The 56,890-nt window shown below is 69.2% G+C and carries 49 protein-coding genes, 1 pseudogene and 2 riboswitches (2 of these 52 only partly in view); of the genes and pseudogenes, 29 read left to right on the forward strand and 21 right to left on the reverse strand.

The features are described from left to right. The 6 genes in view from J2W14_RS18125 to mnhG are tightly spaced (each overlapping or abutting the next) and all read left to right on the forward strand, a layout consistent with a single transcriptional unit that may run on beyond the window. Positions 1 to 2,745, forward strand: partial view of a Na+/H+ antiporter subunit A gene (locus J2W14_RS18125; protein WP_307465100.1) — the 3' portion only. Its footprint begins 294 nt before the window's first position; the window shows 2,745 of its 3,039 coding nt (coding positions 295-3,039); the start codon falls outside the window, past its left edge; it ends in the stop codon at positions 2,743 to 2,745. After that, on the forward strand, positions 2,742 to 3,317 hold the full coding sequence (locus J2W14_RS18130) for a Na(+)/H(+) antiporter subunit C (protein ID WP_307465102.1): 576 nt from the start codon (positions 2,742 to 2,744) through the stop codon (positions 3,315 to 3,317). Before J2W14_RS18125 ends, J2W14_RS18130 begins: the two co-directional genes overlap by 4 nt. After that, positions 3,314 to 4,927, forward strand: a complete 1,614-nt coding sequence (locus J2W14_RS18135; RefSeq protein WP_307465105.1) for a Na+/H+ antiporter subunit D — start codon at positions 3,314 to 3,316, stop codon at positions 4,925 to 4,927. Before J2W14_RS18130 ends, J2W14_RS18135 begins: the two co-directional genes overlap by 4 nt. After that, entirely contained in the window at positions 4,924 to 5,469 is a 546-nt protein-coding gene (locus J2W14_RS18140) for a Na+/H+ antiporter subunit E (protein ID WP_307465108.1), read from the forward strand. Before J2W14_RS18135 ends, J2W14_RS18140 begins: the two co-directional genes overlap by 4 nt. Then, entirely contained in the window at positions 5,466 to 5,744 is a 279-nt protein-coding gene (locus J2W14_RS18145; protein WP_307465109.1) for a monovalent cation/H+ antiporter complex subunit F, read from the forward strand. Before J2W14_RS18140 ends, J2W14_RS18145 begins: the two co-directional genes overlap by 4 nt. After that, positions 5,734 to 6,150, forward strand: a complete 417-nt coding sequence (mnhG, locus tag J2W14_RS18150) for a monovalent cation/H(+) antiporter subunit G (protein ID WP_307465111.1) — start codon at positions 5,734 to 5,736, stop codon at positions 6,148 to 6,150. Before J2W14_RS18145 ends, mnhG begins: the two co-directional genes overlap by 11 nt. A gap of 18 nt (positions 6,151 to 6,168) precedes the next feature. On the opposite strand, the gene J2W14_RS18155 is transcribed toward mnhG, so the two are convergent. Together J2W14_RS18155 and J2W14_RS18160 are read right to left on the reverse strand one after the other, a co-directional pair. Further along, a complete protein-coding gene (locus J2W14_RS18155) occupies positions 6,169 to 6,432 on the reverse strand; it encodes a DUF4235 domain-containing protein (RefSeq protein ID WP_307465113.1) in 264 nt (87 codons plus the stop codon). 138 nt (positions 6,433 to 6,570) lie between these two features. Continuing rightward, the gene (locus J2W14_RS18160) at positions 6,571 to 7,101 is read right to left on the reverse strand and encodes a heme-degrading domain-containing protein (RefSeq protein ID WP_307465114.1); all 531 of its coding nucleotides are present in this window, start codon (positions 7,099 to 7,101) and stop codon (positions 6,571 to 6,573) included. Between the two features lie 209 nt (positions 7,102 to 7,310). Then, a riboswitch (TPP riboswitch) is annotated at positions 7,311 to 7,454 on the forward strand. A 66-nt stretch (positions 7,455 to 7,520) separates the two neighbouring features. Here J2W14_RS18160 and J2W14_RS18165 point away from each other — a divergent pair. The 5 genes from J2W14_RS18165 (at position 7,521) to J2W14_RS18185 (ending at position 13,643) form a co-directional block, all read left to right on the forward strand. Beyond that, positions 7,521 to 8,210, forward strand: a complete 690-nt coding sequence (locus J2W14_RS18165) for an ECF transporter S component (RefSeq protein ID WP_307465116.1) — start codon at positions 7,521 to 7,523, stop codon at positions 8,208 to 8,210. Positions 8,211 to 8,226: 16 nt separating this feature from the next. Further along, on the forward strand, positions 8,227 to 9,906 hold the full coding sequence (locus J2W14_RS18170) for an ABC transporter ATP-binding protein (protein ID WP_307465117.1): 1,680 nt from the start codon (positions 8,227 to 8,229) through the stop codon (positions 9,904 to 9,906). Next, positions 9,903 to 10,706 carry an energy-coupling factor transporter transmembrane component T family protein gene (locus tag J2W14_RS18175; RefSeq protein WP_307465119.1) on the forward strand — a complete coding sequence of 268 codons (804 nt, stop codon included), beginning with the start codon at positions 9,903 to 9,905 and terminating at the stop codon, positions 10,704 to 10,706. Before J2W14_RS18170 ends, J2W14_RS18175 begins: the two co-directional genes overlap by 4 nt. A gap of 96 nt (positions 10,707 to 10,802) precedes the next feature. After that, positions 10,803 to 12,326 (forward strand): UDP-N-acetylglucosamine 1-carboxyvinyltransferase, encoded by a 1,524-nt coding sequence (locus J2W14_RS18180; RefSeq protein ID WP_307465121.1) that lies wholly within the window; start codon positions 10,803 to 10,805, stop codon positions 12,324 to 12,326. Positions 12,327 to 12,449: 123 nt separating this feature from the next. Further along, positions 12,450 to 13,643 carry a glutamate--cysteine ligase 2 gene (locus J2W14_RS18185; protein ID WP_307465123.1) on the forward strand — a complete coding sequence of 398 codons (1,194 nt, stop codon included), beginning with the start codon at positions 12,450 to 12,452 and terminating at the stop codon, positions 13,641 to 13,643. A 15-nt stretch (positions 13,644 to 13,658) separates the two neighbouring features. On the opposite strand, the gene J2W14_RS18190 is transcribed toward J2W14_RS18185, so the two are convergent. The 4 genes from J2W14_RS18190 to J2W14_RS18205 form a co-directional block, all read right to left on the reverse strand. Further along, the gene (locus tag J2W14_RS18190) at positions 13,659 to 14,867 is read right to left on the reverse strand and encodes an O-succinylhomoserine sulfhydrylase (RefSeq protein WP_307465125.1); all 1,209 of its coding nucleotides are present in this window, start codon (positions 14,865 to 14,867) and stop codon (positions 13,659 to 13,661) included. Continuing rightward, complete coding sequence (locus tag J2W14_RS18195; RefSeq protein WP_307465127.1) at positions 14,868 to 15,290, reverse strand: rhodanese-like domain-containing protein; 423 nt, start codon at positions 15,288 to 15,290, stop codon at positions 14,868 to 14,870. Then, positions 15,287 to 15,514, reverse strand: coding sequence for a DUF1737 domain-containing protein (locus J2W14_RS18200; RefSeq protein WP_307465280.1), 228 nt, complete (start codon positions 15,512 to 15,514; stop codon positions 15,287 to 15,289). Before J2W14_RS18200 ends, J2W14_RS18195 begins: the two co-directional genes overlap by 4 nt. A 94-nt stretch (positions 15,515 to 15,608) precedes the next feature. After that, positions 15,609 to 15,723: riboswitch (SAM riboswitch) on the reverse strand. Positions 15,724 to 15,881: 158 nt separating this feature from the next. After that, positions 15,882 to 16,844: an aminodeoxychorismate lyase gene (locus J2W14_RS18205; RefSeq protein ID WP_307465129.1), complete on the reverse strand. Its 963-nt coding sequence runs from the start codon at positions 16,842 to 16,844 to the stop codon at positions 15,882 to 15,884. Between the two features lie 93 nt (positions 16,845 to 16,937). Between J2W14_RS18205 and cls the strand changes: the two genes are divergently transcribed. Next, positions 16,938 to 18,413, forward strand: coding sequence for a cardiolipin synthase (gene cls / locus J2W14_RS18210; protein ID WP_307465131.1), 1,476 nt, complete (start codon positions 16,938 to 16,940; stop codon positions 18,411 to 18,413). Between the two features lie 67 nt (positions 18,414 to 18,480). On the opposite strand, the gene pabB is transcribed toward cls, so the two are convergent. The 4 genes from pabB to J2W14_RS18230 all read right to left on the reverse strand — a co-directional run bounded on the left by pabB (position 18,481) and on the right by J2W14_RS18230 (position 22,444). Next, positions 18,481 to 20,529: an aminodeoxychorismate synthase component I gene (pabB, locus tag J2W14_RS18215; protein ID WP_307465133.1), complete on the reverse strand. Its 2,049-nt coding sequence runs from the start codon at positions 20,527 to 20,529 to the stop codon at positions 18,481 to 18,483. After that, positions 20,526 to 21,095 (reverse strand): low molecular weight protein-tyrosine-phosphatase, encoded by a 570-nt coding sequence (locus J2W14_RS18220; RefSeq protein ID WP_307465134.1) that lies wholly within the window; start codon positions 21,093 to 21,095, stop codon positions 20,526 to 20,528. Before J2W14_RS18220 ends, pabB begins: the two co-directional genes overlap by 4 nt. A 157-nt stretch (positions 21,096 to 21,252) precedes the next feature. Beyond that, complete coding sequence (locus J2W14_RS18225; RefSeq protein WP_307465136.1) at positions 21,253 to 21,876, reverse strand: LysE family transporter; 624 nt, start codon at positions 21,874 to 21,876, stop codon at positions 21,253 to 21,255. A gap of 70 nt (positions 21,877 to 21,946) precedes the next feature. Next, on the reverse strand, positions 21,947 to 22,444 hold the full coding sequence (locus J2W14_RS18230) for a hypothetical protein (protein WP_307465138.1): 498 nt from the start codon (positions 22,442 to 22,444) through the stop codon (positions 21,947 to 21,949). 348 nt (positions 22,445 to 22,792) lie between these two features. Here J2W14_RS18230 and opgC point away from each other — a divergent pair, with 348 nt between their 5' ends. Together opgC and J2W14_RS18240 are read left to right on the forward strand one after the other, a co-directional pair. Continuing rightward, positions 22,793 to 25,033 carry an OpgC domain-containing protein gene (opgC, locus tag J2W14_RS18235; RefSeq protein WP_307465140.1) on the forward strand — a complete coding sequence of 747 codons (2,241 nt, stop codon included), beginning with the start codon at positions 22,793 to 22,795 and terminating at the stop codon, positions 25,031 to 25,033. Positions 25,034 to 25,152: 119 nt separating this feature from the next. Beyond that, positions 25,153 to 25,929 (forward strand): hypothetical protein, encoded by a 777-nt coding sequence (locus tag J2W14_RS18240; RefSeq protein ID WP_307465142.1) that lies wholly within the window; start codon positions 25,153 to 25,155, stop codon positions 25,927 to 25,929. Between the two features lie 24 nt (positions 25,930 to 25,953). Here J2W14_RS18240 and J2W14_RS18245 read toward each other — a convergent pair whose 3' ends face one another. Further along, entirely contained in the window at positions 25,954 to 26,769 is an 816-nt protein-coding gene (locus J2W14_RS18245; RefSeq protein ID WP_307465144.1) for a methyltransferase domain-containing protein, read from the reverse strand. A 123-nt stretch (positions 26,770 to 26,892) separates the two neighbouring features. On the opposite strand from J2W14_RS18245, the pseudogene J2W14_RS18250 reads away from it, so the two are divergent. Next, positions 26,893 to 28,095, forward strand: a pseudogene (locus J2W14_RS18250) (APC family permease); the annotation flags it as partial. Between the two features lie 100 nt (positions 28,096 to 28,195). On the opposite strand, the gene J2W14_RS18255 reads toward J2W14_RS18250, so the two are convergent. Beyond that, positions 28,196 to 28,771, reverse strand: a complete 576-nt coding sequence (locus J2W14_RS18255; RefSeq protein WP_370871348.1) for a MarR family winged helix-turn-helix transcriptional regulator — start codon at positions 28,769 to 28,771, stop codon at positions 28,196 to 28,198. A gap of 230 nt (positions 28,772 to 29,001) precedes the next feature. Here J2W14_RS18255 and J2W14_RS18260 point away from each other — a divergent pair, with 230 nt between their 5' ends. Then, the gene (locus J2W14_RS18260) at positions 29,002 to 31,224 is read left to right on the forward strand and encodes an MMPL family transporter (protein ID WP_307465146.1); all 2,223 of its coding nucleotides are present in this window, start codon (positions 29,002 to 29,004) and stop codon (positions 31,222 to 31,224) included. 24 nt (positions 31,225 to 31,248) lie between these two features. Here the strand turns inward: J2W14_RS18260 and J2W14_RS18265 are convergent, their stop codons facing one another. Then, positions 31,249 to 32,217: an NAD-dependent epimerase/dehydratase family protein gene (locus tag J2W14_RS18265; RefSeq protein WP_307465148.1), complete on the reverse strand. Its 969-nt coding sequence runs from the start codon at positions 32,215 to 32,217 to the stop codon at positions 31,249 to 31,251. Between the two features lie 220 nt (positions 32,218 to 32,437). Between J2W14_RS18265 and J2W14_RS18270 the strand changes: the two genes are divergently transcribed. The 6 genes from J2W14_RS18270 (at position 32,438) to J2W14_RS18295 (ending at position 37,875) form a co-directional block, all read left to right on the forward strand. Beyond that, positions 32,438 to 32,851 (forward strand): hypothetical protein, encoded by a 414-nt coding sequence (locus J2W14_RS18270; protein ID WP_307465150.1) that lies wholly within the window; start codon positions 32,438 to 32,440, stop codon positions 32,849 to 32,851. Between the two features lie 274 nt (positions 32,852 to 33,125). Next, on the forward strand, positions 33,126 to 34,988 hold the full coding sequence (gene dnaK / locus J2W14_RS18275; protein WP_307465151.1) for a molecular chaperone DnaK: 1,863 nt from the start codon (positions 33,126 to 33,128) through the stop codon (positions 34,986 to 34,988). Positions 34,989 to 34,990: 2 nt separating this feature from the next. Then, on the forward strand, positions 34,991 to 35,677 hold the full coding sequence (locus tag J2W14_RS18280; RefSeq protein ID WP_307465152.1) for a nucleotide exchange factor GrpE: 687 nt from the start codon (positions 34,991 to 34,993) through the stop codon (positions 35,675 to 35,677). A gap of 94 nt (positions 35,678 to 35,771) precedes the next feature. Beyond that, on the forward strand, positions 35,772 to 36,761 hold the full coding sequence (locus J2W14_RS18285) for a DnaJ C-terminal domain-containing protein (RefSeq protein ID WP_307465154.1): 990 nt from the start codon (positions 35,772 to 35,774) through the stop codon (positions 36,759 to 36,761). A 15-nt stretch (positions 36,762 to 36,776) separates the two neighbouring features. After that, the gene (locus tag J2W14_RS18290; protein ID WP_307465156.1) at positions 36,777 to 37,199 is read left to right on the forward strand and encodes a heat shock protein transcriptional repressor HspR; all 423 of its coding nucleotides are present in this window, start codon (positions 36,777 to 36,779) and stop codon (positions 37,197 to 37,199) included. Positions 37,200 to 37,476: 277 nt separating this feature from the next. Then, on the forward strand, positions 37,477 to 37,875 hold the full coding sequence (locus J2W14_RS18295; protein ID WP_307465159.1) for a hypothetical protein: 399 nt from the start codon (positions 37,477 to 37,479) through the stop codon (positions 37,873 to 37,875). A 31-nt stretch (positions 37,876 to 37,906) separates the two neighbouring features. Here J2W14_RS18295 and J2W14_RS18300 read toward each other — a convergent pair whose 3' ends face one another. Then, positions 37,907 to 41,419 carry a DEAD/DEAH box helicase gene (locus J2W14_RS18300; RefSeq protein ID WP_307465160.1) on the reverse strand — a complete coding sequence of 1,171 codons (3,513 nt, stop codon included), beginning with the start codon at positions 41,417 to 41,419 and terminating at the stop codon, positions 37,907 to 37,909. Positions 41,420 to 41,644: 225 nt separating this feature from the next. Here J2W14_RS18300 and J2W14_RS18305 point away from each other — a divergent pair, with 225 nt between their 5' ends. After that, a complete protein-coding gene (locus J2W14_RS18305; protein ID WP_307465162.1) occupies positions 41,645 to 42,511 on the forward strand; it encodes a DMP19 family protein in 867 nt (288 codons plus the stop codon). 32 nt (positions 42,512 to 42,543) lie between these two features. Here J2W14_RS18305 and J2W14_RS18310 read toward each other — a convergent pair whose 3' ends face one another. Next, positions 42,544 to 43,083, reverse strand: coding sequence for a COG4315 family predicted lipoprotein (locus tag J2W14_RS18310; RefSeq protein ID WP_307465165.1), 540 nt, complete (start codon positions 43,081 to 43,083; stop codon positions 42,544 to 42,546). A 199-nt stretch (positions 43,084 to 43,282) separates the two neighbouring features. Here J2W14_RS18310 and J2W14_RS18315 point away from each other — a divergent pair, with 199 nt between their 5' ends. The 3 genes from J2W14_RS18315 (at position 43,283) to J2W14_RS18325 (ending at position 46,384) form a co-directional block, all read left to right on the forward strand. Then, a complete protein-coding gene (locus J2W14_RS18315; RefSeq protein WP_307465167.1) occupies positions 43,283 to 43,783 on the forward strand; it encodes a sigma-70 family RNA polymerase sigma factor in 501 nt (166 codons plus the stop codon). Then, entirely contained in the window at positions 43,780 to 44,487 is a 708-nt protein-coding gene (locus tag J2W14_RS18320) for an anti-sigma factor family protein (protein ID WP_307465169.1), read from the forward strand. Before J2W14_RS18315 ends, J2W14_RS18320 begins: the two co-directional genes overlap by 4 nt. 121 nt (positions 44,488 to 44,608) lie before the next feature. Further along, positions 44,609 to 46,384: a hypothetical protein gene (locus J2W14_RS18325; protein WP_307465171.1), complete on the forward strand. Its 1,776-nt coding sequence runs from the start codon at positions 44,609 to 44,611 to the stop codon at positions 46,382 to 46,384. Here J2W14_RS18325 and nagA read toward each other — a convergent pair. From nagA to trmB, 3 genes are all read right to left on the reverse strand, one after another. After that, complete coding sequence (gene nagA, locus J2W14_RS18330) at positions 46,374 to 47,627, reverse strand: N-acetylglucosamine-6-phosphate deacetylase (protein ID WP_307465173.1); 1,254 nt, start codon at positions 47,625 to 47,627, stop codon at positions 46,374 to 46,376. The genes J2W14_RS18325 and nagA overlap by 11 nt on opposite strands. Positions 47,628 to 47,637: 10 nt before the next feature. Then, complete coding sequence (locus tag J2W14_RS18335) at positions 47,638 to 48,444, reverse strand: DUF1206 domain-containing protein (RefSeq protein WP_307465282.1); 807 nt, start codon at positions 48,442 to 48,444, stop codon at positions 47,638 to 47,640. Between the two features lie 161 nt (positions 48,445 to 48,605). Beyond that, positions 48,606 to 49,529 carry a tRNA (guanosine(46)-N7)-methyltransferase TrmB gene (trmB, locus tag J2W14_RS18340; RefSeq protein ID WP_307465176.1) on the reverse strand — a complete coding sequence of 308 codons (924 nt, stop codon included), beginning with the start codon at positions 49,527 to 49,529 and terminating at the stop codon, positions 48,606 to 48,608. Positions 49,530 to 49,625: 96 nt separating this feature from the next. On the opposite strand from trmB, the gene J2W14_RS18345 reads away from it, so the two are divergent. Continuing rightward, positions 49,626 to 50,933: an MFS transporter gene (locus J2W14_RS18345; RefSeq protein ID WP_307465178.1), complete on the forward strand. Its 1,308-nt coding sequence runs from the start codon at positions 49,626 to 49,628 to the stop codon at positions 50,931 to 50,933. Between the two features lie 27 nt (positions 50,934 to 50,960). Here the strand turns inward: J2W14_RS18345 and lhgO are convergent, their stop codons facing one another. Next, complete coding sequence (lhgO, locus tag J2W14_RS18350) at positions 50,961 to 52,166, reverse strand: L-2-hydroxyglutarate oxidase (RefSeq protein WP_307465180.1); 1,206 nt, start codon at positions 52,164 to 52,166, stop codon at positions 50,961 to 50,963. A gap of 201 nt (positions 52,167 to 52,367) precedes the next feature. Here lhgO and J2W14_RS18355 point away from each other — a divergent pair, with 201 nt between their 5' ends. Next, complete coding sequence (locus J2W14_RS18355; RefSeq protein ID WP_307465181.1) at positions 52,368 to 53,774, forward strand: MFS transporter; 1,407 nt, start codon at positions 52,368 to 52,370, stop codon at positions 53,772 to 53,774. Between the two features lie 148 nt (positions 53,775 to 53,922). Here J2W14_RS18355 and J2W14_RS18360 read toward each other — a convergent pair whose 3' ends face one another. Both J2W14_RS18360 and J2W14_RS18365 read right to left on the reverse strand, forming a co-directional pair. Next, complete coding sequence (locus tag J2W14_RS18360; RefSeq protein WP_307465182.1) at positions 53,923 to 55,404, reverse strand: amino acid permease; 1,482 nt, start codon at positions 55,402 to 55,404, stop codon at positions 53,923 to 53,925. Positions 55,405 to 55,869: 465 nt separating this feature from the next. After that, positions 55,870 to 56,544: an SAM-dependent methyltransferase gene (locus tag J2W14_RS18365; RefSeq protein ID WP_307465184.1), complete on the reverse strand. Its 675-nt coding sequence runs from the start codon at positions 56,542 to 56,544 to the stop codon at positions 55,870 to 55,872. Between the two features lie 216 nt (positions 56,545 to 56,760). On the opposite strand from J2W14_RS18365, the gene J2W14_RS18370 reads away from it, so the two are divergent. Next, positions 56,761 to 56,890 carry the start of a hypothetical protein gene (locus tag J2W14_RS18370; protein ID WP_307465186.1) on the forward strand. The gene runs 284 nt beyond the window's last position, so 130 of the gene's 414 nt are visible here — the first part of the coding sequence; it begins with the start codon at positions 56,761 to 56,763; the stop codon falls past the right edge of the window.

Raw genomic sequence — 56,890 nt, forward strand, 5'->3', positions numbered from 1 at the left:
GTGCTGGTCTACTGCGCCCGGTACTTCAAGGACAAGGACGACTACCTCGGCGGATTCGGCGCCCAGCTGCTGGCCTTCGCCGGGGTGATGTTCGGCCTTGTGACGGCGGATGACCTGCTCCTGATGTTTGTCTTCTGGGAACTCACCACGGTCCTGTCCTACCTGCTGATCGGCTACGCCCGGACCAGGCTCTCGGCGCGGCGCTCGGCCCTGCAGGCCCTCATCGTGACCACCGCCGGCGGCCTGGCCATGCTGGTGGGCCTGATCATCCTCGGCTTCAGCGCCGGGACCTACCGGATCTCGACCATCCTCGAGATGGCGCCGGCCCTCATCGCCGGGCCCGCCGCGGGGGCCGTGGGCGCCGCCGTCGTCCTCATTCTGGTCGGTGCGATCACCAAATCGGCGCTGGTCCCGTTCCACTTCTGGCTTCCCGGCGCCATGGCGGCCCCCACCCCGGTGAGCGCCTACCTGCACGCCGCGGCCATGGTGAAGGCCGGCATCTACCTCGTGGCACGGCTGGCGCCGGGATTCGCGGACACCGCGTACTGGCCGCCGGTAGTGCTCGGCCTCGGCCTCGCCACGATGCTCGTCGGCGGCTACCGGGCGCTGCGGCAGACGGACATCAAGCTCATCCTGGCCTACGGCACGGTCAGCCAACTCGGCTTCATGACCATGGTCGTGGGGCTCGGCCAAGCCGACGCGGCGCTGGCCGGTATTGCCCTGCTCCTCGCCCACGGACTGTTCAAGGCCACGCTCTTCCTCGTGGTGGGCATCATCGACCACCAGGCCGGAACGCGTGACATCCGCAAGCTCTCGGGGGTCTACCGTTCCTCCCGCGCCCTCGCCGTCGTGGCCGCCATCGGCGCCGCATCGATGGCGGGCATCCCGCCGCTGGCCGGCTTCGTCGCGAAGGAATCGGTCTTCGAAGCCTTCATCCACTACAGCACCGACCCCGCTACCGGCCCGTGGGGGACGGTGATCCTGGTCGGCGTGGTCCTGGGCTCCATCCTGACCTTCGCCTACAGTGCACGGTTCATGTGGGGCGCCTTCGCCGTCAAGCCCGGCGTCGAGACCACCCCGTTCAAACCGATCAAACCGGCCTTCCTGGCCGCCCCCGCCATCCTGAGCCTCCTGACCATCGTCTACGGACTGTGGCCGGCCCCGGTGGACAGCTGGATCCAGCCGTACGCGGCGCTGTTCGTGCCCGACGGCGAGGACCCGGCGGCCGCCGCCGGGCACCTTGCGCTGTGGCACGGGCTGACCCCGGCCCTGGGACTGACCGCCGTCACGTTCGCCCTCGGCCTGGCCATGTTCTACGGCCGCAACACGGTCTCCCGGCTCCAGGGGCTGGTCCCCGGCTGGATCGACGGCGACCGGACCTACCAGCTGACCATCGGCGCGCTCGACGACGCCGCGGTCTGGATCACCGGCCGGACCCAGCGCGGTTCGCTGTACTTCTACCTGTCCGTCATCCTCACCGTGGCGTTCGTCCTGCCGCTGACCGCGCTGGTGCTGGCCAACAAGCCGCTGCCGCAGGACCTCTACTTCATCGACCCCAACGCCCCGCTGCAGATCGTCGTGGGTGCCGGAATTGTGATCGGGGCGCTGGCCGCGGTGCGCGCCAACAAGCGCTTCCTGGCCGTGCTGATGGTGTCCGTCACCGGCTACGGCATTGCCCTGATGTTCGCGCTGCAGGGCGCCCCGGACCTCGCGCTGACCCAGATGCTGGTGGAATCCATCATCCTGGTGGCCTTCGTGCTGGCCATGCGCAGCCTTCCGGCCGAACTGCGCGACCGGACCGGCGGGAAGTACCGGGTGGTGCGGGTGATCATCGGCGCCGCCTTCGGCATCACCATGGTCTTCGTCGCCATCTTCGCGCTGGGCGCCCGGGTGGCCGCGCCCGTCTCACTCGAGTTCCCGAAGCTGGCCTACGAGGGCGGCGGCGGGCTGAACATTGTGAACGTGACCCTGGTGGACATCCGGGCCTGGGATACCTTCGGGGAGATCTCGGTGCTGGCCCTGGCGGCCACCGGCGTGGCCAGCCTGATCTTCGTCCGGGGCCGCGGCGAGGGGATCCGGGCCTCCTCCACCGTGCCCGAGGGCACCGTCGGACGCCGACGCCCCGGCGCCGGCCGCGGAAGCGCCCGGGACGATGCCACGCTGGCCATGAGCCGCCGGTTCGCGGCCTCCAGCCGGGACGCCTGGCTAGTCGCCGGCCGGACCCTGGCGCCGGAGCGCCGTTCGATCATCTTCGAAGTCGTCACACGCCTGGTCTTCCACTCCATGATCGTCTTCTCCATCTATCTGCTGCTGGCGGGCCACAATTCGCCGGGCGGCGGCTTCGCCGGCGGCCTCATGGCCGGGCTGGCGCTCACCGTCCGCTACCTCGCCGGCGGCCGCTTCGAGCTGCGCGAGGCGACCCCGATCAGCGCCGGCACCCTGCTGGGCATCGGTCTCGCCACCGCGGCGGCCTCCGGCCTGGTGCCGCTGCTGCTGGGCGGCCAGGTATTCCAAAGCGCCATCATCGAGTTCTGGCTGCCGGTCTTCGGAGACGTCAAGTTCGTCACCTCCACGATTTTCGACATCGGCGTGTACATAGTCGTGGTCGGCCTGGCGCTGGACGTGCTGCGCAGCCTCGGCGCCGAAATCGACGAACACTTCGAGGAACACCCGCCCGCACCGTCCGACGACGAGCAGGAGGCCGGCGGCATGCCGGCCGAAACCACCGCCAGGGGTAAAGCATGAGCGTCAACCTGACTTTGCTGACGGTCATGGGAGCCCTCTACGCGTGCGGCATCTACCTGATCCTGGAACGCAGCCTGACCCGGGTCCTGCTGGGCCTGATGCTGCTCGCGAACGCCACCAACCTGCTGCTCCTCGCCACCGGCGGCTACGCCGGCCTGGCGCCGATGTACAGCAAGGACACCGCCGCCGGGGAGTACAACGACCCGCTGCCGCAGGCCCTGATCCTCACCTCGATCGTGATCTCCTTCGCCGTCACGGCGTTTATGCTCGGCATCATCTACCGGACCTGGGTGCTGGCCCGCGAGGATGAGATCCAGGACGACGCCGAGGACCGCCGGGTCGCGAAGACGCCCAGCTTCGACCTTGAGGACGACTCCGTGATCCCGGTGGAGACCTCCGAGTTCCCGCTGACCATGCTCGGCTCGGACGGCCAGTCGGTGTCCGATGTTCCCGACGGGGCCGAGGCCACCGTCAAGGTCGCCGGCCGCAAGCTGGACGCCGGGGAAGCCGCCTCGGAGGAACAGCCCGGATCCCTGAATGTCACCCCACCCAAGGAAGGAGGCGGACAGTGAACATTGCCAGCTTCGCCCCGCTCGCCGTCCTCCTTCCCATCCTCGGCGCTGCCCTGACCTTCCTGCTGATCCGGCACTCGCGCGCCCAACGGACCGTGAGCATTGCGCTGCTGTCCCTGACGCTGCTGCTGGAGTGCTGGCTGCTGGCCTCCGTCTGGAACGGCGGAACGGCGGCGGTCAACATCGGCGGCTGGCTCCCGCCGTGGGGCATCGTGATGGTGGTGGACCAGTTCTCCTCGCTGATGCTGGTGGTCTCCTCCTCCGTGAGCCTCGCCGTGCTGATCTACGCCACCGGGCAGGGCATGGCCGACGGCGACCGGGACGCGCCGGTGTCGATCTTCCACCCCACCTACCTGATCCTGGTCGCCGGGGTTTCCAACGCCTTCCTCTCCGGGGACCTGTTCAACCTGTACGTGGGGTTCGAGATCCTGCTGACCGCCAGCTACGTGCTGATGACCCTCGGCGGGACGGGGCCGCGGATCAGGGCAGGCGTGACCTACGTGGTGGTCTCCGTGGTGTCCTCGGTGCTCTTCCTGATCGCGATCGCAATGATCTACGGCGCCACCGGCACCATCAACATGGCCGACCTCGCCATCAAGCTCGCGGACCTGGACCAGGGCACGCAGAACCTGCTGCACGTGATGCTGCTTGTGGCGTTCGGCATCAAGGCGGCTATCTTCCCGCTGTCCTTCTGGCTCCCGGACTCCTACCCGACGGCGCCGGCCCCGGTCACGGCGGTGTTCGCAGGGTTGCTCACCAAGGTGGGTGTCTACGCGATCGTCCGCACCGAAACACTGCTGTTCCCGGGGGACACCTTTAATACCCCGCTGATGGTCGCCGCGCTGCTGACCATGATCGTGGGGATCCTGGGCGCCCTGGCCCAGAGCGACATCAAACGACTCCTGTCCTTCACCCTGGTCAGCCACATCGGCTACATGGTGTTCGGGCTTGCGATGTCCTCGGTGGCCGGGCTGGGCGCCGCCGTCTTCTACGTCGCCCACCACATCACCATCCAGACCAGCCTGTTCCTGGTCACCGGCCTGATTGAACGCCGCGGCGGCAGTTCCTCGATGGACCGCGTCGCCGGGCTCGCGAAGCTGTCCCCGATGCTGGCGGTGCTGTTCTTCGTCCCGGCCATGAACCTGGCCGGCATCCCGCCGTTCTCCGGTTTCCTGGGCAAGCTCGGGCTGCTGCAGGCCGGGGTGCAGCTGGGAACCCCCCTGGCTTATGCCCTGGTGATCGGCGGGGTGCTGACCAGCCTGCTGACCCTGCTGGCCATCGCCCGCGTCTGGAACCGCGCGTTCTGGCGCAAGCCGGAGGACGCCGAACACCCCGATCCGGTGCTGCTGGCGGCCCCCGAGGACTCGGCCACGGGGGACCGGGCCGGCAAGACCAACGTCACCCTGCTGCCGCGGACCATGGTGGGTTCGACCCTGGGCCTGGTCATCTTCGGCGTCGGGCTGACCATCTTCGCCGGTCCGCTGTTCAAGGTGGCGGACCAGTCCGCCGTCGACATGCTGGACCGGACCTCGTACATCCAGGCGGTCCTCGGCCAGGACGCGCCGGTCCCCGCGATCGCCCAGCCCGAGCCCCGGGTGGTGTCCAAATGAGCCGGAAACGGATCTCGCTGCGGCAGGAACTCCCGCTGCTGGTGTGGCTCGTGATCGTCTGGGGCGCCCTCTGGCGGGACTTCAGCCCCGGGAACCTGCTCTTCGGCGCCCTCATCGCCGTCCTGGTGGCCCGGCTGTTCTACCTGCCGCCGGTGGAACTCGGCGGGCGCTTCAACGTGCTCCGGGCGGTTCCGTTCGCCCTGATGTTCCTGGCCAAAGTGGTGGCGGCGAGCTTCCAGGTCCTGTACCTGGCCGTGGCGAAGGGCCCCAAGGTGATCAGCGCCGTCGTCGCCGTCCCGCTGCGGAGCCACTCCGACCTGCTGGTCACCGCGACCGGCCACATCACGGCGCTGATCCCCGGATCGCTGGTCGTGGAGGTGGACCGCTCCACGTCCACGCTCTACATCCACGGCATCAACGTCCGCAACGCCGAGGACGCCGCGCGGCTGCGCAAGGACGTCCGCGACACGGAAGCGGGACTGATCAGGATCATGGGCACCCAAGCCGAACTGTCCGCCCTCAACCAGGAGGTGGCGGCATGATGCAGCTGGTCCTGGCCGTCACCGCCGTGGTGCTCTCCCTCGCCGCCGGAGGCGCGATTATCCGGATCGCTCGGGGCCCCTCGCTGCTGGACCGGGTGCTGGCCGCGGACGTGCTGCTGGCCATCGTCGGCGCCGCCCTGTGCATCGACATGGCGGCGAACCGGCATCTCAACAACCTCATGCTGCTGGTGGCGGTGTCCCTCATCGGGTTCGTCGGCTCCGTCACGGTTGCCCGCTTCGTTGCCGATCGTCGGGAGAAGACCCGTGAATCCTGAGACATTTTCCGGCGACAGCGTGATCGACGCCGTCTCGGCGGTCTTTATGGTGGTCGGCGCCCTGATGTCCCTCGCCGCGGCGGTGGGCCTGCTCCGCTTCCCGGACCTCATGACCCGGATGCACGCAGCCACCAAGCCGCAGGTGCTGGGGCTGTTCCTGCTGCTCTTCGCGCTGGGCCTGCAGATGCGCACCTGGTGGGTCTGGCCGGTGCTGGTGGTGGCGTGGATCTTCCAGCTGCTCACCGTGCCGGTGTCCGCGCACATGGTCGGCCGCGCCGGTTACCGGACGAAGCACCTGCACCCGGAGCTGCTCAGCACGGACGAACTGGAGGCCGTGGTGCAGCAGGCGGCCGGCAAACGCGGTTTCACCGACGACGACGGCGACGAGGCCACCGCGGGCCGGTGAGGGCCAGGGCGATGCGCGCTAAACGATGTCCTGCGACTTGGCGAAGCGCGTAATTGCGCGCTGGGTGCCGCGGTTGGCGAGGACCTGGATGATGGCGCTGACGCCCGCCGAGATCAGCGCGAAGGTCAGGGCCGAGTGAAGCGTGGTGGGCACATCGTCGTCGTGGCCCTTGGGCGGCTGTTTGCCGGTGGCTTTCTCCCAGATGTTGTCAACGAGCTTGGTGCCGACGTAGCCGGCGAGCAGGCTGAAGCCGGTGCCGAGCAGTTTGATGAAGATGTTCATTCTTCGGACTCCTTGTGGGAGGAAACAGGGCTTCCCCTAGCCTAGCGTTCCCGGCCGGGCGGTTCGGCCAGGGACGCGGGACCGCCGCTGCTCCGGCTGGCGGCGCGGACGCCCCGAAGCGGCGGCAACCGCGGAGGGCTAGCCTGACGTCCCGGAGCGGCCGAGGATTTCCGAGAGCGCCTCGACCACCAGCTCATGGTCGGCCTTCTGCGGCAACCCGGAGACCGTGACGGTGGCGACCATCCCGGTTCCGCGCAGGTAGATGGGGAAGGCGCCGCCGTGCGCGGCAAACTCCTGCTGGTCGAACCAGGCGTTGTCCTCGATCCTTCCCCCGGCGGCCCGGGCCCGGAGTCCGACCAGCAGCGACGGAACCTCGTACCGCACGGCAGTGCGCTGCTTGGCCCTGATCCAGCGTTCGTTGTCCGGTGTGGCTCCCTCCAGCGCCGCGTGGAACAGCACCTGCTCACCTTTGGTGATATCGATGGCGATCGGGTGCGAACGCTGCCGACCCAGTTCCACCAGGAGGAGACCGAGGTCCAGGGCGTCATCCTTGCTGAACGACGCGAACTGCAGCTCCTCCATTTCGGCGAGGATGCGGCCGACAAGCGCACCCAGGGACCCGTGCGGCTGCGGTTCCGCGGAGTCCGGATCGTAGTCGGGGGAAGACACTGGTGAGTGGGTCAAATGATTCAGCTTCCGTTAGGTGGCCGCCGCGGGTGGCCGGCAGGCCGCGGCGTCCGGAGTTCCCGTGCTGTGTGCGACTCTACCAAGCCGGCCGTTGCGGGTCACCGGCGCCGAAGCCGGCGGATTGTGACGGCGGGCCCCGGAAAACTACCCCTCACGGGTGTAAACTGGTCCACGCCCACAAGGGCGATATTTAGATACGACAGGGGAGCGCCGCCGTCGGGCATCACCGGAAGAATCCGGGGAAACCACAGGTGGGCGCTGAGAGTGCGGACAGCCGCAGACCCTCGAACCTGATCCGGTTAGTACCGGCGCAAGGGAGTCGAGTTCTCAGAGTGCGCGAGGCCGCGGCGGAAGCTGCCGGCCCCGGGTCACTCTCCCCTCCTGTTCCTCAGGAGGACGATATGACTGACACATCAGCCGAGCACACACCTGCAAGGCACGAACCTGCCGGGCACGAACCTGCCAGCCACGAACCTGCCGCGACGCCCGCCAAGCGCAACCAGAACTGGCGTGTGGTGGACATTGTGGTGGCCGCGTTGATCGCGGTGGCCGGCGGCGTGATCTTCTGGGCCTGGTCCCAGGGCGCCAACCTCATTTCCGCCCCCGTCAACGCGTTCTACCCGCCGCTCACCGGGCTCTACGCCGGCGGCTGGATGATCCCCGCGGTGCTGGGCATGCTTATTATCCGCAAACCGGGCGCCGCACTGTTCTGCGAAGCCGTGGCCGCCACCGGCGAGCTGATCATGGGTTCGCAGTACGGCACCACGGTGCTCATCTCCGGCCTGCTGCAGGGCCTGGGCGCCGAGCTGGTCTTCGCCGCCTTTATGTACAAGAAGTTCAACCTGCCGGTGTCCCTGCTGGCCGGTGCCGGGGCGGGCCTGTTCTGCGGCCTGAATGATGCGTTTATGCCCTGGGGCTGGAACATCGCCTACGCCGGCGGCGACAAGCTCGCGTACATCATTTTCACCGCGATCTCCGGCGCCGTGATCGCCGGCGGGCTGTCCTGGCTCGCGACCCGCGGCCTGGCCAGGACCGGCGTGCTGAGTTCCTTTGCCTCCCGCAAGGCCGCCACGGAGCCGGTCTTCTCCTGACGTCCGAACACCGACCATGACATCCTCCGATACGGTCCGCCCGGCCGCGGTCACCGCCCGCGGCTGGGGCTGGCGGCACGCCGGCCGGTCCCGGCCAGCGGTGAGCGGCCTGGACCTGGACATCCGGCCCGGGGAGCGCGTGCTCCTGCTGGGACCCTCGGGTGCCGGCAAGTCCACGCTGCTCCACGCCCTGGCCGGGGTGCTCGGCGACAGCTCCGCGGGCGGGGCCGACCCGGCATGCGGCGCCGCGGCGGACGCCGAGGACGCGGACGAGTCCGGCAGCCTGCTGATCGACGGTGCCCCGCCGCGGTCCCGGCGCGGCCGGGCCGGGCTGATGCAGCAGGACCCGGAGACCCAGGTCGTGCTCTCGCGCCTCGGCGACGACGTCGCCTTCGGCGCGGAGAACCTCTCCGTGCCCCCGGCGGACATCTGGTCACGGGTGGCGGAAGCGCTCGACGACGTCGGGCTGGGACGGCTGCCGCTGGACCACCCGACGTCGTCGCTCTCCGGCGGGCAGAAGCAGCGCCTGGCGCTCGCCGGCATCCTGGCGATGCGCCCCGGGCTGATCCTGCTCGACGAACCCACCGCCAACCTCGATCCCGCCGGGGTGCTGGAGGTCCGCGACGCCGTCGGCCGCTGCCTGGACAAAACCGGCGCCACCCTGGTGGTGGTGGAGCACCGGGTCTCGGTCTGGAAGGACCTCGTGGACCGAATCGTGGTGCTGCAGCCCGGCTCGGCCACGGACTCCGCTGTGCTGATCGACGGGCCGCCGGACCAGGTCCTGGCGCAGGCACGGGACATGCTCACCGCAGCGGGCGTCTGGGTGCCGGGCTACGTGCCCCCGACCCGCGCGCGCGGCGGCGGCACCCGGGACGCCAGCGTCTCGGGCGCATCCGGGGCCTCCGGGGCATCCGCAGGGACCGCCCCCGGCGCCGGCACCGCGGGGCTGCTGCTGGCCGCGGAGGCCCTGGCCGTTTCCCGCGAACGCCCGCGGCGGTCCGGTCCCCGCGGCGGTTTCCGTCCCATCCCGCCCAAGCCCGTGCAGTCCGGCATCACGGCCCAGGTCCGGGCCGGGGAGGCCCTGACCATCACCGGGCCCAACGGCTCGGGGAAGTCCACCTTCGCCCTCACGCTCGCCGGGCTGCTCGCGCCCGTGTCCGGCAGGGTCTCCGCCACCGTGGAACTCAGCGCCGGCGCCGGTATCGATCCGTACCGGTGGAAGGCCCAGCAGCTGATCGCCAGGATCGGCACCGTGTTCCAGGAACCCGAGCACCAGTTCGTCACCGGCCGGGTGTTCGACGAGCTGATGTTCGGGCCCCGGCACCTGGGCCGCGGCGAGGAGCGTGTGGACGAACTGCTGGAGCGGCTGCGGCTGACGGAGCTGGTGGACGCCAATCCCTACACGCTCTCGGGCGGAGAAAAGCGGCGCCTGTCGGTGGCCACCGTCCTCGCCGCCCATCCCCGGGTGCTCGTCCTGGACGAACCCACCTTCGGCCAGGACGCCAACACCTGGGCCGAGCTGGCATCCTTCCTCTCCGAGCTGCTCGACGACGGCACCGCCGTCGTGTCCGTGACGCACGATGCCGAATTCAGCGCTGTCCTCGGCGGCACCGAACTGAGCCTCCGGGCCACGGAACACCGGGAACCGGACCGGGACTCGGGACCCCTACAGCCGGGGAAGGTGGCCGCGCCATGAGGCAGGAACTGACGCTGCGCGGCAACCATGCCCTGCTGACCAAGGCCAACCCGCTGGCGAAATTCACCGCCGTCATGCTCATCACGATGGTGCTGGCCCTGTCCATCGACTGGGTGTCCGCCTCGGTGGCCCTGGCATTCGAGCTGGCGCTTTTGCCGCTGGCCGGGCTGACCCTCGCCTTGCTCTGGCAGCGCGGGTGGCCGCTGATCCTGGCCGCCGCGCTGGGCGGCTGGAGCACCACGATCCTGGCCCCCGACAGCGGGAGCATCCTGCTCGACGCCAGGATCTGGTCCATCAGCGAAGGCTCCCTCGAACTCGGGGTGGGGTTCATGATCCGCGGCCTGGCCATCGCGCTGCCGGCGGTGCTGCTGATGAGCTGCACGGACCCCACGGACCTGGCGGATGCCCTCGCGCAGAAGGCGAAACTGCCGCACCGTTTCGTCCTCGGGACCCTGGCCGCGATGCGGCTCGTGGGACTCATGGCCGAAGAATGGCAGACAATCGGCATGGCACGCCGCGCCCGCGGCGTGGGCTCCCACGGGAATCCGCTGCAGCGGCTCCGCGCCACCCTGGGGCAGAGCTTCGGGCTGCTGGTGCAGGCCGTCCGGCGCGCCTCCCGGCTCGCGGTCACCATGGAAGCCCGGGGCTTCGGCGGCGCACACCGGACCTGGGCACGGAAATCGACCTTCAGCGGCGTGGACGCCTGGGTGCTGCTGGGCGGGGTGCTGATTGCCGGCGCCGCCGTCGCCGCCTCGCTGGCGGCGGGAACGTGGAACATGGTCTTCCTCGCCCGGCAGTAGCTGCAGTTATCGCACGGAGCGGGTATCCCTGTGAGATTAACGGCATGGCGGCCGGAATTACCGCCGCGAATAGATCATCGGTGATATTTTTTAGGTATGACTCAAGAGACCGCTGAAGAAGTTGGCGCCCTGCTCCGCGACGCCCGTGGCCAGAAAGGCTGGACCCAGGGGCAGCTCGCCGCCGAGCTGGGAACCAGCCAGAGCGCGATTGCCCGAATGGAACAGGGCAAGCAGAACCTGAGCCTGAAAATGATCCAGCGGCTCGAGTCCATTTTCGGCCGCAGCATCGTCAAAGTGGGCAGGCCGGCCATGACGCACCTCCGGGTCGAGGGCGGCCGCACCCTGTCCGGCTCCGTCGACGTCAACAGCAGCAAGAACGCCGGCGTCGCCCTGCTCTGCGCCAGCCTGATCAACCGCGGCACCACGACCCTGCGGCGGCTCGCCCGGATCGAAGAGGTCAACCGGATCGTCGAGGTGCTGACCAGCATCGGCGTCGAATGCACCTGGCTCAACGCCAACGACCTGCAGATCCGCCGCCCCGCCGTGCTGGACCTCGATTCGATGGACGTCGAGGCCGCCCGCCGAACCCGCAGTGTCATCATGCTGCTGGGCCCGCTCCTGGATGAATCCAGCGAGTACCGGCTGCCCTACGCCGGCGGCTGCGACCTCGGCACCCGCACCGTACAGCCGCACATGCAGGCGCTGCGCCAGTTCGGCCTCAGCGTCGAGGCCACGGCCGGTTTCTACGCCGTGCAGGCGCCGCCGTCGGACGGGAACGACCGCTCCTTCGTGCTCAGCGAACGCGGCGACACCGTCACCGAAAACGCCATCATGGCCGCCGCGCACCGCAGCGGCACCACTATCATCCGCAACGCCAGCCCCAACTACATGGTGCAGGATCTCTGCTTCTACCTGCAGATGCTCGGCGTCGGGATCGAGGGTGTGGGGACCACCACGCTGAAGATCACCGGCCGCCCCGCCGTCGATGCCGACATCGAATACTTCCCCTCCGAGGACCCGATCGAGGCGATGAGCCTGATCACCGCGGGCATCGTCACGAACTCGGAGGTGACCATCCGGCGCGTCCCGATCGAGTTCATGGAAATCGAACTCGCGACGCTGGAACAGATGGGCCAGCGGCTGGAGGTGTCCGGCGAGTACCTGGCCCGGAACGGGCGCACCCGGCTGGTGGACGTCACGACCCGGACCTCGGAACTGCACGCCCCCGAGGACAAGATCCACCCCATGCCGTTCCCCGGGCTGAACATCGACAATCTGCCCTTCTTCGCGGTCATCGCCGCGAATGCCCAGGGGCAGACGATGATCCACGACTGGGTCTATGACAACCGGGCGATCTATCTGACCGAGCTGAACAAACTCGGCGCCCAGGTGCAGCTGCTGGACCCGCATCGGATCTACGTCAACGGGCCCACCAAATGGCGCGCGGCCGAGGTGGGCTGCCCGCCGGCCCTCCGCCCCGCGGCCTGCCTGCTGCTGGCCATGCTCGCCGCCCGCGGCGTCTCGGAACTGCGCAACATCTACGTGATCGAGCGCGGCTACGAGGACCTGGCCGAGCGGCTCAACACCATCGGCGCGAAAATCGAGTACTTCCAAGACTGAATCCGCTGGACTAATCCAGGCCACGCGGGGTCACTCCGCGTCCGTACGGAGACGCCGCATGGGCGCGGAGTGACCCCGCGGTGAGGTAGCGCGTTTCGTTGGATCCTGACGCACAATAGAGACATGCGCACCTTCGGCGTGGAGGAAGAACTGCTGATAGTGGACCCCGAAACGGGGATGCTGCTTGCCCTCGCCGATGTCATGCTGCCCAGCCTGGTCCCGCCCAAGCGGGACGCGGGCCCGGTTGACCCGGCAAAGCTGCATGACGTCGGGGTGGGCACCGATTTCAGTTACGAACTCAAACTGGAACAGATCGAAACCCAGACGCGGCCGTGCCTGGACTACACCGAACTGCTCAGGCAGCTCAATGAGGGCCGGGCCCTCGCGGACCGCGCCGCCCGGGTGCACGGCGGCCGCGTCGCCGCCCTCGCCACCTCGCCGCACGGCTCCGCCACGCACCTGACGCCGAACCAGCGCTATCTGACGATGCAGCAGCGCTTCGGACTCACGGTCCGGAACCAGCTGACCTGCGGCCTGCACGTCCATACCTTCGTGGAGTCTCCGGAGGAAGGCGTGGCCGTGATGGACCGGATCCGCGACAAGCTCGCGGTGCTGATCGCGCTCAGCGCGAACTCCCCCTACTGGAACGGCGCGGAGACCGGGTTCGAAAGCTACCGCACACAGGCATGGAACCGCTGGCCGGGGTCCGGTCCCACGATGATCTTCGGCAGCCTGCCGGTCTACCGGCGGGTGGTGACCCGGCTGATCGAAAGCGGCGTCCTGATGGATGAAGGGATGATCTACTTCGACGCGCGGCTGTGCCGGCAGCATCCCACCGTGGAGATCCGGGTCGCCGATGTCTGCCTGCGCGCCGAGGACGCGGCGCTGATCGCCGTGCTGGTGCGGGCGCTCGTCGAGTCGGCATCCCGGGAATGGAACGACGGCGTCGATCCCGCCCCGGTGCCGACGCTCCTGCTGCGGATGGCCGCCTGGCAGGCCAGCAACTGCGGCCTCGGCGGGCAGCTGCTCGACTTCGGAACCTTCACCCCGGCCCCCGCCGCGGAGGTGGTCCACGCGCTGGTGGACTTTGTGGCCCCCGTGCTGGAGGAGCAGGGTGAGCTGGACCTGGTGCGGGCCGGCGTCGGCCGGATCCTGGCGGAGGGCACCGGGTCGCAGCTGCAGCGGGAGCCGTTCCACGCCGGCGGGCTCGCCGCCGTTGTCGAACGGGCCGTCGAGGTGACCACCCGGGGAACCGTTACCGGGGACCCGGCGGACCAGGGCTCCTCCCTGGGCCGGGTCCGCCGCGGCCGGCCCTGACGGCGGACCGGAGCCCTAGACCTGCTTGAGCGCCTGGCCGAGGTCGCGGGTCAGGTCCTCGAGGTCCTCGAGACCCACCGAGAGGCGCACGACGCCGTCGGTGAGCCCGATCGCCGCCCGGCCCTCGGGCCCCATGGCGCGGTGCGTTGTGGTGGAGGGGTGGGTGATGAGCGATTTGGAATCGCCCAGGTTGTTGGAGATGTCGATGATCCGCAGCGCATCGAGCAGCGCGAACGCCGCTTCCTTCGCCGAACGCCCGGCGGACGGGGAGAGCTCGAAGGTCAGCACGGTGCCGCCGGCCTTCATCTGCCGGGCGGCCAGCTCGTACTGCGGGTGGGACGGCAGGAGCGGGTACCTGACCCAGCTGACCGCGGGCTGCTCCTCAAGCCATTCGGCCAGCCGCAGCGCGGACGCAGAGGAGTGGTTCACCCGCAGGGCCATGGTCTCCAGCCCCTTGGTCAGCACCCAGGCGTTGAACGCGGAGAGCGCCGGGCCGGTGTGGCGCATGAGCTGCTTGACCGGTCCCTCGATGAACTCCTTGGTGCCCAGGATCGCGCCGCCGAGCACCCGGCCCTGACCGTCGATGTGCTTGGTCCCCGAATACACGACCACGTCCGCGCCGAGCTCCCCGCAGCGCTGCAGCAGGGGGGTGGCAAAGACGTTGTCGACGACGACTGTAGCCCCGGCGGCGTGCGCCAGGTCGCTCACGGCGGCGATGTCCACGATTTCCTGCATCGGGTTCGACGGTGATTCGAAGAAGACCGCCGTCGTCGGTTCGGACAGCGCGGACCGCCACTGCTCCAGGTCCGGGCCGTCCACAAAGACCGTCTCGACGCCCCAGCGGGGAAGGATTTCGTTGAGGATCACGAAGCAGGACCCGAACAGCGAACGGGCCGCGACGACCCGGTCGCCGGCGGCCAGCAGGGCCCCGAGGGCAGTGAAGACCGCGGACATGCCCGAGGCGGTGGCGAAGCAGGCCTCCGTGCCTTCGAGCAGCCGGAGCCGTTCCTGGAAGGTGGCCACCGAGGGGTTGCCGTAGCGGGAATAGACGAAGCGCTCGTCCTCGCCGGTGAACGCACGCTCCGCGGCGGCCGCGGATTCGTACACGAAGCCGGAGTTCAGGAAGATCGGTTCGGACGTTTCCTGGAAGCCTGTGCGGTCGAGTCCGCCGCGGACGGCCTGGGTGTCGGCGCTCCAGCCGGTGGCGTCAGGGTTGAAGGTCACTTAGTGCTTTCCGACGTTGGTGGTGGGCAGGCCGCGGTTTTTCCAGCCGTTGACGGTGCGTTCACCGTAGCGGTCCGGCTCGCCTTCGAAGCCCTCAAGGACGTTGTAGGAGATGAACCCGGCCTCCGTTGCGGCGATCGCCGCGGCGATGGACCGGGCGCCCGAACGGCACAGGAAGACCAGTTCGGTGCTTCCGCCGTCGGGGGCCTGTTGTTTCAGCTGTTCTATGAAGCGCGAATTTGGGATGCCGCCGGCCATGTTCCACTGGATGAAGAGCGGGTCATTGCGCGTTCCGCCCGCCGGCTTGGTGTCCGGGACGCCGATGTGGGCCCATTCGCCCGCGGTGCGGACGTCCACCAGGATGGCGCCGTCCTCCAGCTTGGCCCAGGCCTCGTGCGGGCTGAGGTCCCCGGCGTAACTCACGCGTGGCCCTCGCCGTCGAACTCGAGGTCATCCACGGCATTGGCGACGGCGGCATCCGCGCTGGCGATCGCCGCCGGCAGCACCACGGCCTGCGCCACAATGACGGTGCTGCCGTTGAACGTGGCGGACGGGCTGCCGTGCAGCACGTAGCCCTCGGCGAGGGCGGTCGAGACACGCTCGCAGAAGGCGCGGTCATCGGGGCCGGTGAACAGGCGGAACGCCAGTCTCTCCTCGGCGGCACCGGGGACAGCGGGGGTCGGGGCGGGGGCTGTTTCGGGGACAGCGGGGGCGGACGCGTCAGGCACGACGGATCTCCTTCTTTCACGCTTGCAGCTCGAATGGTCGATATGCCGAGTATTCACCTGAGGCACCCCGCCGCGAAAGGGAGGGTTGCCGACCGGCCAGTCAGGGCTTGGCGCCGGTTCTCATTACTCACCAAAAAACGTAACACCTGCGGCCCCGGCCCGCACCGCCGCCGCCGTCATGTTAAGTAACGCTCCTCCAAACAACGCGGGGTCAGATACGGCCCATCCGGGGGTCCCGAATGGGCCGTATCTGACCCCGCGTTGCTTTCTTGGGGGGGCGGGGCGGCTACTCGATCGTGGCGTACAGCGCGTTGAGCTCCGCGGTGAGCTGCCGGCGCAGCTCCGGGGTGCCGATTTCCTTGCCGTCGATGTGGTTGACGGGCGCCAGCAGCCGGATGCTGGAGATCAGCCACACGGCGTCGGCGTCGTACAGGTCGCGGGGCTCCAGCGGGCCGTAGCCCAGCTCCCAGCCGGCGGCCTTCGCTGCAGTGAACAAGGCGCCCTGCGAGGTGCCGGGCAGGATCCCGCTGTCGAGCTGGGGCGTGATGAGCCGCCGGACGGTGCGGACCCCGCCGGCGCCGTCGTCGGTGGTTTCCACGTGCGCGAGCAGCACGGTCGACGTCGGACCCTCCAGGACCCGGCCGTCCGCGGAGGTGAAGATGACGTCGTCCGCGCCCTGGGCATGCGCGTAGCGCAGCGCGGCCATGTTAACGGCGTAGGACAGGGTCTTGGCGCCCAGCAGCAGCCACGGGGCCCGCTCCCCGATGTCGCTGTCGTAGCCGCGGTCCAGCAGGATGACGTCGATCCCGGTGTCGCGCTGGCGCCTCCCGGCGGGTCCGGGGGCGGAGGCCTGGACCCAGCAGGTGGGCCCGGGCGCACCTTCGACGCCGCGGGTCACGAGGAGCTTGACCACAAGTTCGTCGTCCCCGACGGTTTCGGCGCCCGGCACGTGCCGGCGCCGGTATTCGCTGATCGCCGTCGCGATGGCCCGGCGCCAGGTTTCCTCCGCCGGGATGTCCAGCTCCAGCAGCCGGGCGGACCCGGCCAGCCGGTTCAGGTGCGCCTGGAGCTTGCGGGGCTGCCCGCCCACGGCCAGCAGCGACTCGAAGACCCCGTCGCCGCGGGTGGCGCCCTGGTCCGTCGCCATCAGCTGCGGCTTCGTGGCATCGGCCAGCCGGCCGCCGTCGAACGCCGGATCCAGGAAGACCAGCACCGGGACAGGGGCAGGGGCGGCAGCAGGAGAAGTCATGGCTTCAGCTTAGTGCGGCGGGCTGCGGGATAAGATTTGACGGTTGCCCGTTCCGGAACTGTTCCGCGGGTCTGGAACTTGAGGGGTTCGTCTGTGTTGTGGCCTTTTTCCCTGGCGGAATCCCTGCCGTCCTGGGTACTCCTGATCCTCACCGTGGTTGACCTCGCCATCCGGGTGCTGGCCCTGGGCATCATCCCCGGAAACCGGCGCCCGACCACGGCCATGGCCTGGCTCCTGATCATCTTCTTCGTCCCCGCCGTGGGCCTGGTCCTCTTCCTGCTCTTCGGCAACTTCCGGCTCTCCCGCAAGCGCCGGGCGCAGCAGGACGCCGTGAACACCCGGGTACGCGCCGGCACCTCCGATCTGGCGATGCTGGAAAGCGGCTACGAGGGCCCGGAATGGGTGTCCTCCGCGGCGGAACTGAACAAGACACTGGGCTCGCTGCCGATGGTGGACGGCAACCGCGTGGACCTCCTGCCCGGCTACCCGGACTCGATCAAGGCGATGGCCGCCGCCGTCCGGGACGCCAAGGAATTCGTCAACGCCGAGTTCTACATCCTGAGCTCGGACCACGTCACGGACGAGCTGTTGACCGCGATGGAGGACGCCGCCGAACGCGGCGTCGAAGTCCGCCTCCTGTTCGACCACCTGGGGACCCTGCGGATCAAGGGCTACAGCAGGCTGATCGCCCGGCTCAAGGCCAGCAAGATCCGCTGGCGGCCCATGCTGCCGCTGAACCCGCTGCAGGGGCAGTGGCGCCGTCCGGACCTGCGCAACCACCGCAAAATCATGGTGATCGACGGCGAAATTGCCTTCACCGGCTCGCAGAACCTGATCGAGCCCTCCTACAACAACCCGCGGCACCGCAAGATGGGCCGCGAATGGGTCGAGCTGATGGCGTCCCTGCGCGGGCCGATCGTCACCACGCTCAACGTCGTCTTCGCCACGGACTGGCTCAGCGAAACCGACGAATCCCTCGAGGACCAGCTCGCGCACCGGCCCGAGCTGCACGCCGGGCACGTCACGGCCCAGGTGGTGCCCAGCGGCCCCGGCTTCATCACCGAAAACAACCTGCGGCTCTTCAACACGCTGATCTACTCGGCGCAGCGCAAGATCTCGATCTGCAGCCCGTATTTCGTCCCCGATGATTCGCTGCTGTACGCGGTGACGACGGCGGCGCAGCGCGGCGTCGACGTCGAGCTCTTCGTCTCGGAAAAGGGTGACCAGTTCCTGGTCCACCACGCCCAGCAGTCCTACTACGAGGCGCTACTGGAGGCAGGGGTGCGGATCTACCTGTACAAAGCCCCGTTCGTGCTGCACGCCAAGCACTTCACGATCGACAACGAGGTGGCGGTGCTGGGTTCCAGCAACATGGACATGCGCTCCTTCTCGCTGAACCTCGAGGTCTCGGTGATGCTCCTGGGGGAGGACATCGTGCAGCGGATCAGCGCCGTGGAGGACACCTACCGGGACATTTCGCGCGAGTTGACGCTGGAGGACTGGATGAAGCGGCCGATGGGGGTCAAATACGTGGACAACGTCGCCCGGCTGACGGCGACGCTGCAGTAGCCGGCTTCGCGCAGATGCCCGGCGACCGCCGCCCGCATGTGCCGCGCGGTTGCGGCGGGGCGGGCAGTCAGCCGGCCGGGAACTCCGCGCCGAGCGCCGAGAGGACCCCGAAGGCCTTGGTCCGGATCTCCTCGTACTCCTCCTGCGGCGAGGAATCCGCGGTGATCGCGCCGCCGACGCCGAGGCTGAGTCCGGTGCCGCCTCCGGGCAGTTCCGTGAGCACGAGGGTGCGGATCGCGACCGCCAGGTCGGTGGCGCCGTTGAGCGAGAAGTACCCGATCGCGCCGGAGTACACCCCCCGCGGGGCGCCCTCGAGCCGGTCCAGGATGCCCATGGTGCTGACCTTGGGGGCGCCGGTCATCGAGCCGGCCGGGAAGCAGGCCGCCACGGCCTCGGCCCGCGGCATCCCGGGCCGCAGCCGGGCATCGATGGTGCTCACCATCTGGTGGACCGTGGCGTAGCTTTCGATCGCACAGAGCCGGCTGACCGACACCGAGCCGGGCACGGCGAAGTGGCTGAGGTCGTTGCGCAGCAGGTCCACAATCATGATGTTCTCGGCGCGGTCCTTCGGGGAGGACTCCAGCTCATGCCGCAGCAGCGCGTCCCGGGCCGGGTCCGCGTCCCGGTGCCGGGTGCCCTTGATCGGCTCGGCGCGCATGCTGCCCTCGGCCGTGATGCGCAGGAAACGCTCCGGCGAGGTGCTCGCCACGGTGAGGTCCCCGAACCGCAGGTAGCTCGCGAACGGCGCGGGATTCCTCCGGCGCAGCGCCAGATAGGCCTGCCGGGGGTCCAGGGCGGCGGGGAGTTCCGCTGCCAGCGCGGTGGTCAGGCAGACCTCGTAGGTGTTGCCCTCGGTGATCTCGTGCTGGGCCCGGGTGATTTTGGATTTGTAGGAGACCTCCGAGTCCCGTGCGGCGAAGTCCGGGCCGGGGGCGGACGGTTCGGCGGCGCCGCTGCCGCCGCTGGCGGCCGCTCCCGCCGGCGCTGAGCATGCCTCGGTAGCGGCGCGGGCCGTTTCCAGCCAGCCGCCGGCGTCCGCGGTGTCCAGTGCCAGCAGCCAGACCGTGCCGTCCACATGGTCCAGCACCACCGCGCGGCCGGCGAACAGCAGGCAGGCGTCGGGGGAGCCGGCCGTGACGTCGCTGCCGCCGGTCTCGCGTTTGAGCTCGTAGCCGAGGTAGCCCAGCCAGCCCAGGGTGAACTCGCAGGGGTAGCCGGCCGGGGCGCGGAGGTCAGGGCGGCCCCAGACCCCGTCGAGCCAGCGGAAGAACGGCCCCTCGGTCCGGACGCTGGCGTTGCCGACGCTGACGCGGGTGGTGCCCGAACTGTGCCGGACCGACTGGCCGAGCGGGCCGCCGTCGTCCGCCAGGATGCTGAAGCGGCTCCGTTCCGCCGCGGCGCTGCCGTCCGGTGCGAGGGACGAGTCGAGCCAGACGGCGTTGGCGGAGCGGCCGAACAGGGAGCCGAAGAGCCGGGCCGGGTCCGGGGCCGCGTCGATCCGTTCGGCGCGGAGCTGCAGGCCGCGGCGGGCGCCAAGCTCGGGGACGAGGGTCGGGGCAAGCGCAGGCAGGTATTGGAGCGCCTGCAGCACCTCCGCGGGAGCGGCACCGTCGGCGAGATTGAGCACGCGGATATCGGCGCGGGCGGGAACGTCGTCCCCGGCCAGCCATGCCTGCTCCTGTGCGGCCCACTCATCCCAGTAGGGTTCGTAGCTGTCGCCGTCGCGGGCCAGGGCCCTGCTGCGCCGGTCGTGTTCGGGCGAATCGGCCCAGACAACGGCGCCGAGGAACGGGCGGGCGGCTTCCGCGGCGGCGCCTACCCCTTCCACCAGGACGATTTCGGCCGGCTGGGTCGTGCGCGTGGCGCCGTCGTAGTGCGCGTTCCAGTCCCAGCTGACCCATTCGGCCGGATCACCGCGGTGCAGCGGGGCCAGGACGGTCGAGACGTAGCGTTCAATACCGGCCGCGAGGCCGTTCCAGCCGGGGTAGATGTCCTCCAGATGGAAGAGGGAAACCTTGTGGTGTTCGCGGAGCCGTGCCGCCAGTTCGATCGCCAGGGTGGTCTTGCCTGCGCCGGAGCGTCCGTCGATGGCGATGATGACGGGTGCGGGACTCATGAAATAGAGCGTACCGGCTGCCCTGCGGTGCCGGGGTGCCGCCCGTCCGGCCGTGGACGCCGGGCGAGCTCGGCCCGGACGTGGGCCACGATCCCGGGAAGCGCGGCGTGGATCAGGGTCCAGGTCAGGTCGAAGTCGGCGTGGCCGCCGTACCAGGGGTCTTCGATGCCCTGGTCCAGGGGATCCCTGCCCGCGACGGCCGGGTCAAAGCTGCGCAGCATCCGGATCTTGGACAGCGACGCGCGGTCCGGCGCCGCCTGCTGCAGCCAGCCGAAATGGTCCACGTCCAGGGCCAGGATGAGGTCGCGGCTCTGGAACCATTCCGCCTGCCATTCGCGCGCCACGTGGCGGTCCGAGGGGATGCTGTGGGCGGTGAGCTTGCGGGCGGCCCGGGGATCAATCGGCCGGCCCACCTCGTAGGCCGTGGTTCCTGCCGAATCCACGACGGCGCCGGCCAGACCCTCCGCGGCGATGGCCTCCGCGAGCATCAACTCGGCCATCGGCGACCGGCAGATGTTTCCGGTGCAGACCGCGATGATCCGGTACTGGCTCGACATTGAGGTCATAGTCCAAGCATGAATCATGCGGGTCCTCTTGGCCAGTTCCGGGCAGGGGATATTACAGAGCCTGTCACACTTGTATCTCCGGCTGTCATAAATCGGCGCGCGAGGCGTTTGCGGCTGGCACGCTTCCTTCTGACAAGGGGCTGCTGGCCGCGGACGGTCAGTGGATGAGGGCCAGCAGGACGCCCACGGCCATGAATAGCACGCCGAACGTCCGGTTGAGGATCCGCTGCCCCCGGGCATCGTGCGTGAAGCGCTGGAAGGACTTGGCCGCGGCGGCGAAGAAGAACCACATGACGAGGATGTCGATCACGATCACGGTCGCGGACAGGGCCAGGTACTGCGGCAGCAGCGGCTCCTCCGGGCGGATGAACTGCGGCATGAAGGCCAGGAAGAACACGATCGCCTTGGGGTTCAGCAGGTTGACCCACAGGCCGCGGCGGAACATGGAGAAGGCCGGCTCGTTGCGCAGCGCGGCAGCCTTTTCCTGGTCCAGATCGGGTTTGTGCCGGAACTGCTGGATGCCCAGGTAGACGAGGTAGGCGGCACCGGCATAGCGGATCACGTTGAACGCGACCGGCGAGCTGGCCACCAGTACCCCGACGCCGAGGGCCACGATGACGATGTGCACCACCAGCGCGGCCTGCTGGCCCAGGATGCCCCAGATGGAACGCCGGAAACCGGAGTTCAGGGAATTGCTCATGGTGTTGATGGCGCCCGCACCGGGCGTGAAGCTGATCAGGACGCCGGCGCCCGCCAGGGCCAGCCACAGGGAGGGTTGCACTGATTCAGTGTACGGCCGCGGCCGGACCTCTCGGGCCGGTGCTTCACAACGCCGTCGCCTCCGGACGCTGTCAGGCGCCGGCCGGTCCACACGAGGGGTTGCACTGTGCGCAGTAGCACCGGTCCACCTTCGAATGGGACCAGTGGAGCATGGTTCTCGGAAGGTCGTCGTGGCTTGGATACTGGTCAAAGTACATCCGCGCGCGGGCCGACATGTATCCTGTTTCGTCCATGGCGATGTGACCGATCAGATGCATCCCCCGTTCGGCCGCCTTCGATTCCAAGATGCGGGCCTCGTCAAGAACTGGATCTGAGCCGCAGTACTCTTCACTGAATCTGCCAGGGTGGGCGATCGCAAAGTATCTGGTGTATTCCCGGTCCAGCGCCGTCAGAACAGTTTCGTGGAACGGGACCAGGCTGCCCGCGAAATCGCTGGCGATGACCTCCACGCTGTTCAGTTGCATTTCCGCGTCCAGGGCAATCAGGACGAGCCTGGGCGTGAGTTTTCCGTCCTGGACGATGAGCGGGTGGGCGAGTATTACGAAGTCAAAACCTGCTTGGATGATCATGTCTTGATGCTAGAAAACCCGGCTTTCGGGCTCTAGGGCGGACTGCCGCTATGTGGAGAACGGGCGGCTGAGTGACGCCGGGTCGCTACTATTGCGACTGTGAAAGTGCGCCGCGCGTCAGCCCTCCTGTTGTTCCTGGTGCTCACGGCGTTAACGGCAGGTTCCGCTGCATCGGCGCAGGCCAGCGTGCCGGAACCGGTTCTCGTCGCGGCCGGGCCAGGAGACCGCGAACCTCAGCCGGCGCCGGGAACGGGGCCTCTGTGGGGAGTGCAGCTTGACTGGTCGAAGGATTCGGCCGCCGAGTATGCCCGGCGTCTGGGGCAACCGGCCGCCCTCTATGCCCACGAAATGTCGCTGCCGGTTCAGGAGGACGAAAAGACTTTCATCCCGCAGTTCCTGGAACAGGCGGGGGCCGCCGGCGCCGATGCACTGATCACGGTCAATCCGAGGATTCCCCTGGCACAAATCGATGCGGAGGCCTCGGCCGGGCTGGCGCAGGACATCAAAGTGATGGCTGAGGGGTTCGGCGGTCGGCTATTCATCCGTTTCGCCCCCGACATGAACGCGGGATGGGCGGCCTGGGGACAGAAGCCGGTGGAGTATATTGCGGCGTTTCGTGCCGTGACGGCCGCGGTGCGTGGAGCAGTGGAAGAGCCGGTGATGGTCTGGTCGCCCTTCCAGGGTAGGGACTACCCCTTTGTTCAGGCTCCGGACGTTGCCCAGCCCGGCAGCCCGGGCTTTAAGGTCCTGGACACGAATTCGGACGGCGTCTGGAACCTGGAGGATGCGGCCTACTCGCCGTATTACCCCGGGGACGATGCGGTGGACTGGGTCGGGCTGTCTGCGTTCCTTGACGACTCTGTGGGCGGGCCGCCGGTCAACTCCCTCCCTGCGGCCGATGGCCTGACCCGCATGCTCGGACCCGCACAGCCGGTCCGGGCCGCCGTGGACGCGGACTTCTATGCCAGCTATGCCGTCGCCAGGGCCAAGCCGCTGCTACTGGAAACGGGGGCTTTCTACAGCCCGGCAAGCGGTGGACCCGCTGAAGCGGACATCAAAAGTGCGTGGCTGAGCCAGATACTCGCGTCCCCGGCCGCCGGATACAACAACGTCCGGGCAGTGCTGTGGAACGAAACCGTTGAACTGCGCGCCTCCGGTGAGGTCGCCATCGACTGGCGCCTGACGGCGGACCCGGGCACCGCCTCGACGCTGGCCGCCGGGCTCAAACAGGCCGACTTCCAGACGGGCGCCCCGACGGCGGCAGCGGGCGGGGACGCTGCCAGCAGCCCACCGGGCGGCAGGGTAGTCGCCGGCGGCTGGGCGTGGCTGGCTGCCGCGGCGGTGCTGGCGCTGGCCGCCGCGTTGTGGGTGCTCCCCTTCCGCCGGCCGGCAGCACGGTCCTGGGCCTATCAGGAAGAGCACGTCCGGGACAGGCGGGTGGACATGCTGCGCGGCATGGCGATCCTCTTCGTGGTCGTGAACCACGTCGGCCTCACCTCGCTGTTTCAGCTGCTGACCCAGGAAACAATTGGCGCGGTCTCCGGCGCGGAATTCTTTGTCCTGCTTTCCGGAGCGGTGCTGGGCATGGTCTACGGTCCAAAGATCAGGGACAACCCCGGGGACGTGGTGGACAAAACCACCGGCCGTTCCTGGAAGCTCTACGTGACGGCCCTGACCGTCGTCATGACGGTCTTCCTCATCAGTCTCATCCCGCTGATCCAGAGCTCGGTCCTGACCTCCTTCACCGACCAAGGGACCAGTGGGGCGGGCACCGCGGCGGCCGGCCGCAGCTATGACATGTATTCGGAGGTGGAGGGGCTGCTGCAGTTTCCGGTGCCGGCCTGGCTAATCCCGAAAATCCTGCTGCTTGAGTTCGGCCCGTGGCAATTCAACATCATGGGACTGTATGTCGTGCTCCTGCTGCTCAGCCCCTTGGTCCTGTGGGCGCTGTCCCGCAAGCTGGCATGGCTGGTTCTGCTGGTCAGCGCCGCCCTCTACACGGTCGGGGCCCTGTCCCGCATCCGTCTCCTGCCCTCCCAGTTCGAAGATTCCTTTCCCCTGTTGGTCTGGCAGATCCTCTTTGTCCTTGGCCTGACCGCCGGCTACTACCGCGGGCCCCTCGTGGAGTGGTTTTCCCGCCACAAGAGCGTGCTGGCCTTCTGCGCGCTGCTGACAGTCTTCTTTGCGCTGTTCGCCTGGTCCAACCCCTACCTGTCCAACGCCTACGACGTCCGCCTTGCCCTGCTGCCGGATGCCCTGCATCGGACGCTTTACGGCGGCTATTTCGGCCGGACGTATCTGGGCGCGGGACGGCTGATCAATGTCGTGGTGGTCGTCATTACCGCCTACACCCTCTTGACCGCCTACTGGAAGCTGCTGGATCGGGCGCTGGGCTGGTTCCTCATCCCGTTGGGGCAGGCCACCCTGTATGTCTTCATCATTCACGTGTTCCTGATCCTGGCCCTGGCCAATGTCCCCGCGCTGCAGCTGGGCAACATCTGGCTGAACACCGGCGCCTATGTGCTGGTGCTGGGCCTGGTGTGGACGATGGTCAAGACGAAGTTCCTGTTCCGGATCATCCCCCGCTAACCTCGCCCCGCCAGCTCCGCCCTCCACCGCCCCGGCCAGCGGAGACAGCCCGGCTGCGGGAGGCTAGGATGCAGTCAACGGCACGGTTTCAGTGCACACAGTCAGGCTTGGGGGAGTCGATGGACAGGATTGTCGGGACGATGATTGCCGGAGCCGTCCTGTTGACCGCCTCGTCCTGCGCGCTGCCAGGGGCCGGAGCGCCCGCAGCATCCGCCGCCCGGACCACAGCCGCCACCCCGGGCGCTGAACCCCAGCCGGACGTCACGTCCCAGCCGGCGGTCACGACGCCGTTCGCGGCGTATCCCGGGAGCGCAGCGAGCCAGACGGCCGTGGCTGTCCCCGGGGCGCGGTTCGCCAATCCCGACTACTACGCCATGCCCGGCCAGACAATCACCTTCGTTGTCACGGCGTCGCTGCCCCGCGGGGTCAGCACCGCGCAGTACGAATGGGACTTCGACGGCGACGGGGTCATAGATGAGGCGGGGCCGCTCCCCGTGACGACCCACAGCTACCCCGCCGTGTTCGAGGGCGCCGCGACGGTGCGGATCACCCACGTCACGGGAGGCTCGTCGACGGCATCGACCGGGGTCCATATCGGCCGGGGCCCGCGGGACGGGCTCCCCGCCGCGCCGGTCAACGTGAACGTGGTGGTGACCGCCCACTCGGACGGCATCAGCACCCTCCAAATATCGTGGGAACCGGGCGGGCCGGAGCCCTACCGCTGGGGCCTCACCGTGGACGGTTTTCCGGCCGGCATGGTGGAGGGCAAGGCGCGCACCGCGACCATGACGGACGTCCGCCGGGTCAAGGACGTGAAGATCGGCGTCGTCGGGTTCACCCAGAACGGCGGCATGGGAACCTCCGCCAGCGTGACACTCCCCGCGCTGGCGGATTAGGCGGCCGCCCGGCACCGATGCGCCTCACGCCCGGGCGATCACCTCGCCGTTGGGGATCAGGAACCAGCCGTCATCCGTGGAGCCCCAGCGGTGCCAGCCGGCCGAAATCCGGGCCAAGTCCGCGGCGTTGGCGAAGCCGTACTCGAGCGCCTGGTCCGCGAACGCCGAGTGCAGCACGCGTTCGCCCCAGACCCGGGCCTGCCAGCGGCGCTGCTGGCCGGTGGCGTAGAGCCAGTTGCTGCTGGAGGGGGCGACGTCGGTGAACCCGGCCGACTGGGCCCAGGAGACCAGGCGGCGGCCCGCGTCGGGCTCCGCGCCGTTGCGGCGTGCGATCCGCTGGTAGAGCTCCATCCACTCATCAAGTTCGGGGACGGCCGGGTACCAGCTCATGCCGTGGAAATCGGCGTCGCGCACGGCCACGATGCCGCCGGGCTTGGCGACGCGGCGCATTTCCCGCAGCGCGGCAACCGGGTCCGTGAGGTGCTGCAGCACCTGGTGGGCGTGCACGACGTCGAACGTTTCGTCCTCGAAGTCGAGGTCGTAAATGTTGCCGGCGACGAACTCGACGTTTTGCACGCCGCGCTCGGCCGCGAGGGCAGCCGCCTGGCCGATCACCTCGGGCGAGCGGTCCAGCCCGGTGACCATCCCGGGGGAGACCAGCTCGGCGAAATCGCAGGTGATGCTGCCCGGCCCGCAGCCGACGTCGAGCACCGACACCCCGGGGACGAGGTGCGGGATCACAAACGCCGCGGAGTTCTCCGCCGTCCGGGAGGCGTGGGCGCGGACCACCGACTCGTGGTGGCCGTGGGTGTACACGTCGTCAGGCTGCTGCGCACTCATAGGGAAACGCTACCGCTTCACCCCGGCAAATCCGCGAAATCGCCGGGAAAGCAGCCCCGCAAGACGGCAGGATTTCGTGTGTGGCCGTCAGTTTTGCCGCTTCTGGCCGGGGCGGTTCTGCGGATGATTAGAGGAGTGAAGACCAACAGCAGCACGCAGGCAGGGCTCGGCCTGTTCCGGGCCACCGGCATCTATGTCGGGGCGATCCTCGGCTCGGGAATCCTGGTGCTCCCGGCGATCGCCGCCAGGGAAGCGGGACCGGCGTCGCTCCTGGCCTGGGCCCTGCTGCTGGTGTTTTGCACCCCCGTGGCATTCAGCTTCGCGGAGATGAGCCGCCAGCAGCCCGACGCCGGCGGGATCGCGCACTTCGTTACGCGTGCCTACGGGCGGCGTGCCTCGGCCGTGGCCGGCTACCTGTTCTATTTCGCCATCCCCTTCGGCGCTCCGGCGACGGCCGTGATCGGCGGGAACTACATCGCCCATGCCCTGGGCGGCGGGCGCGGGACGGCGTTGGTCGCGGCCGCGCTGCTGCTGGCCGCCGCCTTTGCGGGCAACGCCGCCGGGATCCGGATGTCCAGCGGCATCCAGCTCGTGCTCATGGTGCTGCTGGTCGGGCTGCTGGCCCTGGCCGTGGCCCTGGCTGCGCCGTTTGCCAGGGCGGAGAACTTCGAGCCGTTCGCGCCGCAGGGCTACTGGGCCGTGGGCGGGGTGGCCAGCCTGCTCTTCTTCTGCTTCGCCGGCTGGGAGGCCGTCACGCACCTCGCGGGCGAATTCCGTCACCCCGAACGGGATCTCAAACGGGCCACCTGGCTCACGCTGGTCATCGTCGGTGTGGTCTACCTTGGCGTGGTCGCAGCCTCGGTCGCCGTGCTGGGCCCCGCCCTCCCGGGCAGCGAGGTGCCGATCGCGCAGCTGCTGGAAAAGGGGCTCGGCGGACTCGCGGCCCCGCTGACCGCCGTCGCCGCCGCGGTGCTAACCTTCGGCCCGATCAACACCTTTGTCGCCGGCGCCAGCCGGCTGGGTGCAAGCCTGGCGTCCGACGGCGTGCTGCCGCGGACGCTCGCGCGGGGCTCCGGTGCGGGCCAGGTGCCCGCGGCCAGCCTGGGACTGCTGGCGGTCATGACGTTCCTGTCCTTCGGGGCAGCCGCGGCCGGGCTGAGCGGCCTGCAGTTCCAGATCGCGGCGGCGTCGGCCTGCTTCACCGCCGTGACGGCGTTTGGCCTGCTTGCCGGGATCCGGCTGCTGCCCGCCCGGACGCCGGCCTGGTTCGGCGTTATTGCGGCCGCCGGTGTGATGCTGGCGGTGCTGCTGTTCAGCGGCTGGGCGCTCGCGGTCCCGCTGGGGCTGGCCGTGGCCGCCGTCTGGGCGGGCCGCCCGGCCGGCCGGAGGGTGCTGCTGAGGTCCGCCGGACGTCCGGGAAGGTCAACTACTGCGGGGCAGCTGGCGACGGTGCAGCTTGCGGCGGGGCCGTTGGCGGCGGAGTCGCTGGCGACGGTCCCCGCTGCGCCGCCTCCTGCCCCGCCCGGACCGTGGCATCGATCATCGAGGTCATGAACCGGGTGGCGATCTCCAGTTCCTCCGGGGTGAACTCGGCCATCGCGGCGGCCATGTGGCGGGCCAGCGGCTGGAACATGGCGCCGCCGTCGCGGTAGGCCTTGGGGGTCATCCGGAGCTGGACCTGGCGGCGGTCCGCGCCCTGCCGCTCGCGGACGACGTGGCCAGAGCTGTACAGCCGGTCGATCAGCGCCGTGGTGGCGGGTGAGCTCAGGTGGAGTTCCTTGCGGAGCACGCCGGGTGTCACGATCTGGTTCCTCGCGGTGTACTGCATGATCACGGCCAGGGCATTGAGGTCCGTCCGGTGCATGTCGTTCCGGCCGCCAGCGGAATCCACGTAGCGGTTGGCCTCCATGCTGAACTCCTGCAGCAGCCGGACCAGCGGCGGCGGTCCGGGAGTATCGGGAGATCCGGGCGATCCGGGGCGTACCGGGGGATCAACTGTCACGGTGCACCGTCCTCTCTCCCATGGCCTGCGGCGCCTGCTCCGCAGATGACGCCCTCCGGAGTTTACTTCAGCGCCACCGGCATCGGCCCCGGGGACGTCACGCGGTATTCCCACGTTTTGAGCGCCGAAGGGCTATCTCGCGTTTTTATCCCTGCGTCTTTATCTCTATGGTGGAGATAGTCTATTATGGACTCAATTCTACTCCTCCGAGGCAAGCACCAGAAGGAACCATGAACAAGACTCCACACGCCAGTGCCCGCGTTCCCTTCTGGCTGCGCTGGCTGGTTCCGGTCCTGCTCGTCATCACCTGGCTGGCCATCGCCGGGATCGGCGGACCGACCTTCGGCCGGCTGGAGGAGGTCTCCTCGAACGACCAGGCCTCCTTCCTTCCCGCCGGGGCCGAGGCCACTGCCGTCCAGGACTGGCAGGCCAAGTTCCGCGACACCAGCGAGATCCCAGCCGTCATTGTCATTGAAAGCGAATCCGCCTTCACCCCGGCCCAGCTCGGCGAGGTGGCCGCCCTGAAGGGCGGGCTGGAGGCCGTGGGCGGAGTCAGCACCGTCATCGGCCCCGTTCCGTCCGAAGACGCCCGGGCCGTGCAGTTCGTGGTCCCGATCGATTCGGCCGGCGAAGTGAAGGAAATCGTCCAGGAACTCCGCGACGAGGTGCAGGCCTCCGCCCCGAAGGGCATGCAGACCTTCGTGACCGGTCCGGCCGGGCTGACGGCGGACCTCGTCAGCGCCTTCGCCGGCATTGACGGCATCCTGCTGCTCGCGGCTCTCAGCGCGGTGTTCGTGATCCTGCTGATTGTCTACCGCTCCCTGCTGCTGCCGATCGCCGTGCTCTTCACCTCGGTCTTCGCCCTCTGCGCCGCCATCCTGCTCGTCTTCGGCATGGCCAAGCTCGGCTGGATCCAGCTCAACGGCCAGAGCCAGGGGATCCTGTCCATCCTGGTGATCGGTGCCGCCACTGACTACGCGCTGCTGTATGTGTCCCGGTTCCGTGAGGCGCTGACGCACACCACCAACCGGACGGCCGCCGCGCTGACGGCATGGAAAAATTCGTGGGAACCCATCATCGCCTCCGGCGCCACGGTCATCATCGCGCTCCTCTGCCTGCTGTTCTCCGATCTGAACTCCAACAAGGCCCTCGGCCCGGTGGCGGCCGCGGGCATCCTCTGCGCGCTCTTCGCCGCACTCACCCTCCTGCCGGCGATGATGGCGCTGCTGGGCCGCGCCGCGTTCTGGCCGTTCCTCCCCAAGCTGCTCCCGGAGACCGAGCGCGAGCCTGAGATCGTCACCGGCCTGGAGGGACAGAAGGGCATCTGGCGCGCCACCGGCTCGCTCGTGTCCCGCAGGCCCCGGACGGTCTGGATCGCCTCCGTGCTGCTGCTCCTGGTGGCCTCCGCCGGCGTCCTGCAGCTCAAGGCCAACGGCGTCCCGCAGACCGACGTCATCCTCACCGCCTCCAACGCCGTCGACGGCCAGGACGCCCTGGCCCGGCACTTCGACGCCGGCTCCGGCAGTCCTGCCGTGATCGTCGCCGACGAGGCGGCGGCGCAGGAAGTGCTGGAACAGACCAAGGCGACCGACGGCGTCGGGGATGCCTACCTGCTGGCCGACGGCGGCATGCCGATCATTCCGGGCGCACCCGCTGCCCCCGGCGCACCCACGGCTCCGGCGGTCCGGGACGGCAAGGTCCTGATCAACGCGACGCTGAACTTCGCCGCGGACTCCAACGACGCCGAAAACGTGGTGGTGGTTCTCCGCGAGGAACTTAAGAAGATCGACGACGGCACCCTGGTCGGCGGAGTGACCGCCACGGCCCTGGACACGAACACCACCGCCCAGCGTGACCTCGTCACCATCATCCCGGTGGTCCTCGCGGTCATCCTCGTGATCCTGATGCTGCTGCTGCGCTCCGTGCTGGCCCCGGTCCTGCTGGTCGCCTCCGTGGTCCTGTCCTACGGCGCCGCGCTGGGCGTCTCCGCCTTCGTGTTCAACAACATCTTCGGGTTCCCGGGCGCCGATGCCACCGTGCCCCTCTTCGGCTTCGTCTTCCTGGTCGCCCTGGGCGTGGACTACAACATCTTCCTGATGAGCCGGGTCCGGGAGGAAGCCCTGAAGCACGGCACCCGGCCCGGCATCCTGCGCGGCCTGGGCGTCACCGGCGGGGTCATCACCTCCGCCGGTGTGGTCCTCGCGGCCACCTTCGCGGCCCTGGGCGTCATCCCCATCATGTTCCTGGTGCAGCTGGCCTTCATTGTGGCCTTCGGGGTACTGCTGGACACCGTTCTGGTCCGGTCCCTGCTGGTCCCGGCCCTGGCCTTCGACATCGGCCCGCGGATCTGGTGGCCGAGCAAGCTGGGGCGCCCCGAGACGGACGCCGCCGCGCGCGGCCTGCGGCCCGCCCCGGAACCGGAGCCGGAGGCAGCCGAGGCGGGAATCCGCTAGCCGGACCCGCGACCGCAGCCGCCGTCACGGTTCCTGGACCCCCCACCAGGCAACCGTGGCGGCGGCTGCCGCTTTAAGCGGGGTCGGCCGCAGCCCCAGGGCGGCCTCGCTGGCGCGCGAGTCCATCACGAAGGGGTGCTCAAACTGGTACAGGGTCTCGGCCAGTTCCCGGGCCGCGGGGGACACAACGGCCATCGTCCGCAGCACCCAGCCGGGGACCCCGGCCACCCGCGGGGTCCGGGCGCCGGCGGCGGCCGCGAACGCCCCGGCGATCTCCCGCTGGCTCAGCGCCGGGCCGGTCGGGGCGTGCCACACCCGGTTCCAGAGCCCCGGAACCTGCGCGGCCCTGATCATGGCCGCGGCCAGATCCGGCACATACGTGAACGAATGCGGCAGCCCCGCGCTGCCGATCACCATCAGGGGTCTGCCCGCCAGGACCGGCTTCACCATCCGCTCGCCGGCATGCGAGCTGCGGACCCTGGGGCCGAAGAAATCGCTCGCCGCCACACTCACGGTGTCCGTCGCGGACGCCGCCCGGGCCTTCAGCAGTTCGGTCCGGATACCGCGCTTGCCGCCGCGGGCCTCGCGCGGGCCCTCCTCGGTCATCGGCCGGCCCGGCTCGCTGTAGGAGTACAGGCTTTCCGGGAAGACGACGACGGCGCCGGCCTCGCCCGCCGCGGCCAGGACCGTCGCCTCGGCGCGCGGGAGCTCCTCCGCCCAGGTCCTGGCGCTGTACTGCGAGCCGTGGATGCAGTGGAACACGGCCTTGGCGCCGCGGAACAGCCCGCCGAGCTGTGCCGGGTCCGACACATCCAAGGACTCCCTCTCGACGCGCGGGTGGTCGGGACCGGTGCCGGACCGGGTGAGCACCCGCACCCGGTGGCCCGCCGCGGCGAGCTGTTCGGTGACCGTCCAGCCGACCGGTCCGGCGCCGGTGACGACGAAGAGGGCCGGCGCCGGGGCCGGGGCCTCGGGGGATTCGGACGGCAACATGGGGCGCTCACTTTCGCTGTGGTCATTCACCTGCGGCCGGGCTGGGTCTGCCTTCGCCGGCCCTGCTCGGTGTTGAGAGCCGCGCCCTCCGACACCAGAATGCAGCCTGTGCCGGTACCCGGTCTACCGCTGTTCGACCCCCTGTTGCCTCCCGGCGGTGCTCGATAGACTGCCCGTGCGCCTGCCTGGGCGCGCCGAGGCTTCCAGGAAGGATCCAACCATGTCCGAAAACAACGAGTTTGATCGAACGGCAGCGGAATCCGGCGACGAGACCGCCGAGGCCGCCGAGGGCCAGTACGTCGAGGGTGACTACGGTACGGCCGGCACCGCCGGGGAGAACCCGCCCGAGGCCGCAGAAGGCGAATACCCCACCGGTGACTACGGGGCTGCGGGCGTCAGCGGCACCACCGCCGTCGGCGCGGAGGAGGGCGACTACCCCGAGGGCGACTATGGGGCGGCCGGTGCAGACGAGCCACGCACCGCCGCGGAGGGCGAATACCCCGAAGGCGACTACGGAACCGCCGGCGATGCGGGCGAAAAGGGGCGGACGCGGGACCATATCACTGGCGAAGCGGGCGAAAAGGGGCGCACGCGGGACGACTCCGCCGGCGAAGCGGACCGCCGGGACCGCTAGGCGGGGCACTTCGCGCACAGCGAAACGAGCGGCGGCCAGCCCGGCCGCCGCTCTGAAGCATGCTGGAATTCCGGGGAACTGGCCCGTCCGGGGACCCGCCAGGCCACCTTCCGAAGTCGGAGTTGAGCGTATCGCGCTCAACTTTGAATTGACTTTGAAACGGCTCTGAGTAAAGTTGAGTGCAGATCACTCAATAACGGCCGGACCCATGCGGTTGATACCGCTGCGGTCCGAGCCAGCTCAGCAAGTTTCCCCGGAAAGAAGGAAGCAACACATGTCACGTGCAGTAGGTATTGACCTCGGAACAACCAACTCCGTCGTCTCCGTTCTCGAAGGTGGCGAGCCCACCGTCATTGCCAACGCCGAGGGTGGCCGGACCACGCCGTCGGTTGTTGCATTCTCCAAGTCAGGCGAAGTGCTGGTCGGCGAGATCGCCAAGCGCCAGGCCGTCAACAACATTGACCGCACCATTGCTTCCGTCAAGCGCCACATGGGCACCGACTGGAGCGTCGCCATTGACGACAAGAAGTACACGGCGCAGGAAATCTCCGCCCGCATCCTCATGAAGCTCAAGAACGACGCCGAGTCCTACCTCGGTGAAAAGGTCACGGACGCCGTGATCACCGTTCCGGCGTACTTCAACGATGCCGAACGCCAGGCCACCAAGGAAGCCGGCGAAATCGCGGGCCTCAAGGTCCTGCGCATCGTCAACGAGCCCACCGCGGCCGCACTGGCCTACGGCCTGGACAAGGGCAAGGAAGACGAGCTCATCCTCGTCTTCGACCTCGGCGGCGGAACCTTCGACGTCTCCCTCCTCGAGGTGGGCAAGGACGAAGACAACTTCTCCACCATCCAGGTCCGCTCCACCGCAGGTGACAACCGCCTCGGCGGCGACGACTGGGACCAGCGCGTCGTGAACTACCTGCTGAACCAGCTCAAGGTCAAGGGCATCGACCTGTCCAAGGACAAGATCGCCCTGCAGCGTCTGCGTGAGGCAGCGGAGCAGGCCAAGAAGGAACTCTCCTCCTCCACGAGCACCAACGTCTCGCTCCAGTACCTCTCCGTCACCCCCGACGGCCCGGTGCACCTGGACGAGCAGCTGACCCGCGCCAAGTTCCAGGACCTCACCAAGGACCTGCTCGAGCGCACCAAGAAGCCGTTCCACGACGTCATCAAGGAAGCCGGCATCCAGCTTTCCCAGATCGACCACATCGTGCTGGTCGGCGGCTCCACCCGTATGCCCGCGGTCTACGACCTGGTCAAGGAGCTCGCCGGCGGCAAGGAGCCGAACAAGGGCGTGAACCCGGATGAGGTCGTCGCCGTCGGCGCCGCCCTGCAGGCCGGTGTCCTGAAGGGCGAGCGCAAGGACGTTCTGCTGATCGACGTCACCCCGCTTTCCCTCGGCATCGAAACCAAGGGCGGCATCATGACGCACCTGATCGAGCGCAACACGGCCATCCCGACCAAGCGCTCCGAGACCTTCACCACGGCGGATGACAACCAGCCGTCCGTGGCCATCCAGGTCTTCCAGGGCGAGCGCGAGTTCACCCGCGACAACAAGCCGCTGGGCACCTTCGAGCTGACCGGGATCGCTCCGGCCCCGCGCGGCGTCCCGCAGGTCGAGGTCACCTTCGACATCGACGCCAACGGCATCGTGCACGTCTCCGCGAAGGACAAGGGCACCGGCAAGGAACAGTCCATGACCATCACGGGCGGTTCCAGCCTCTCCAAGGAAGACATCGACCGCATGGTCAAGGACGCCGAGGAGCACGCAGCAGAGGACAAGGCCCGCCGCGAGGCAGCCGACACCCGCAACACTGCCGAGCAGCTCGCGTACTCCGTGGACAAGCTGATCGCCGACAACGCCGACAAGCTGCCGGAAGAGGTCAAGACCGAGGTCAAGGCCGACGTCGACGCCCTCAAGACCGCCCTCGAAGGCACCGATGACGCAGCCGTGAAGACCGCGTTTGAGAAGCTGCAGGCGTCCCAGAGCAAGCTCGGCGAGGCCATCTACGCCCAGGCAGGTTCCCCCGACGGCGCCACCGGCGCCCAGGGTGCCCCCGCCGGTGAGAAGGCCGCAGGCTCCGACGAGGACATCGTCGACGCCGAGATCGTTGACGAAGACGAGAAGAAGTAATCATGCCGCACCACGGTAACGAAGAAGAGCACGGTTCTTCCGAGAGCCGTCGCGACGCCGAACAGCGGGAGAACGAGCCGCAGAAGCCGATCATCCACGACAACCGCAAGGTTGATCCGAAGACCGGCCAGGCCCGCCACCCCGACCAGGAGCGCGCCAGCGCCGCCTCGGCAGACTCGGACACGGACGCCGGGGACGCCCTGTCCCAGGCGGAGGACATCCTCAACAGTGTGGAGGTGCCGGCCGCGGAGTCCGTGGCGCAGGGCGCCGACGTCGCGGAAGCGGAGGAGCTCAGGAATGACCTGCGCCGCCTGCAGGCCGAGTACGTCAACTACCGCAAGCGCGTCGAACGCGACCGTGCCGTGGCGGGGGAGATGGCCGTCATCGGCGTCCTGAACTCCCTGCTCCCGGTACTGGACGACGTCGACGCCGCCCGCCAGCACGGTGACCTCACGGACGGACCGTTCGCCGCGATCGCCGCCAAGCTGGAGAATGCGCTGAAGACGTACGGCCTGGTGCGCATCGATGAGACCGGCGTGGAGTTCGACCCCACGATCCACGAGGCCCTCATCCAGCAGCCCGGACCGGATGTCGAAATCGACACCGTCAGCCAGGTCCTGCGCTCCGGCTACAAGTCCGGCGACCGGGTCCTGCGGGCCGCCCAGGTCATCGTGGCTGTTCCGGCGTAGCAGTACCCCATCGAAGTGACAGTTCGCGCCCGTGTTTCGACCAAACATCGGCGCGAACTGTCACCTCGGCACACAGATTTGAAAGGAAACGCCATTGGCTAGCCAGGACTGGGTGGACAAGGACTTTTACAAGATCCTTGGAGTCGCCAAGGACGCTTCCGACGCCGACATCAAGAAGGCTTACCGGAAGCTCGCGCGGCAGCACCATCCGGACACCAATGCGGGGAATGTCGCTTCGGAGAAGAAGTTCAAGGACATCTCCGAGGCCTACTCCGTGCTCTCCGACGCCGACGAGCGCCAGCAGTACGACGCCATCCGGGCGATGGGCGGGGGAGCCCGGTTCGCCCCGGGCGGTAGCGGCGGCGCCGGCGGCGGGGCCGGCTTCGAGGACCTCTTCGGCGGGCTGTTCACCGGCGGCAGCGGACGCCACTCCGGCGGCTACAGCACAGCCGGCGGCATTCCGCCGGAGTTCGCCGATCTCTTCGGCGGAGCGGGCGGCGGCTTCGGCGGCGGCGGGCAGTCGTTCCAGCGGGCCCCGCAAAAAGGCGCGGACCGGACGGCGTCGACCTCCATTTCCTTCGCCGGATCCATCCGCGGCACCACCATCGGCCTGCGTGAACCGGACGGCGAAGTCATCGACGTCCGCGTCCCGGCCGGCATCAAGGACGGCCAGAAGGTCCGGGTCCGCGGCAAGGGCCAGTACGGTCCGGCCGGAAACGGGGACCTCATGGTCACCGTCTCGGTGAAGCCGCACGATTTCTACGTCCGCGACGGCGACAACCTGCGCATCCACGTGCCGGTCACCTTTCCGGAGGCCGCCCTGGGCGCCGACATCGAGGTCCCGACCATCGACGGCGACAAGGTCAAGGTCCGCGTCCCTGCCGGCACGCCGTCGGGGCGCACCCTCCGCGTCAAGGGCCGAGGCGTCAAGCACTCCAGGGCCACCGGGGACCTGCTGGTGACCATCGACGTCGCCGTCCCGCGGAAGCTGAACAAGGAAGCCGAGGAGGCCGTCAAGGCCTTCGCCGCGGCCACCGCCGGCGAGGACGTCCGCGCCGAACTGGCAGCCAAGGCCCGGCTCTAGGAGCGGACGCCCGCCATGGCCATCGACTACGAGCAGCCGATCTTCGTCATCTCCGTCGCCGCGGAACTGGCGGACATGCACCCCCAGACGCTGCGGCAGTATGACCGGCTGGGCATCGTCTCGCCCAGCCGCGCCCCCGGCAAGTCCCGCCGCTATTCGCAGCGCGACATCACCATGCTCCGCGAGGTGCAGCGGCTCTCGCAGGAGGGCGTCTCCCTCGAAGGCATCAAACGGATCCTCCAGCTGGAGAACCAGGTGGCCGCCCTGCAGCGGCGCGTCGCCGAGCTGAGCGAAGAACTCGAACGCCGCCCCCGCAGCCTGGAGTCCCGCATCTTCGCCGCCGGCGCCGCGGGCGACGTCGTCAGCCTGGCCCGCGGCAAGCGCCCCCGGGCCCGGTCCCAGGCCGTCGTGGTGTGGCGGCCGCGGAACGGCGAGTGACGCCGCCCGACGCCCGCCGCCCGGCGCTGTCCGCGCCGTCCAAGTAGTCGGCTGCCCTAGGGCAAGTAGTCGGACCCGGGCCCCGGGTAGTTCCCGGCCCGAAAGACGGGTACCGGGTTTGCGTGACTTCGGGGCCGCCCGGCCGTTTGAATTGTCCTGCACGAACGACTGGCATCACAGCCAGCGAAGCAGCGAGGACCGCCGGGGGGCGCCGCATGTTTGATCCATTTTCGCCGGGCAGACCGGCACCTGCACCCGCACTGATCGCGGGCAGGGCATGAACTCCGGGCTCCAGGCCCTGGCCATGTTCGCAGGATCCATCACGGGCTCGATCCTGCTGACCGTGGGCCAGACCATCGTCGTCATCTGCGTCTGCTTCGACATGGTCCGTGCCCTCTCGGTGCCGCGGTCCCACCGCCGGTACGTGGCCAACACCGTCTTCACCACCCTGGCCTGGCCCTCGATCCTGATCTGCGCGGTCAGCGTGCTGATCGATGCCGCGAGCGGGACATGGAAGGACGTCGCCGCCGGGGTGTTCATGATGGTCGTGGTGACCTACCGGTGGAAGCACGGCGGTGATGAGGACAGCTGGTGGAAGGGCAAGGGCAAGAAACTGGCCACGTGGTTCCGGAAGCAGACAATATCCCGGTCCGTCACTGCGCCGGCTGCGGCCTGACCCCAGCGTTACTGTCAGGGGCGGCTCCCCGTCAGTCGGTGAACAGCGCGGCTAGGTCCTCGGCCGTCAGCGCTCCGCCGGAGAGTGTGTCGCCTTCCATGACGTCCGCGAACAGCTGGGACTTCCTGGCCTTGAGTGCCATGACCTTTTCCTCGATGGTGTCCTTGGCGACCAGCCGGTAGACCATGACGTTCCGGGCCTGGCCGATCCGGTGCGTGCGGTCCACGGCCTGCGCCTCGGAGGCGGGGTTCCACCACGGGTCCAGCAGGAACACGTAGTCCGCCTCCGTCAGGTTCAGGCCGAAGCCGCCGGCCTTGAGGCTGATCAGGAACACCGGTGCGGCGCCGTTCTTGAACTCGTTCACGACGTCGGTGCGGTTGCGGGTGCTGCCGTCGAGGTAGCAGAACTCGATGTTCTCTTCGACGAGCCGTTCGCGGACCTTGCCCAGGAAGCCGGTGAACTGGCTGAAGATCAGGGCCCGGTGCCCTTCCGCCACCAGGTCCTCCAGCTGTTCGAAGAGCACATCGAGTTTGCTGGACCGCACACCGGAGAGCGAGGGGTCGATCAGCGAGGGATCCAGGCTGAGCTGCCGGAGCAGGGTGAGGGACTGGAAGATGGTGAAGCGGTTCTTGTTGACGTCGTCGATCAGGCCCAGGATCTTCTGCCGCTCCCGCTGCAGGTGCGTCTGGTAGACCTTCTGGTGCCGCGGGTTCAGCACCACCTCGAGGATCTGCTCCTGCTTCGGCGGAAGGTCGTGGATGACCTGCTCCTTGGTGCGGCGCATCATCAGCGGTCGGACCCGGCGACGCAGCTTGTCCAGCTGGGCCTTGTCGCCGTTCTTCTCGACCGGCTTCTGGTAGTACTCGGCGAACCGCTTCGGGCTGGAGAAGAGCCCCGGCGCGACGATGGAGGTGAGCGCCCAGAACTCCATCAGGTTGTTCTCCAGCGGGGTGCCGGTGATGGCGAGTTTGAACACCGCCGGGAGTTTCCGGGCGCACTGGTAGGCCTTGGACTGGTGGTTCTTGACGAACTGGGCCTCGTCCAGGACCAGGCCGGCCCACTCCTTGGAGGCATAGGCCTCATAGTCGATCCGGAACAGGGCGTAGGAGGTGATGACGATGTCCGCCCCCGCCATAGCCTCCGCGGGGCTCGAGCCGCTCTTGGCAAAGGTCTCGCCGACGGCGCGCACCGTGAGGCCGGGGGCGAACCGCGCGGTCTCGGCCTCCCAGTTGCCCACCACACTCGTCGGGGCAACGACCAGGAACGGCGCAACGCCGGGCGCAGCACTCGCGGGACCCGGCGCGGGAGGCACCGTGCCGGCGGCCTCAGCGCCGGCGGCCTCAGCGCCGTCGGACGCTGCGGCGGGCCCGGACGCCAGGTCCTTGGCGGCGCAGATCAGCGCCAGCGCCTGCACGGTCTTGCCCAGTCCCATGTCATCGGCCAGCACCCCGCCGAGTCCGTGTCGGTAGAGGAAGCTGAGCCAGTTGAAGCCCTCCAGCTGGTATGGGCGCAGCTCGGCGTTGAGGGTTGCGGGCAGCGGGAGGCCCTTCACGCCGCCTTCCAGCAGCCCGCCGACAGCCTCGCGCCAGGCCGCGGCCTGTTCGTCCACGATGCCCAGTTGCGCGAGCTCGTCCCAGAGCCCGGCCTGGAAACGGCTGATCTGCAGCGGCGCGTCCTTGTTGTCCTGCAGTTCCCGCGCCTCTTCAATCAGCGCCCGCAGCTGGTGCAGTTCGGGCAGGTCCAGGGAGAAGTAGGCGCCGCTGGGCAGCAGCATCTTGGTCTGGCCGGCGGCGAGGGCGGAGAAAACGGCCGCGAAGGACACCGGCTGGCCCTCCAGGGAAATCTGGATGCCCAGGTCGAACCAGTCCCGCTGCTCGGTGGCCTTGGTGGAGATGGACACCACCGGGGCCTCCTCGGCCTCGCGGTAGTCGGCGATTTCGCCGGCCGTGTCCACGCTGACGCCGGGGACCTCGCGGAGCGCAGGGAGCAGCTCCTCGGTGAAGGCCAGGGTGTCGAGACCGCTGAGCTCGGCCGAGGCTGCCAGCCGCGGTGTTCCCCAGCCGCCCGTGGCCGACTCGCCCAGCGCCGGCACCACGTCCCAGGGCTGTCCGAGGGCTTCGAGGATGCGGGCCTCGGCAGGGTCGTCCCGGTAGCCGTGATCGCCGGGGTGGCGCCACAGCGGCTGCGACGTGACGAGCGTGCCGGCCTTGTAGTGCCACTCCCAGTGCAGCCGGACCCTGTGGTCGGCGCCGTAATTCGCCAGCAGCGACAGGGTGGGAACAGCCAGCTGGGGCAGCACCACGGACTCGTCGGAGGCCGTGACCCGGGCGCTCTGCTTGAGTTTGGGGTAGAAGCCGGTCAGGAAGCGGCTCTCGTCCCGGGCCGGGATGTGCAGCGTGGTGCCCGCCGTGACGAAGGTCAGGAGCTCCTCGCTGAGCCCGCCCTCCAGCGGGGCGAGCGTGATGGCGGAGTCCGTCGGGGCGACTCCGGGCAGGGCGTCCGCCCCGGAGGTCAGGAAGATCCCGTGCGCCGGGCGCCCGATGGTCCCGACGGTCGCCGGATCAACCACCTCCCCCTCCACGGTGATGCTGGGGGCCAGGGACAGCCCGCCGTCGTCCCCGCCGGCGGCGGCGGGCACGACGGCGCCGTTCCCCTCGACGGGGGCCGGCGCGTTGCCGAACCGGGTCAGGTTGAGCCCGACGGCGGCCGGCTGTTCAACGAGGCGCACGGGCTCCGGGCCCCGGCTGTGGACCAGGGCGAGGCCGATCTTCCCGGCCTGGGCCAGCAGGCTCCACAGGTTCTTCCCGGCATAGGTGTTCAGGCCCAGCCACAGCCCGGTTCCGGCGTGCTGGCGGTTCGCCTGGGCGGTGTGCGACGCGAGGAACTCCTGCATCCACTCGACGTGGGACTCGTTGCATTCGCGCCGGTAGCTCAGGTAGCTCAGCGTGTTCCAGGAGACATCGCCGCGGATCCATTTGCCCTTGGCGCCCATGATCACGGGACGGGCCTTCAGCTGGCGCACGCTGCGCAGCGGATCCCGGCGTCCGGTGTAGGAGAAGTGCGGGGCGGGTTCTTCAATCTCGAACTGGAGCGCCAGCGGGACCCCGCTGGTGGACTGCGTGATCCCCGGCTGGGCGATCAGCGGGCTGAGGGCCTGTTCCCAGTCCGGGACCTCGAGCACCGGGGCCTGCCGGGACAGCCGGCTGACGTCGGCGGGGGCCAGCAGCTGGACCCGGATCGCGGGGTTGTCCTCGGCTGCGAACAACAGTGCGGCCACATGCTTGCAGTCCTTCCGGACCGGGCAGCTGCAGACGCCGACGGTGCAGCTCCAGCCGCCCGCCTTCCGGACCAGCTTCGCCGTCGTCGAATACGGCACGTCGGCACCGCCCCGCACCTTGCCGAGCATGAGTCCGGTGGCGGCGTCGAAGGAAATGCCGGAAACGCGGCTCCCCATGGCGTAGGCGAGCCCGGCCGCGAGGGAGCGGTCGTTGATCGCGGGAGTCTGTATTGCCAGTGCCGCACTATCGTCCGGGTGGGAGGGCATGTGCGCACTACTTTCGGCAGTTGGTCATCGGATCCATCTTAGCGAGCCTGACCGGTCTCCCCGTACTGGGTGCCCGGCTATGTGGATATCCGGCCGCGGGACGTGCCGGGCCCTGACACCCAAACTTCGCCGGACGTTCAGCTGAGGCTCAACCCCGGGGCCGGCGGCGCCACGTAGCGTGGAAAGGGTTCGGAGCGCCACCGCCTTCAGCAGTGAGGATTTTCCATGAGCAACAGCCTTTCCACCACCCTTTCCGCCGCCGGCCACGCGACGGTCCTGCCGCGGGAGATCATCAACGGCAGCGACGCGGACGTCGTCGACGCGAATGTGGACGTGGTCAACGCCATGTACGCGGAGCTGCTCGACGTCGGGGAAATCGCGCCGAACGCGCTGCGCAGCTACTACGTCGACTTCTACCTGACGCAGGCGCTGGGCGGCGGGTTCGCCCAGTACGTGTTCACCGCACCCGAACGCGAGGACATCGACGCCTACGTCCGGGCCGGGCTGGAAAACATGGGGGCCGCCGAGCACCTGAACCTCTTCAACCGCACCGTGGCCGCTTTCGAGGCCCTCTCCGAGGAGGAGGCCGACGCGTATCTTGACGGGGACGCGGATCTGGACGGCGGCACGGACGTCCCGGCAGCGGTCCGGCTCCTGGAGGAGCTCGACGGCGAGTTCGAGGCGCTGCTGGAAACCGAGGACATCACCGCGCTCAACGCCGCCTGGCTGCGGGGCCAGGCAGACCTCCTCGTCCTGGACGAGGAGGAACTCGACCGCCACATCGCCGAGCGGGTCTCCCGGATCCCGGACCTCGCGGAGCGCCAGGCCGAGGCGGCCGAGGATGACCTGCTGGACACCCCGGAATTCGAGATGATCATCCGCGAGCTCTGTAACGTGGCCGGCCACACGCTCCTGAAGATCACCATGGGCGACCCCAACTATGACCACGACGGCCAGACCGCCCTGGCGTGGCATTTCACCACGGACCAGGGCGAGTTCCTCATGCTCGACGACGACCAGCAAGCGGTCATGATCCACCCGGACACGAAGGAGATTCTGGCCGCTGTCGAGTTCGAGGTCGAGGACGACTGAGCCGGGCCGTCGGCCGCCGGGGCTGACTTTTGTTAGTACCCGGCGGCGCCGGTGATCATGTCACCGGTCGGGGCGACGAGGTACCAGACGCCGCCGACGCCCTGGCCCAGGATGTCCCCGGCAGCCAGGTCCTTGGCGTAGTAGTACACGGGCATCCCGTTGATGGTGAGCTGCTTTTGGCCGTCCGGGGTGGCGATGGTGCCCACGGTGCCGGTGACGCCGTCGACGGCTGGTGTGTCGGCGGCGGCGAGGACCGGGGGCCACGCGTCGAGGCAGCCGCCGGTGCAGCTGCTTGTCCCGGAGTCCTTGACGTCCTTCGTGTAGTAGTAGACGCTCATGCCCTTGCCGTCGACCACAATCCTGCCGGCGGCCGAATCCGCGACCTTGAGGTCCGGGGCGGCCGCGGCAGGTGCCGAGGTCGACGCCGGAGCCGAGGTCGCCGCGGCGCTGCCGGGCGGCGTTGTGGCGGCCGCCGACGTCGGCGACGTGCCCGTCCCGCTGGTGCCGGCACAGCCGGAGAGCAACGCGGCGAGGGCGACAGCGGACAGGCCGATGCTGAGGTGCTTTTTCATCTGCTGCTCCTTGACTCGAACCGGCCAACTGGCCAGGCCGGCGCTACCCGTTACGACGGCCCCGGGGGAAGAATGGTTCACAGCAGGTACCGGGCGGGCAGGCCTTGGGCGGCGCCCGGACTCCGCGCGTGAACCGTTCCGGCGGTCCGCGCGTCATAAGGGGCAGCAGCGCAAACCCTCAGGGCCAGGGAGGACGGTCATGTCGCTGGACGAAGACGTGGTGGCGGCGATTTACCGCGACCACGGGCCGGCGCTCCGGCGTTTCGTGCTCAGCGCCTGCCGGGACCCGCAACTGGCCGATGACGTGGTGCAGGAGACCATCCTGCGGGTCTGGCAGCAGGCCCCCCAGATCACCGGGAGCCTGCGCAGCTACCTGTTCCGGACGGCCCGCAACATCATGATCGACAACTACCGCAAGGCCCAGCGCCGGCCCCGCGAGACGTCGGACCGGGAGCTGGCCGACCCGGCCGACGGCGCGGAACGCGTCAACGAACTCCTCAACCGGGTGCTGATGGAAGAGGCGCTGCTGCGGCTCAGCGCCGAGCACCGGGACGTTCTGGTGGCCCTCCATTACCGCCGCTACACCGTCCAGGAGGCATCGGTCAGCTTGAAGATCCCGAGCGGGACAGTGAAGTCCCGGGCGTTTTACGCAGTGCGGGCCCTCCGCGCGATCCTCGATGAGATGGGGGTGGAACGGTGAGCGGCACGGAGCTGCACCAGCTGCTCGGCGCCTACCTGCTGGGCGGTCTGGAGCCCGGCGAGGCCGCGGCCTTTGAGCAGCATCTGGGCAGCTGTGCGGACTGCCGGCAGGAGCTGGACGATCTGGCCAGCCTCCCTGCGCTGCTGGACGCGCTCCCGGTCCCCGACGCAGTGGCTCTCGCCGCCGCGGCGCCTGCCGCTGCCGGGCGGGAATTGTCGACGTCGGATCCCGCGCTGTCGGAGCCCTTGCCGCCGGCCGCCGTGCCCCGGCGGATGCTCCAGGAACTGTCCAGGCGCCGCCGGAACGTCCGACGCCGCTGGAGTGCGGCGCTCGCCGCGGCGGCCGCGGCGTGCCTCGCGCTCGGGGTCCTGGCCGCGCCGCTGGTCAACCCGCCGCCCAAACCGGACGCCAGCTACTCCGTCCAGGCCAGTGACGGACTGCAGATCACGGTGGGCATGGTGAAGAAGACCTGGGGCACCGAGCTCGCGGTCGACGGCCGGAGCCTTCCGGTGGACGGCACCTTCTCGCTCTGGGTGAAGGACAGCGACGGCGTCGAAGACCGCGCCTGCGCGTGGACGGCAACGCCCAGCGGCCGGGTCAGGATCACCGGGGCCACGCCCCTGCAGCTCTCCAACATCGCCAGTGTCGAGATGCGGGACGGGCAGCAACAGACCATGGCGGTCATCGCCGTGCCGCGGGGATAACGGGGTCGAGGGGGCGGCCGCAAAAACTGTCGGACCTCCCTGCTCTACTCATGTTGGGGGAGCCGACGGCTTTCCCACCACCTGCGGCCCGCACGTCCGCACCGGCGATTGGGGATTCGTTATGGAACAGGCTTTTGTGGTTGTCACCTCCGGGAAAGATCTGGCGCTGCAGCTGACTGCGGCCGGGCGGACTAAACCGGCGGCGGTGATCTCCTGGCATCCGGAGCAGCGGGAAAACAGAATCGACGTCGAACATATCGCCCGGGAAATCGGTGATCTGGCCGACGTTTTCTGGCTTGAGAACGGTCCGGAGAGTTATGCCTTCGGCGACAGTCTTCCGTCCGGCGCCCACGTGTTCGGCAACGCGGCACGGGTCTATGCGGAGGATCGTCGCTGGATGACGGCAGTGCACCGCAGCCCGCTGCGGATGGCCCGGGACCGCGAAGCGGCTGTCCGCGCGGCCGAGGACATCATCGAGGACGTGCTGGGCCTGATTACCGTGGTCCCGCCGAAGTCTGCGCCGGTCCGTACCCTGCCCCGGCGCGTCCGGGGCACCATCAAGGCCTTCGCCAGCGCCGGTTCCCGGGCCATCGTTGAACTGGGCGACGGCAGCTGCTGCACCATCCAGCGCGAGCACGTGGTTCCGCCGGTCCGCCTCGACTGGATGCTGGACCTGGGTCAGCCCGTCGAGGGCGACCTCAGCGCTGAGGACAGGACCCTTGACATCAACGGGCTGAAGACCGCGCCTCGTCTCGCCGAGCTCTACCGGCCCGGCGACCTGGTCCTCGCCCTGGCCGAACAGGTCAGCGCCAAAAACGCGAAGCTCACCCTTTACCCTGGCTCCAGCTGGACCGTTGACCAGGCCCGGATCTCCTCCAACCCCCTCGACGCCGCCGACAGCCTCGTGACGGAAGGCGAGGTGGTGGTGGCGCGGTTCCTCCGGGTGAACGGGGCGGTGGTGTTGTCACTGCTCGACGTCGACGATGACGCCGACGTCGTGCCCGCGCCCGCGCTCCTGGCCGGCGGCACGCCCTGGCTGCGGTCCGGGCGGCACCTCACCGAGCAGCCAACCTCGGGCCGGACGTTCCCCGCCGAGGCCCCCACCAGCCCCGGGACCGGCGGAACCGGGGCCGCGGAGCAGGGCAGCGCTTCCGCGGCGGCGGGGCGCGCTCCGAAACCGTCGGCGGCGCTGATGACCGCCCAGCTCCAGCTCGAAGCCGAACGGCGGAAGGTCTCGGCCCTGCAGGAACTGGTCGCCGCGGCCGGCCACGCCGGGGCCGGACTGGTCAGCCTCCAGCAGGAGCAAGATGCCCTGCGGCGGGAACTCGGGACGGAACAACAGATCGCGGAGGATGCCCAGGCGGCGCTGGAGAACGCGGAGGTCCGGCTCGCCCGGCGGAATGAGGAACTTCTGGACCTCAGGGCCTACAAGCGCCGGACGCAGCCCGCGCTCAAACGCGCCCTGGCCGCCGGTTCGGACGCGCTGTTCGCGACGGCCTCAGAGCGCCTGCGGCACGATGTGTACCTCGCGTGGGCCAGGAACGTTCCGGCGTCCGAGAAGGCACGGCAGCCGCTGCCCTTGGACTGGACGGCCGGACCGGAGTTCGCGGCGTCCCTCTACGGTTTCACCGAGCCGGGCGTCGCGGCAAAGGCGCTGAAGGCCATGGTGGAGGTCCTGACCGGGACGGCGGACCGGAACGCGGCGCGTGAAGTCCACGCTCTGCGGGCCAACGCGGGCGCAGACACAGCCCAGCTGGTGCGCGAGAACGGGTCAAAGTGTTACCGCGCGGCGATCGAGCAGAATGTGGCCGCGGCGCGGCGGCTGCACTACTGGCGTCTGCCGGATGGATCGATTGAGCTGTCGCGCGTCGTGGTCCACGACGACTTCAAGCCCTGACCCCGGCGGGGCGGGTCAGGGGTTGGCCGCCGCGCAAAACCGCGGTCAGGCCGAAGTCACCATCGACCGCCACGACGTCGGCGCGCAGGCCCGGCTTCAGGCTGCCGATCCGGTCCTCGAGGCCCAGGATCCTCGCCGGAACCAGGGTCGCCGCCTTCACCGCGTCTTCGGGCGCCACCCCGGCCCCGATGGTCCTCCGGACCACCTCGAGCAAGGTGGCCGTGCCGCCGGCGAGGGCCCCGTTGCTCTTGAGGGCGGCCACGCCGCTGCGGACCACCACGGCGGAGGGGCCCAGCTCGTAGTCGCCGTCCGGCAGGCCGGTCGCCGCCATGGAATCGGTGACGAGGACGACGTTGTCGGCGCCGACCAGCTCGAACACCATCCGCACCGTCTCGGGGTCCAGATGGACGCCGTCGCCAATGAGTTCCACGGCGACGGTGCCGCTGGCCGCCAGGCGCAGGCACGCCGCCGCGGGTCCGGGACTCCGGTGGTGGAGCGGCGGCATCCCATTGAACAGGTGCGTCACCGTCGGACGCCGGCCAGCTCCGGCCCCGACGGCCCGCAGGGAATCGGCCGCGCCCGTCAGGGAGTCCGCGGCGGTGCGGGCGTCGGCGTCGGTGTGGCCCAGCGACGGCGTGACACCGTTGGCGGTGAGCGTGCTGACCAGCCGGCCGGCTCCAGGCAGCTCGGGGGCATACGTCATGGTCCTGAGCGTGCCGCCGGCCGCGCGCAGCAGCCGGTCGAGCAGCTCAAGGTCCGGGATCCGGAGCCACTCCGGATTCTGCGCCCCGCAGCGGGCCGGTGAAAGGAACGGGCCCTCGGCGTGGATGCCCGCAATGAGCCCCTCGTCCGCCAGCGGTCTCAGCACCCCGATTCCCCGGAGGAGTTCCTCCGCTGGCGCCGTCACCAGACTGGCCAGCAGCGTTGTTGTTCCGCTGCGGTGCAGGAAATCGACGGCGTCGCGGCATGCGCGGCTGCCGCCGGTGGGGAAGCTGCCGCCTGCCGCGCCGTGGCAGTGCAGGTCGATGAGGCCGGGGAGGATCGAGCTGCCCGGCGGAAGGGTGATTTCCCGTGCGCCCCGGAAGCCTGCGGCGCCGAACCCTCGCCGGGGCCCGGCATAGGCGATCCGGCCGCCGGCCACCGCGACGACGGCATCGGCGGTGGTGTGCCCGTCCGAGATCAGTGTTCCGGCCAGGACATAGGAGGACTCCGGGGCGGCTGCGCGGAGGTCCGGGCTGGGCATGGCCGGGCCGCTACATCTTGGCGAGTTTTGCCCGCACCATCATGAAGACGCCGTAACAGATCAGGCCGATTCCCACGGCTGCCAGCATGTACATGCCGAAGGGCTGGTCGCGCAGGCCCTTCAGCCCGCCGTCGAGCCCGGTTGACTCCTCGGGGTGCACTTTCACGGTCGCGATGACGATCAGCAGGCCAGCCAGCAGCAGGGCGATGCCCTTGGCCGTGTAGCCGACGACGCCCAGGACGGTCACCGCGGTCCTGGCCTTCGGCGAGGCGGGGAGCCGGAGGTGCTTGGCGAAGGACTGCCGGAAGCCGCGGATGGCATAGACGATGCCCGCGATGGCGATCCCCGCGCCGACGGCGAGCAGGAGCAGATAGCCGCCAGGGGCTTTCATCACCGACGCGGTGAGGTCGCTGGTTGAGCTGCTGTGGTCTTTGCCGGCGCCGCTGGCAAAGGAGAACAGGGTGAGGGCGAGCCCGGCGTAGACGACAGCCTGAAGAGCGGCCTTGGCCTTCTTCGCCAGTTTCTTCTTTCCTGGGAGGTGCTCGAAATCGAAGATGGCGTCACTGGTCTGCCAGATCGCAAGGGCCACGCAGGCCGCGAAGGAACTCCACAGCAGCACCGGCCCGGCCGGCTGCGCGGCGAGCTGTTCCACCGCCCCGCTGACGTCCGCCTCGCCTTCGCCGCCCATGGAAAGCCGGATCGCGACCAATCCGATCAGCAGATGCAGCACGCCGCTGACGGCAAACCCGGCCCGCGCCGCAAACTCCAGCGTCCGGGAGTTGGTGATGTCCTCGGCCGCGCCCGCGGCGTCCTTCAGTTCTCTTTTGATGATGGATCCTTCAACTGACTCGGTGGTTCTTTCGGACCGCAGTGCCGCCCGGTTCGTGCCTCTGAGGTAATCGTGCCACGCCGAACGCGCCGGGAACAGCACTGCCGCCGGTCCGGATCCTGGGACGGCGACTCACCCCAGCCGGGCGCTCAGCGGCGGCGGTAGCTGAGGTCGAAAATGAGCCGTCCGGCCTCGTGCGCCTTGTTCTCGAAACTCGTCAGGATCCGGCCGTCAAACCGCGGCGCCCAGCCGCCCGTCTCGTCGGTGCCCTCGTTGGGGCCGGTGTGTTCGGTGCTCACGGGTGCGCGGCCCTCCTTGACGGGGGCCCCGCCCACGAGGGACTCGACGCCGGACTCCCACACCTGGGTGAGGGGGCTCTCGGCGCCGCTGCGCTCGCCGTCGTGCAGGTTCTCGAAGTCGGCGGAGCCGGCCAGGACCTCGCGCACGTGGACCGCGTAGTTGGACCAGTCCGTCGCGATGCGCCAAAGTCCGCCGGGTTTCAGGGCCCGGGCGGCAAGGTCGGCGAAGGCAGGCTGGATGAGGCGGCGTTTGTGGTGGCGGGACTTGTGCCACGGGTCCGGGAAGAAAACCCACAGTTCCGTGACGGAACCGGCCGGCAGCATGGTGGCGAGCACCTCGGGCGCGTTCGCCTCCACCACGCGGACGTTGTTCAGGCCGCGGCTGTTGATCTTGATCAGCGTGTTGGCCAGCCCCGGGGTATAGACCTCAATGGCGAGGAAGTCCGTGTCCGGGTTCTCCTCGGCGGCGTGGCACACGGCGTCGCCGAGTCCGGAACCGATCTCCACGATCAGCGGGGCCTTCCGGCCGAATTCGGCCCCGGCGTCGAAGACGTAGTCCGGGTGCACGGAGGTGTTGGCGATGTGGCGGGGCACCTCGACGGCCCAACGGTCAGAGTGTTCGTCCCAGGCCACCTGCCGGCGGCCGTGCAGGCGGGTGCCGCGGCGCACAAAGCTGACCGGACGGCCTCCATAGGTGCCGAAGGAGGCCTGGGTGCCGGGGGTCACCGGGCGCGAAGGCTGCGGCGTTTCGGGGGATTCTGGGGATTCACTCATCCCTTCCAGAATAGTGGAGTCCCGGCGTCCGCCCGGGCGGGCAGCAGTGACCGTCCCGGCGCTGGTGGCACCGCCGCCTGCACGGGGCCTGCCAGAATGGGGTCCGTGACCACACCGAAAAGCTCCCCGGACTCCACCGCCAGCGGCACCGAGGTCGTGGACCGCCTGGGCCTGCTGGTGGACGCCGAAATCGACGACGTCCCCGCGGCTGAGCCCACCCGGGTCGGCAGCCGCCGCGCCCTGGCCTACCTGGGCGTGTGCCTGATCCTGATCGGGCTGAACCTCCGCACCGTCTTCTCCAGCTTCTCCGCGGTCCTCCCCGAGGTGACGGCCGACGCCGGGCTGCCGGGCTGGGCGGTCGTCGTCCTCACCACGGTCCCGGTGACCCTGCTCGGGGTGTTCGCCCCGCTCGCTCCCGTCCTGGCCCGCCGCTTCGGGGCCGAGCGCGTCCTGCTGGGCGCGATGGCGGTGCTCACGGCCGGACTGCTGCTGCGGCCGCTCGACGCCGGGGACGCCGGGCACCTGCCCGCCCTGCTGGCCGGGACGGCTGCCTGCGGTGCCGCGATCTCGCTCTGCAACGTGCTGCTGCCCGGACTGGTGAAGCGTGACTTCCCCCACCGGCTCGGCCTGATGGGCGGGCTCTACACCACCGCGATCTGCGCCTCCGCAGCCCTCGGCGCCGGGTTCACCTACCCGGTCTTCAGCGCGACGGGGGACTGGACCGCGGCGCTGCGGTTCTGGGCGCTGCCCGCCGGCGTCGTGCTTCTGCTCTTCCTGCCGCTGGCCATCCGGCAGCGCCACGGCCGGCACCAGGCCGCGCACGGCGGAGTGAACGTGTGGCGCTCGGCGGTCGCCTGGCAGGTGACGATGTTTATGGTGCTGCAGGCGATGATGTCCTTCAGCGTGTTCGCCTGGCTGGCACCGATCCTGCGCGAACGCGGGGTGGACGGCGGCACCGCCGGGGTGATCGTCTCCGTCTCGATCCTGCTGCAGATGCTGGGGTCCCTGTTCGCCCCCGCGCTCGCCACCAGGTTCCGGGATCAGCGCGCGATCAACACCGTGGTGGCGCTCATGACCGGCGGCGGCTTCGCGCTGAGTATCTTCGGCCCGCTGGAGCTGATCTGGGTGTGGACCGGGCTGCTGGGTTTGGGCCAGGGCAGCCTGACCGCCGTCGCGCTGACCATGATCATGGTCCGCACCCGCGACGGCCACACCGCCGCGCACCTGTCCGGGATGATGCAGGGCGTCGGCTACGGCGTGGGTTCCACCGGCACCCTGATGGTCGGCCAGCTGCACCAGGCCACCGGCTCCTTCGCAGCAGCGGGGGTCCTGTTCCTGGTGGTCGGCTCGCTGGCCGCGGTGTTCGGCTACCGCGCGGGGCGGAACCGCTTCATCGGCGGCTGACCACCAGCCGCGACTGACCGCGGAGCCCTACGGGCGCCGGACCAGCAGATACTTGTCGGTGAGGTAGTCGGCAATGGCCAGGCACGACGTGGCGGCCGGCGACGGCGCGTTCCTCAGCAGCGTCACCGGGCCGACCTGGTCCACCGCGAAGTCGTCCAGCAGCGCACCGTCGCGGCCCCAGGCCTGGGCCCGGACACCCGCGGCGGTCTTCGCCGTGAGGTCCGACATCCTCAGTTCGGGGATGAAGCGCCGGGCCTTGCGATAGTAGAGCGCCTTGACGAGCGAGGCGCTGATCTCGTCCACGCCCATCCGCCAGTGCTTCTTCGCCAGCGGGCCCGCCCCCGGCCACCGCAGCGATTCCCAGGTGTCCTTCGCCGAGACCGCGAGCCACCCGTAGCCCTCCCGGGCGAGGGCCGGCACAGCGTTGGGACCCACGTGCACGTCGTCGTACACACCGCGGGTGAAGTGCACGCCCAGGAAGGGGAACCGCGGGTCCGGCACCGGGTAGATCATCCCCCGCACCAGGTCGCTCCGCTCAGGGTTCAGCGACCAGTATTCGCCCCGGAACGGGAGGATTTTCGGCGAGGGGTCCGCCCCCACCAGACGGGCCACGACGTCGGACTGCAGGCCGGCGCAGGCGATCACGCGGTCGAAGACGTGCTCCGACCCGGCCGTGCCGACGCGCACGGTGGCGCCCTCGACGGCCATCGACACCACTTCCTGTCCGAGCAGGACCGTGCCGCCGGCCGCCCGGACGTCCTGCGCCATCGCCTCGGTGATCGCCGCGAAGTCGACGACGGCGGTGTGCGGGGAGTGGACCGCTGCCACGCCTGCGACGTGCGGTTCGATGTCGTGCAGCCGGGCGGCGCCGTCGATCCGGGCAAGGCCGGGCACACCGTTCGCCCGTGAGCGCTTCTCGATTTCCGCCAGGGCAGGCAACTCGGACTCGTCGACGGCGACCACCAGTTTGCCGGCTTCCCGGTACGGGAGGCTCTTCTGCCGGCAGTAGTCCCGGAGGGCCTCCCGGCCCGCCACGCACAACTGCGCTTTCAGCGATCCCGCCGCGTAGTAGAGACCGGCATGCACCACGCCCGAGTTGTGGCCGGTCTGGTGGCTGGCCAGCCGGTTCTCCTTCTCGAAGACGGTGACCTCGCCGATCCCACGCTGAGCGAGGGAGCGTGCCAGCGCGATGCCAACGATCCCTCCACCGATGATTCCGATTCGTTCGTTCACGTCGTTGTGTCCTTTCCGCCGCTGTCTTCCCGCGAGTATAGAACTGCAGGGCATGGTGCGCCCCGCCCGCCGGCTGTGGCATGCTTCCCCTTGAGCCAACTTCCCCGTCCCGCCAGGAACTGTAGACCGGCCAGAGGCCCGGGCCTCACCGCCGGCTGAGGTTCCACGGTTCCGTCCACAACTATCGATCAGGCCGCCATCTTGCCCCGTACCGCCCCCGCTCCGAGCCTGGATTCAGCCGGCATCTTCCACCGCGACTACTTGCTGGTGACGCTGGGCGCCTGTGCCCTCGTGTTCCTGGTCGCGTTCGAATCGCTGGCCGTGACCACGATCATGCCGCTGGTCAGCCGGGAGCTGGACGGGGCTGCCCTTTACGCCCTGGCGTTCGCCGGTCCGCTTGCCACCGGCGTCATCGGTATGGTGGCCGCCGGCAACTGGTCCGACCGGCGCGGCCCGGTGGGGCCGCTGTACGCCTCCGTGGCCCTGTTTGTGCTGGGCCTGCTGATCGCCGGAACAGCGGCGACCATGCCTGCGCTGGTGGCCGGCCGGCTGGTCCAGGGCCTGGGCGGCGGCGCGATGACGGTGGCGCTGTATGTGGTGATCGCCCGGGTCTATCCGCCCGTGCTGCACCCGAAGATCTTCGCCGCTTTTTCCGCCGCCTGGGTGATTCCCTCGCTGGTCGGTCCCTTCGCCGCCGGCCTCGTGGCGCAGCTGGTCAGTTGGCACTGGGTGTTCCTCGGCGTGGTGGGGCTCGTGGTGCCGGCCCTGCTGATGGTGGTGCCGGCCCTGCGCGGGCTGCACGGCACGCCCGACACCGGAACCCCGAAGCCTGCCGCGCCGGGGGACATGTCCACTGAGGCCCCGCGGAAGTCCTCGGGCTCCGGCCGGCTGGCCTGGGCCGCGCTCGCGGCCCTCGCCGTGCTCGGCCTGAACCTCTCCGTCCGCCTGCCGGTGGCCGGCGGGATCGCGGCGGTGGCGGCCGTCGCCGTGGCCCTCATCGCCGTCCGCCCGCTGGTGCCGCGGGGAACCCTGACGGCCCGCCGCGGCCTGCCCAGCGTCATCCTCACCCGCGGGCTGGCCTCTGCCGCGTTCTTCGGCGCCGAGGTGTACCTGCCGTACCTGCTGGTGGAACGCTACGATTTCTCGCCCACCTTCGCCGGGCTGGCGCTCACCGGCGGGGCCGTCTCCTGGGCCGCTGGCTCCGCGGTCCAGGGCCGGCTGGGGTCGCGCCTGGACCACCGCCGCGCGGTCCGGATCGGCGCGGCCCTCGTTCTCGGCGCCGTTGTCCTGGTGCTGGTGACCACGGTCCTGAACTGGCCGGCCGCCGTCGCGATCGCCGCCTGGGTGTTCGCCGGAGCCGGCATGGGGCTGATGTATGCGCGCCTGAGCGTGATGACCCTGGCCCTGTCCAGCAAGCAAAACGAGGGCTTCAACAGTTCGGCGATGTCCATCTCCGACTCGCTGGGCGGGGCGCTGTCCCTCGCCACCACGGGCATCATCTTTGCCGCGTTCCCGACGGCGGCGGCGTCCTTCGGCGGCGTCTTCGCCCTGACGGCGGTGATCGGCGTCGCCGCGGTCGTCGTCGCCGCGCGCGTTGCCGGGCGCTGAGGCGTGCCATGACGCGGGTAGCGGCCAAGGACCGTTGGCACGGGGAGCGCTGTTAACACAGGAAGCTCCGGCCGGTGGATCCGGCCGGAGCTTCCCCTGAGGGCTTCCCGGTGGGGGCCTGGCTGCCGGTTTCCCGGGCAGGGCAGGCCTAAACGCCTGCGGTCACCGTCTCGGCCTCGCGGACAGCTTTCCACTCGGCGATCCGAGCCTGCTGCAGCGGCGTCTGGCGGTTGAGGTACCAGGCCGCGCCGAGGAGCAGGAACCAAACCGGGGTAACGAAGAGGGCGAGCCGGGTATCGTCAGCCTGGCCCAGTGCCACCAGCATGAACCCGAAGAACGCGAGCACGACGTACGGCATGAAGCCCGAGCCCGGCATCTTGAATGTGGAAGCGGCGTGCAGGGCGGGCCTGCGGCGGCGGAACACAATGTAACTGATGAGGATCATTGACCAGACGAACATGGTCAGCACGGACGCCACCGAAGTGACGATGGTGAAGGCGCCGATGACGGAGTCGCCGGAGTACAGCAGGATCAGCCCGGCCAGCAGGAAGATGCAGGAGAACAGCAGGGCGTTCTGCGGAACCTTGCGCGGGCTGAGCTTTCCGAACGCTTTGGGGGCGTTGCCGTCCTGAGCGAGGCCGTAAACCATGCGGGAGGTGGAGTAGATCCCGGAGTTGGCACTGGACGCAGCTGACGTGAGGACCACCAGGTTGATGACCACCGCGGCGATGCCCAAGCCGGCCAGCGTGAACATCCCAATGAAGGGGCTGCTCGCAGCGTCGATGTTCCGCCACGGGTTGACGGCCATGATGACGACAAGGGCGCCCACGTAGAAGAGCAGGACCCGGATGGGGATGGAGTTGATGGCGCGCGGCAGGTTCTTTTCGGGGTCCTTCGTTTCGGCGGCCGCCGTGCCCACAAGTTCGATGCCGGCGAACGCGAAGATCGCGATCTGGAACCCCAGGACAAAGCCGAACATGCCGTGCGGGAACATGCCGCCGTCATTCCAGAGGTTGGACAGGCTCGCCACAGCCCCGTCGGGGGAGGTGAAGTGGGTGGCGATCATGACGATGCCCGTGCCAATGAGGGCAAGGATTGCCACCACCTTGATGATGGCGAACCAGAATTCCGCCTCACCAAAAGCCTTGACGCTGGGGAGGTTCAGCACGATTAGCACCACCGGGGTGATCAGAGCCGGGATCCAAAGCGGGGTGCCCGGGGCGAGCTTGTCCACGTACCCCGCGATCGCGACGATGTCGGCCACGCCGGTCACCACCCAGAAGAACCAGTAGGACCAGCCAGTGAAGAAGCCGGCCCAGGGTCCCAGAAGGTCGCCGGCGAAGTCGCTGAAGGACTTGTAGTTCAGGTTTGAGAGCAGGATCTCGCCCATGGCACGCATGACGAAGAACAGCATGAAGCCGATGATCATGTAGACGAAGATGACCGACGGGCCGGCCAGCGAAATGGTCTTCCCGGAACCCATAAACAGCCCGGTGCCGATAGCGCCGCCGATGGCCAGCAGCTGGATGTGGCGGTTGCCCAGGGCGCGGGCGAGGTGCGGTTCCTGCCCGTCGCTGCTGGAGGAATTGAGGGCGGGCTTCGGACCGGCCGTTGTGGTGCGTTCAGACATTGGGCTTCTTCCTAGTACGGGCGCGCCGGGGCGGAGGACCTTCCGCAGGCGGCGCGCACGGATCCATCTGATGTGTGATGGAGGTAACACTTTGTCGTGTGGATTAAGCGTAGGCGCCGCGCGGGGCCGGTTCGCGGCGGCCCAGTGGCCCGGACGACGGCGCTGCCCGGCAGACGCCCGCGAACTGTCCTGGGCACCCGAACGGTTTCCACCCGACCGCGCAAGGTCCCCGCGACGCGGCTTTCCCCCCGGCCCTTCCTGCGGGAACGGCAATTTTTCGGCAACCGCCGGACGCCACCCCGGCCGCCTCGGGCGGGGGGTGCGACGCGCCTCCTCCAGCTTTTCCCGGGTCGACGTATGTCGAGAAAGCTCGCCTCGGTTGTCGCCTCGTGTTCTGGGTCACAACCCCGGCAGTAGCCCCGATCCAAGGCGCCGGGGCTGCCGCGGGGCGGAGCCGGCGTCGGGCTAGTGCGCCGCCAGCCGGGTGGCGCGCAGCACGGCGTCCGTCAGCGCGGCAGCCTCGCCGTCGGGCCCGGTGGCGCTGCGGTGCCGGGTGTCCACGACGTCGAGCCGCCACTGGGGTGCCTCGATGCCCAGCTCGCCGGCCAGCTGCTCCGCCGTGTAAAACCGCTCCGCCGCGTGATCATGGTGCTGCCCCCAGGGCGGCAGCCCGGCGGGGTGGTGCCCCACGATCAGCAGCGTGCCGCCGGTCCGCACCGCCGCCGCGGCCAGCTGCAGGGCCTGCTGCCAGGGCATCACGGTGGAGTGCAGGAACTGGGCTGTGACCAGGTCGAAGAGCTCCCCGGGCACCCACGTGGCCAGATCCTGCCGCACCCAGGTGATGTTCCCGCTGTGGCCGCGTTCCTGCGCATGCGCTTCGGCCCGCTCCAGCGCGACGGCGGAGACGTCGACGGCGGTGACCTTCCAGCCGCGGCTGGCGAGCCAGATGGCGTCCGCGCCCTCGCCGCAACCCAGGTCAAGGGCCGTCCCGGGAGGAAGGTGCGCGGCCTCGGCCATCAGCTGCGGGTTCGGCTCGCCGCTCCAGATCTTGGCCCGGCTGCGGTACTTCTCGTCCCACACTTGGGCCGCACTGACAGTGCTCTCGTGCTCGGAGTGCTTGGGGTGCTTGTGTTCCGTCATCGTTGTCCTCGCCGGTCTCGGGGTGTCGGGGTGTGGGGCCGTTTCCCACATCATGGCAGGGGAAGGCTCCGGGCGACACCGGAACATCGGCTGCACCCCAAAATTGACACACGAAGATCACCGCCCGGAAACGCCCGCGAAACCTCGGTGATGGAGGCTGGAGCCGGAGGACGGAACGACGCTGGGGTGCATCCGGATCTGAGGAAGGAACAGGCCATGACCGTAGACGTTGCGCAGCAGGTGACATCGTGTGGGGAGCTGTCGGTGGGGGACAAGATTGAAGCGTGGCACAACGGCAAGCTCTTCCACCGGGGCGAGGTAATCCGGACGGTGGCGGCCACGGACC

Origin of the sequence: Pseudarthrobacter oxydans (genome assembly GCF_030812335.1) — a bacterium.
Taxonomy (GTDB): Bacteria; Actinomycetota; Actinomycetes; order Actinomycetales; family Micrococcaceae; genus Arthrobacter; species Arthrobacter oxydans_B.

Coding starts and splice junctions, on each gene's coding strand:
- J2W14_RS18180 (WP_307465121.1), top strand. CDS start 10,803: ATGACTCAAGAGACCGCTGAAGAAGTTGGCGCCCTGCTCCGCGACGCC.
- J2W14_RS18325 (WP_307465171.1), top strand. CDS start 44,609: ATGGAACAGGCTTTTGTGGTTGTCACCTCCGGGAAAGATCTGGCGCTG.
- J2W14_RS18155 (WP_307465113.1), bottom strand. CDS start 6,432: ATGAACATCTTCATCAAACTGCTCGGCACCGGCTTCAGCCTGCTCGCC.
- pabB (WP_307465133.1), bottom strand. CDS start 20,529: ATGAGTCCCGCACCCGTCATCATCGCCATCGACGGACGCTCCGGCGCA.
- J2W14_RS18205 (WP_307465129.1), bottom strand. CDS start 16,844: ATGACTTCTCCTGCTGCCGCCCCTGCCCCTGTCCCGGTGCTGGTCTTC.
- J2W14_RS18345 (WP_307465178.1), top strand. CDS start 49,626: ATGGGGTCCGTGACCACACCGAAAAGCTCCCCGGACTCCACCGCCAGC.
- J2W14_RS18300 (WP_307465160.1), bottom strand. CDS start 41,419: ATGCCCTCCCACCCGGACGATAGTGCGGCACTGGCAATACAGACTCCC.
- dnaK (WP_307465151.1), top strand. CDS start 33,126: ATGTCACGTGCAGTAGGTATTGACCTCGGAACAACCAACTCCGTCGTC.
- J2W14_RS18145 (WP_307465109.1), top strand. CDS start 5,466: ATGATGCAGCTGGTCCTGGCCGTCACCGCCGTGGTGCTCTCCCTCGCC.
- J2W14_RS18365 (WP_307465184.1), bottom strand. CDS start 56,544: ATGACGGAACACAAGCACCCCAAGCACTCCGAGCACGAGAGCACTGTC.
- J2W14_RS18270 (WP_307465150.1), top strand. CDS start 32,438: ATGTCCGAAAACAACGAGTTTGATCGAACGGCAGCGGAATCCGGCGAC.
- J2W14_RS18260 (WP_307465146.1), top strand. CDS start 29,002: ATGAACAAGACTCCACACGCCAGTGCCCGCGTTCCCTTCTGGCTGCGC.
- J2W14_RS18310 (WP_307465165.1), bottom strand. CDS start 43,083: ATGAAAAAGCACCTCAGCATCGGCCTGTCCGCTGTCGCCCTCGCCGCG.
- J2W14_RS18220 (WP_307465134.1), bottom strand. CDS start 21,095: ATGACCTCAATGTCGAGCCAGTACCGGATCATCGCGGTCTGCACCGGA.
- J2W14_RS18185 (WP_307465123.1), top strand. CDS start 12,450: ATGCGCACCTTCGGCGTGGAGGAAGAACTGCTGATAGTGGACCCCGAA.
- J2W14_RS18315 (WP_307465167.1), top strand. CDS start 43,283: ATGTCGCTGGACGAAGACGTGGTGGCGGCGATTTACCGCGACCACGGG.
- J2W14_RS18140 (WP_307465108.1), top strand. CDS start 4,924: ATGAGCCGGAAACGGATCTCGCTGCGGCAGGAACTCCCGCTGCTGGTG.
- J2W14_RS18290 (WP_307465156.1), top strand. CDS start 36,777: ATGGCCATCGACTACGAGCAGCCGATCTTCGTCATCTCCGTCGCCGCG.
- J2W14_RS18295 (WP_307465159.1), top strand. CDS start 37,477: ATGAACTCCGGGCTCCAGGCCCTGGCCATGTTCGCAGGATCCATCACG.
- J2W14_RS18280 (WP_307465152.1), top strand. CDS start 34,991: ATGCCGCACCACGGTAACGAAGAAGAGCACGGTTCTTCCGAGAGCCGT.
- J2W14_RS18360 (WP_307465182.1), bottom strand. CDS start 55,404: ATGTCTGAACGCACCACAACGGCCGGTCCGAAGCCCGCCCTCAATTCC.
- J2W14_RS18230 (WP_307465138.1), bottom strand. CDS start 22,444: ATGATCATCCAAGCAGGTTTTGACTTCGTAATACTCGCCCACCCGCTC.
- J2W14_RS18130 (WP_307465102.1), top strand. CDS start 2,742: ATGAGCGTCAACCTGACTTTGCTGACGGTCATGGGAGCCCTCTACGCG.
- J2W14_RS18265 (WP_307465148.1), bottom strand. CDS start 32,217: ATGTTGCCGTCCGAATCCCCCGAGGCCCCGGCCCCGGCGCCGGCCCTC.
- J2W14_RS18245 (WP_307465144.1), bottom strand. CDS start 26,769: ATGAGTGCGCAGCAGCCTGACGACGTGTACACCCACGGCCACCACGAG.
- J2W14_RS18170 (WP_307465117.1), top strand. CDS start 8,227: ATGACATCCTCCGATACGGTCCGCCCGGCCGCGGTCACCGCCCGCGGC.
- trmB (WP_307465176.1), bottom strand. CDS start 49,529: ATGAGTGAATCCCCAGAATCCCCCGAAACGCCGCAGCCTTCGCGCCCG.
- nagA (WP_307465173.1), bottom strand. CDS start 47,627: ATGCCCAGCCCGGACCTCCGCGCAGCCGCCCCGGAGTCCTCCTATGTC.
- J2W14_RS18305 (WP_307465162.1), top strand. CDS start 41,645: ATGAGCAACAGCCTTTCCACCACCCTTTCCGCCGCCGGCCACGCGACG.
- J2W14_RS18240 (WP_307465142.1), top strand. CDS start 25,153: ATGGACAGGATTGTCGGGACGATGATTGCCGGAGCCGTCCTGTTGACC.
- J2W14_RS18175 (WP_307465119.1), top strand. CDS start 9,903: ATGAGGCAGGAACTGACGCTGCGCGGCAACCATGCCCTGCTGACCAAG.
- opgC (WP_307465140.1), top strand. CDS start 22,793: ATGTCGCTGCCGGTTCAGGAGGACGAAAAGACTTTCATCCCGCAGTTC.
- J2W14_RS18165 (WP_307465116.1), top strand. CDS start 7,521: ATGACTGACACATCAGCCGAGCACACACCTGCAAGGCACGAACCTGCC.